Below are 52,728 nucleotides of genomic sequence, written 5' to 3'. Positions count from 1 at the left end.
CTTATGGTGGTTTTGCCGAGGGTGTTCACCTCTTCCCATACCGAACAGAGAAGTTAAGCCCCTCATGGCCGATGGTACTGGTATACCAACCGGGAGAGTAGGTAACTGCCATATTTATTTAAACCCTTTCAGTTTTTCTGAGAGGGTTTTTTATTGCCCATAACTCCTGAACTAAATGCTCGCCATAAAAGCTTGTAGGCTTTCAGCTACTACCTAAATACGGACTTTTACCAGCTCTATTCTGTAGCTCTACACTTGAGCCATTATGGATCACGCAACTTGATAACGAGCTAACAATGCCCGATTGATGGCCTGGTGTGGAGCGTGGTAGAAAGCGTAGTGGTGCACGAAGCCATTGTGCTACAACACAGTATCTCTTACCAAGCTTGGCCGCCAACAAGTGCGATAAAAACTCACCCTTTATATTCCATATGAACCCCTCATTCTGCGATTGTTTTTCAATATGCCTATTTAAAACAATCCTGTACCTGGCGAAAAACTATACTTTGCTGACCAGCACAACCCAATGTCAAATTAAAAGCCGCAATACCGGTAATTACTTATACCGTTCGCCGGTGCTTAGAATTATCCTGGTCAAATCGTGGTTAGCAGTGTTAGGAAATTCGGCAGACTGCACCATCAACTCCAATCGGAACTGACGATCAGGAAGTCCCTAAACAAAAAAAGTCCGGCAAGACGCCAGACTTTACAGTTTTACAATGCAGGAATTAGTATCTGTTGTAACCACCACCGCTACCGCTGCTGCTTCCGCCGCCACGATTACGATTGAAGCCACCAGAACCGCCAGTGCTACCACCACGGTTGAAACCACCACCGCTTTCGCCGCCGAAGCTTCTCTTCTTAAATCCACCACCACCACCTGTTCCGTCTTTCGGACGTGGTTGTGATTCGTTTACAACGATCTTACGACCCATGATGTCGCTTTCGTTGAGTTGACTGATTGCTGAGCGACCTGCTTCATCATCAGCCATTTCCACGAAACCAAAACCTTTGCTACGATTACCGTTGAATTTATCGGTAACGATTTTTGAAGAAATAACCTCGCCGAATGGAGTGAAAAGATCGGCTAAATCCTGCTCAGTCATAGTCCAACTGAGGTTTCCAACGTAAATGTTCATTTTGAAAAAATTAATGAAAAAAATAAAAACCCATAATGAACACAGTGAACAATATACCAGAGAAACATTTACATAAAACGTCCAGAGAACTATTGTGAAACTGTAAAGATCATTAAGGAAGTACCGAAGATAAACATTTTCTTTAAAAAGTATATTAATGGGAAAAAATATAAGCGTTATAATAACTTTTTAATATGAACACATTTTGTTCAACAAAACCATCCTTTTGCTTTGTTTAAGTAAGCACCATACTCAATTAGAAGCTATGATGAACAAAGAACAAAATGTCAAACTGAGCGTAGCAACGATGTCGCCCCGGAAGTATACAGCTGGTACCAAAAAAAAAGTCCACCCAATTGGATGGACTAAACTTGTTGTTGACCTAACTTATTCAGAAACCACTTCAAACTCAACCTCGGTAGTGTTTCCATTACCAAAGTCGATGGTTGCTTTATAGTTGCCGAGTTCTTTTACTTCGTCGACAATGTGAATTCGCTTACGATCAATTTCAAAGCCTTTCTGATCACGGATTGCACGACTGATTTGAAGTGAGGTAACGCTTCCAAAAATCTTTCCACTTACACCGGTTTTTGCACCAATGCGAAGGGGGCCTTCCTTCAACACAGCAATAACGCTGTTGATTTCAGAAAGTAACTTGGCCTCTTTTTTCGCAAGCTGCTTTTGCTTTTCTTCCATCTGCTTTAAGTTAGATGAATTTGCTTCAACAGCTTTCTTTTGAGGGATAAGGAAGTTACGAGCATAACCGTTTTTCACGTTTACCAACTCGTTTGCACCACCCAGGTTATCGACGTCTTGTACTAATATTACTTGCATGGTGTCCTCCTACTTTAAAAGATCAGTTACATAAGGTAATAAACCCATTTGACGGGCTTTCTTAACCGCTTCGGAAACTTTGCGCTGGAACTTCAATGAATTACCTGTAAGCCTGCGTGGAAATAGCTTTCCCTGTTCGTTCAGAAATTTCTTCAGGAACTCGGCATCTTTGTAATCTATGTACTTAATGCCGTACTTTTTGAAACGGCAAAACTTCTTTGCGCGTTTCTCCTGTTTTATCGCCGTAAGGTATTTAATCTCATTTGCTTTTGCCATGATTATGCCTCCACTGCTTTTTCGTTTCCGGTAGGTACGCCACTTCTCTTACGTTGATTATACTCGACGGCGTATTTATCGAGCTTGGTAATCATGTGACGAAGCACCTGTTCGTCTCTCAGGAGCTGAATTTTCAGCTTTTCATTGAAGTCGGGTTGCCCTTTAAATTCCGCTACCCAGTAGATGGCCGTAGTCTTCTTCTGGATGGGATAGGCAAGTGATTTTAATCCCCATGGATTGGTACTCACAACTTCACCACCATTATCGGTGATAAGGTCTAAAAATTTTTTCTGGGAAGCTTTGAAGTCTTCCTCAGAAAGTACCGGGGTAAAAATCACCATCAATTCATAATTGTTCATTAATCCCTGATTTTGATTATTTAAAAAGATTTGGGGTGCAAAGGTAAGGGAATAGCACATACATTGGCATAACTCTTACAAGTTCCCACTTAAATTGCCATAGTAGAAGTGTTAAACCTAGCGGAGCAGTAGGATCTCTCTAAAACTGCCTTCGTCGCCGAATAGCTTAACAACATAGCTTCCCTTTTGCAGATGTTTAAGGTTTAGTGTTGCCGTTTTCTGAAATCCGGGGATAGTTTGTCGGGCTACGATTCTACCCGACATATCTGCAACGTGAAAATTTAACTGCCGCCGATTGTTGTTAAGGTCTATTCTTAGAATTCCTGTGGTTGGGTTTGGTCCAAGTGTTGCCTTGAAAGAGCTCGTGAAAACTTCAACGAGAACTTTTGAGTATTCCACTTTCCCTTCGGGACCAGTTTGCCTGAGTCTGTAATAGTTCGTTCCGAATAACGGGTTCTTGTCAGTAAAAGTATATTCCCGCGAAGTCAGTGCGTTCCGGCCAACGACTTTACCGATATCCTTGAAGGCGGTAGCATCCGCACTTCTTTGGATAACAAATGCTTCATTACTATCATCAACACTTGTCTTCCAGGATAGCTCGACTTCGGTTAGCTTTTTCGAAGCCGTAAAACTTATCAAGCCAAGCGATAAGACGGATTGATCAAAAGCGTACCGCGTGAAAATAGGAAAGTGATCTGTCGTGGTGCTCGCATAAGCCGACACCAGCGTTGATACATCGGAGAGTACGTTAGCCGAATTGTTTATATAAAAAGATCTCATTTCATTTGAAACGATAACGTGGTCAATCATATCATTGAAACCTGCTGTGGATTTCTTTCTTGCCCTGCTTAAGGGTAACGTAAGCGCCGGGTAATTTGCAGAGTCAGCAACAATGGAATAGTAAGAAGTTACAGGGGGATTTATTCCCGCAGTAATGGTTTGATCCAGGTCGTCGTTAAAATCACCAAACAGGATAATGTTATCGGATATATAGTAGGTATTTAGTTGTTTGTATAGAGAGTCGGCACCGTCCTTTCTGCGCGCATAAGAGGTGATGGTGGGTGAAGTATTCGCTTTAGCATGGATTAGTATGAACTTTATGTTTTTGGTGATACCACCTAAGTTAACATCTGCATTCATCAGGTACGGGTACCGGCCACTTGACCAGTTGTTATAATTCGCGCTTGCTGCATCGGCAGCCGTGTTTGTACCCTGGCTTAACAAGGCCCCGGTTGTAACATTGCTAAATAAACCGGTTTTGTAAACGAAAGCTAATTTTTGCGCATCGCTCAATGGTCCATTCCCCGGAACTGTTGGATTTGTGTGGGAACCAAAGTCAGAAACAACAAAAGTGTACCCCGGCATAGCTCTGACAACACGTCCAAGCCGTGCAGTATCCACAACCTCTGTGAGGCCAAATAAATCCGCGCCAATGTTGAGCATAATGGTCTTAACGTTTTGCTCCTGTAAACTGTCGTTTATGGGGCCGAAAGTGGGACTGCCAAACCATTCAATATTCCAGTTAACAACTTCCAGCGTTTTTGCCGGATCAGTTGAACTGCCTTTTAGGTTAATCGTATCATTGGTGCCCGAAGTTGTAACGGTCAATATGCCTGTGAAATCCCGGTCGTTTGCTGAGGGTGAAAACTTCACGTAAATCGGAACTGCCGTATTGTTCGCACTAGCAATACCGATGGTCAAAGCAGAGGAAAAGTTGGCATTGTTTTGCGAAAGCTGAAAATCACCCGTGACCGCCAATGTAAGCGGGGTGGTGATATCATTTGCTGTTACCAGAAAACTTTTTATCGCAGATCCTCCGGCAGCAACATAATTGAATTGTAGGTCCTTTGTACTCAAGGTGAGATTTGGAGCAGGAGGGACCATAGAATTATCAATGGTTATGTCGTCCAGGGTCCAACGGGCGCCATCTTCACTACCGGATGTATAAACAAAGGCAATATATACAGCGGGTTGCTTATAGGCCGACAAGTTTACTATTGATTGTAGCCAAATATCCGAGGCCTGGGCCGGAAACCTCCCGTTCAGGTCGGTCCAGGTTGCCAGGGCCGGGTTACCGCTTCCACTATAATCGGTAGACACTTTCAGCTGCAGGGGACGACCGTTGAAGGCGGTACGACTCCAAAACGAGAACAATGGATATATCGTATTGACAAGATTAAAAGAGGGCGAAATAAGCCAATCCTCGTTAGGAACGTTAGTCACTTCAAAGCCATTGATTTGAATCCCGTTTTGAGCGCTTCCTGATGGGAGGTTCATGCTGTCGCGTCCGAAGGTGGTACAAGCCCACGTTTGTGCACCCAAAACATTAAACTGTTGAAACCCTTCCTGGATGCCGGATGCGCAGTAATTAAACTTTGCGTTATAAAGAAGTGATCCTGTAGTGAATAGCCAGGTTGCAGTGCCCTGAACTCCCGTAAAGTCATTCCCAGATAAGTCTTTAAATGCTCCAGGACTTACCTCCACGAAATACCGCGTGTTTGCATCCAGGCCAATTACACTAAAGTTTGCTGTTCTGCCTGAAATAGCTACTGCGGCAGTAGTAACGCTGAGTTCCTGAACAATGGTATTATCGGTTTGACGAATAACCTTGATGGTGCCCGATCCCTTTTGAATGCTTTCGTTAAAAGTAATTGTGGCCGTAAAGCGCGCGGCGCTGTTGCCTGCGTTATTTGAAGGATAAAGACTCGCTATCTCTGGTGGGATACTATCGGTAAAGGGTGCTGAAGCTGTTGGAGAGGGAGCAGCAACGATGAAATTAGTAGCATTTTGATTATCGTCAAAGCCCACTGGATTTCTTTCAACAGAAGAAGTGTTTGAGGGAGCGGGTGCAGGTGCAGATCCTTCGAAGCAATTTGCCGTATTACCAAAACCAATTAAATCTACAATGGTGGATGTTGGAGGACAAACCCCTGTTAGCAATATGTTTGTTGAAACCAGCGCTACCTTACCGGCGGTTCCGCTCATGTTTATTGTTCCTGTTGCATCTGGTGTGGGTAGGTCGGTAGTGCCACCGGTTCCCGCCGCTTGTTTAACCAGGAAATAGCCCTTGGGTGCAATGCTTCCCGATAGGGGAGTAAGCTGCCATGCCGCTCCTGTAGCGCTGGCATATTGAACCGACCAACCTGTTAAGTCGACCGAGATGTTGCCATTATTGAAGAGTTCAATAAAATCGTTTTTATAAACTGAGCCGCTATTGCCGCCGCCGCCATAAACCTCGTTAACTACCACCTGGCCGAACAATCGTGAACCAAAGGAAACAAACAGGACGAACACCGTAATTAAAGTAAGAACCCTCATTTATATTATTTGACGTGAATTTTGGGCCGGCAAATCCTAGTTGGGTAATCAGCCAGCGACTGAAAAGGTACTGAACTTCAGGCGCAACCGTTTTTGAACCGTGTTTCAGTCGGTTGACAGTCTGTCAGCTTAGCTTTTAGTGGCACCTGCTTTGTGAAAACGTTTTGCTCCTTCGTAATGCTGAGTGCTTAACAACAGCCGAAGCGTGCGACGCAACGATGTTCTATATTCATACAAATGCCTGAACCAAAAAAATAACAACATATGGCCAAAGGAAATATCCGTGTTCAAACGGAAAATATCTTCCCGATTATTAAAAAGTTCCTTTACACCGATCATGAGATTTTTGTTCGCGAGTTGGTGAGCAATGCGGTAGATGCTACCCAGAAACTTAAAACTTTGTCGTCGATTGGCGAAGCAAAAGGTGAGCTTGGTGAACTGCGGATTGATGTAGAACTTAATGTGGCTGAAAAAACGTTAAGTATCAGCGACCGGGGCGTGGGAATGACGCAGGAAGAGGTAGATAAATACCTCAACCAGGTGGCGTTTAGCGGTGCCGAAGAATTTGTGAAGAAGTATAAAGGGCAAAATGAAGAAAACATCATCGGTAAATTCGGTCTTGGTTTCTACAGCTCTTTTATGGTAAGTGATAAGGTAGAGGTTTATACCAAAAGCTTTACCGATGCACCTGCAACTTTCTGGGGTTGTGATGGTAGTCCGGAATATGAATTGTACACCATCGAAAAGCCTGACCGCGGCACAAGGATCGTTTTACACATAAACGAGGAAAGCAAAGAGTTTCTTGATGCTGACCGGATCACTGCAATCCTCAACAAATTCTGCCGCTTTCTTCCAGTACCCATTTACTTTACCGAAGCAGGTAAGGAAAAGGAAACTAAAGACGGTAATGCCGACGAAGTTGCTGAAGAGGTAAAACCGATAAACAACACAACTCCGGCCTGGACAAGGAAGCCTTCGGAACTTACTACAGAAGATTACCAGAACTTTTATAAAGAACTGTATCCATATGGCGAAACACCGCTTTTTTGGATACACCTGAACGTTGACTATCCATTTAATCTTACCGGTATTCTCTACTTTCCAAAAATCAAGCAGAGCTACGAGATCCAAAAGGATAAAATCCAGCTTTACAGCAACCAGGTTTTTGTAACTGATGAGGTAAAAGACATTGTTCCTGAGTTCCTGATGTTACTACATGGCGTGATCGATAGCCCTGATATTCCGTTGAATGTTAGCAGAAGCTACTTGCAGGGCGATCCAAATGTCAAGAAGATAAATGCGCACATCACCAAAAAAGTTGCTGACAAGCTCGAGGAAATCTTTAAAACAGACCGGAAATCGTTTGAGGGGAAGTGGGAAAGTCTGGGACTTTTTGTGAAGTATGGTGCAATGACCGATGATAAGTTCCTCGAGAAAGCGAACAAGTTCCTGGTAATGGAAGAAGCTGGTGCCGCTGCTGACCAGGACAAAAAGTTTTATACGCTTGAAGAATACAGAACAGAAGCCGATGCGCTGCAGAAGAATAAAGAAGAAAAACTTGTTATTCTGTACACCACTGATCCCATCCAGCAGGACGCCTACATCCAGGCGGCTCGCGGAAAAGGTTATAAGGTATTGAAGATGGAAACGCTGGTAGATGCCGCATTCATCAACAACATGGAAATGAAGTGGGAAAAGGTGCAATTTACCCGTGTAGACGCTGACATTGTTGATCACCTGATCGATAAAGGAGAGGCACAGGAAAGCGTTCTCGGCAAAGAGGAAGAAGAAAAGCTGAAAACCTTATTTGGCTTTAATATTCCTGACCTCCATGCTACCGTTGAAGTAAAGGGCTTAAGTGACAGTGCGCCTCCGGTTGTTGCTACCCGCCCCGAGTTCATGCGCCGGATGAAAGATATGGGTGCAATGGGCGGAGGTATGGCAAGCTGGTACGCCAATATGCCTGATGAGGTTACGCTTACCGTAAACGGAAACCATAAGATTTACCAGAGTATTCTTAAAGAGTCAGATCTGCAGGTACAGGAAAAACAAATCAGGAATCTTGCAGACCTTGCCTTACTTGGTCAAGGATTGCTTAAAGGAAGTGAGCTGACCAACTTCATCAACAGGAGTGTTGAACTAATGGAAGGCGATAAGGCAACTGCCGCAACTGTGCAGGCATAATCGCTAATAATGATAATAGTACAAGGGCGGCAATTTGCTGCCCTTGTTATTTTGAGCAGGAATGTTTTTTTTTAGATACCGGCAGCAGTTTTTCATAGCATCATCGTTGCGTCGCAATCACTTCGTCGGCAAATCATTGATCTGCATATCCGGCGATCAGTTCAAAGAGGGCATTGGTAAGGTTTCCGAAAGTCGTAAATCGCAAACCTTTAATTGCAGGTGAGTTTCGCCGTTCCAGATATTCTCTTCTAAAGTAAAAACAATATCCATCGGCTTTTTTTCAAGGAGGATGGCAAACTTTTCCACCATGTTAAACCCGATACCGGTAAAAGTGACATTGTTTTGTACAAGCACAAATTTGATGTGTTGTTCTTTTACCACCTTGCTCCATCCGGTATCGTAAACCTGCCGCGCAATAAAAACAGGGCGCATATTTTCGGGTCCGAATGGTTCCATCTGCGCAATAATCCTGTAAAGCGAAGGCTTAAGATCTGAGAAAAGGACTTCCGTATCAATTAAAATCTGGGGGATCAATAATTCGGGCTCGATGGTGGCACTTACCACCTCTTCGAACTTCGATCTAAATGCCTCAATATTTTCGGGCAAAAGCGTCATACCTGCAGCAGCGAAATGCCCGCCGTATCCAAGCAGGTGCTCACGGCAAGCATGTATTGCCTCGTACAAGTTAAAACCCGGCACACTCCGCGCGCTACCTGCAGCAACTTCACCGCTCCGGGTAAGCACCACAGTTGGTCGGTGATAGGTTTCGATAAGTCGTGACGCAACAATACCTACAACTCCCTTGTGCCAGTGCTCCTGGTAAACTACGGTTGATTTTCTATCCTGTCGTAAAAGGTCAGTCTTTATAAAAGCCAGGGCTTCCTCAGTAATCGTACTATCTGCTTCGCGGCGGTCTTTATTATCGTGATGAAGCATTTCAGCGAATGTTTTAGCCTTCTCACAATCCTTTTCTATAAACAGCAGAACCGCTTTTCGGGCATCATCCATTCGCCCGGCGGCATTAACACGCGGTGCAATCACAAAAACAAGATTGGTAAGAAACATTTCTTTTTGCACACCGGCCAGTTCCATCAGTGCTTTTATACCTTCACATGGACCCTCATTTACCATCTTTAAGCCATAATAGGCGAGTACCCTGTTCTCGCCTGTCAGTGGTACAATGTCGGCAGCAATTGCAGTAGCAACAAGGTCTAGGTACTTCAGGTAAGCGTTCTCGGGTAGGCCCATCTTTTGGGCGAGTGCACTTATTAGCTTAAACCCCACTCCGCAACCACACAATTCTTTGTAAGGATACAAGCAATCCTGTTGTTTCGGGTTTAGTATGGCAACCGCAGGTGGTAACTCCGGATCAGGCATATGATGGTCACAAACTATAAAGTCGATGTCGAGACTTTTAGCATACCGGATTAAATCAACGGATTTTATGCCGCAGTCCAGAGAGATAATCAGGGTTACACCCGTTGCATAAGCATAATCGATTCCCTGTTTAGATACCCCATATCCTTCACGGTAACGGTGAGGGATGTAAAAATCTAGATTCTGGTAAACCGAGTTTATAAATTGGTATACCGTTGCAACAGCGGTTGTTCCATCTACATCATAATCACCAAAAACAAGGATTCGCTCGTTCGATTGCATGGCCCGTTCAATTCTTGCGACGGCCTTTGCCATGTCCTTCATCATCCAGGAATCATGCAGGTCAGACAGCTGCGGACGGAAGAATTGTTTTGCTTTCTCAAATGTGTCGTAACCACGCTGTACAAGCAGCCTGCAAATGATGGGGTGGACCTTCAACGATCCATACAGTCCGTTAACGGAGGAAGGGTCCGCAGCTAATATTTTCCATCGTTTTTGCATTTTTAGTACTTGCGGTCTGTTGTATACCTAACCAATTCTTCCAGGCCATCCCTTACCTGGCCAGGGGCAAAATGGTATAGTTCTGCCAGGGCCTCATCTCTGTAAGAAAGCATTTTTTCTGCAGCATACGAAATTCCGCCGTTTTTTTCTACCTGCTCAATCACATACCTCACCTTTTCTTTATCGGTGTTTTCATTTTTTATGATATAAATGATCTCCCTTTTTAAAGATGCATTTACATTATTAAGGGTGTAAATTAAAGGAAGCGTAAGTTTTTTCTCCTTAATATCATTTCCGGTCGGTTTACCAATGTCGGCCGAACCGTAGTCAAAAAGGTCATCCTTGATCTGGAAAGCGATGCCGGCCTTTTCACCAAACAGCCGCATTTTTTCTATTGAGATATCGTCTGTAAAGGTTGTTGATGCCCCGGCTGCACATGAAGAAGCTACCAGCGAGGCGGTTTTGTTCCTGATGATTTCAAAGTAAATATCTTCCTTGAGGTTTAGGTTCCTGGCCTTTTCGATTTGCAGCAATTCACCTTCACTCATCAGTTTAACGGCCGTCGATAAGATTTGTAATGTTCTGAAGTCCTGGTTGTCGAGGGAAAGCAATAGCCCTTTTGAAAGAAGATAATCACCAACCAGCACCGCAATTTTATTCTTCCATAAAGCGTTAATAGAAAAGAATCCCCGGCGTTCGAGGGACTCATCAACAACATCGTCATGTACAAGGGTGGCGGTGTGTAACAATTCTACCAGGGAAGCTGCACGGTAAGTTTTATCATTGATCTCCCCACCTAGTTTTGCCGACAGCAATACAAACATCGGCCGCAGTTGTTTTCCTTTCCGCTTAACGATGTACTGCATGATCTTATCAAGAAGGGAAACATTGCTTTTTACCGCTGATTTAAAATGTTTTTCGAACTGTTCTAATTCAGCAGCGATAATCGATTGAGCTAATTGCATTATGGAGAACTTAGGCGCAATATAATACTGAATTCTATTTAGGGAAGATTAATGATATAATGAGAAATTAATTCTACAATACACCACAAAAACAGGCTTATACGCTTGCTTTTATATGCTGAAAGATTTAACCTCGCTGGAATAGTTTTTTAAGCTTGTGTTTTGTTAAAAAGCAAATTAGATTGTAAAAATTTGGTATTTCATGTGCAATGCCTACTTTTGCAGCGACTCTTAACAACTAACTTTAACACAAAGATTTACTAATACAAAAAATATAACAATTTCTATGGCAAGCAACAAGTACAAATTAATTTTAGGGTTGATCAGCCTGGTGTCTTCTGCAGCTTTCGGGCAGCGGAGTGATGCGGGATATGATTGGAGGGATTCGTCGAAAATTTCTACAAAGCTGCTACCTCAGCACAGTGAGTTCCTGAACAACCAGTACCCGTACCCTGCTAAGCCAAGGGATCAATGGGAACTAGGTATCGGGGGCGGTCTGTCAATGATTCTCGGTGATGTATCACCTCGTCCGGGATTTGGTGGTACCGTATCAGTTAGAAGGTCGCTTGGACACACCTTCTCTCTGAGAGCTGCTTACACGGGCGGTTTCAATTTTGGGTTGGATTACAGGCCTAACGCAGCTTCATTAATTCCAGGTAACACCTTCCCAAATCCATTTGGGGCTTATGGTGGAGGAAATTACATTGCTAATTACCGCACCAAGATTCACATGGCCTCGTTAGACGCGATTGCCGAGCTGAACAACACAAGTTTCTACAGGGGAAATCCAAAAACTTCTCTGTATGTATTAGGTGGTTACAGTTTTGTAGCGGCAGATGTTGACGTAAATGCAAGAAACGCACAAGGTGGCTTGTATACTCAACAGCAAATCAATAACATTCCAGCGAAAAGGAAAGATATCCGTACTTACTATAAAGACATTCTTAATGATGGTAATTCTGATACTGAATACGAAAGCAATGGTGGCGTTCTTAACGGAAGCAGAAACAACTTCAGCCGTTGGAAAAGCAATCAACTTCTTAGACATGCCGTTAACGTAGGTGGCGGTATTGCCAGGAAATTAAGCGATAAAGTAAACATTGGTCTTGAGCAGAAGTTCACTTATTTGTTCGATGACAACCTGGATGCTAAAGCAGCCGGTAAATCAAACGATCTTCTGTCATTTACAAGTCTTAGGATAAACATCAACATGGGTAGCAGGACAAGATCTGTACAGCCTTTGTGGTGGGTTAATCCAAACAACTTCATATTTAACGAACTTAACGCTCCTCAGCACATGAAGATACCTACGCCGGTATTACCTGATGCTGATGGTGACGGTATCACAGATCAGTTCGATATGGAGCCAAATACTCCTCAAGGTGCTCCGGTTGATGCTCGTGGTGTATCAAGAGATAGCGATGGTGATGGTGTACCTGATTTTAAAGACAAAGAACTGTTGACTTCTCAGAAATGTTTCCCTGTTGATGCTGATGGTGTCGGTACTTGCCCAGAGCCAAGCTGCTGTAAAGAGTTGAGAGACTCAATGGCAAACTGGAAAGGTGGAATGGGTGATTGTGGAATAGGTAGCTTACCAAGCATCCAATTCCGTTCAGGATCTGCTACACTTAGCAGGGATGCTCAGGCAATCTTAGCTGGTGCAGCTGCTCAAATCAAAGGCAGTCCTACATGTAAAATCCGGGTTACAGGTTACGGTGCAAGTGATAAGCGTGCACAGCAGCTGAGCTGGGATCGGGTAAATGCAGTAATCAGGTACCTGGTTGAAAGACAAGGTATTTCTGAAGACAGATTTATCTTCTCTTATGGTACTGAAGGCGACAACAATACAGTTGACCTGATTGGTACTAACGAAGAAGGACCAAACACTGTTCCTGCTCCACATCCGAACTTGAAAAGAGGATAGTTGATAAAACTTTAATAACAAAAGACCTCCCAAATTGGGAGGTCTTTTTGTTATGACCTACTCGAAAGGGCTCTTTAATATATAATTAACTACATACTTTGAATGATTATGGGATTACAGCTATAATTTGGTGCTAATTGCCTAATTTTGCGATCCCTTTATGAACAGGTACCTAATCATTTTTCTAGTCGTTGTTCTCTCTTCTTGTGCTTCCAAGTTCGCCAAAGTAATGAAGAGCACTGATTACGAGTATAAATACAAGATGGCTGAGAGTTATTATGCTGCTAAAAAGTATAACAATGCCCAGGTCATTTACGAAGAACTCTTTCCGATATTTAAGGGTACGGCCCGGTTTGAAGACCTGTACTTTAAGTATGCTTATTGTGCATTCTACCTGAGGGATTATATGAATGCCGAAAATCTGTTTAAAACGTTTGTTGAAACCTTTCCGAATAGCGCCAAAGCAGAAGAAGGGGATTATATGCGGGCTTATTGTTTCTTTAAGCAGTCGCCAAAACCCGACTTAGACCAGACCAGCACTATGCGTGCGATGGGTCAAATGCAAGCGTTTATTAACACACATCCAGGATCTGCAAAGATCAAAGAGGCTACAGATATCATTGATGTTTCCAGGGCAAAACTGGAAGTAAAGGAGTACAAGAATGCTGAGTTGTATTACAATTTAGGATACTATAAGGCAGCCGCTATTGCATTTGCTTCGTTGATTGACAATTTTCTCGACTCAAAGAGCGCTGATGAATACAAGTTGATGGTGATAAAATCTTACTATCAATATGCAAATATGAGCGTAGAGTCGAAGCAGGCAGAGCGCTATGATAAGGTAGTTGCTGAATGTATTGACTTTGTAGATCGTTTCCCGGAAAGTAAGCTGGTGAAAGCGGTGAATACCTACAGAGCTCAGTCCTTAAATAATATAAAATCCACCAAACCATGAGTAAGTTAAGAAGGCAAATGAGTGCAAACACAAGTAGTGTTGTAGAAACAAAGAGTCTTATTGAAATCAAAAATTTCACCGGTAACCTCTATGAGTCTATCGCTATTGTTGCAAAGCGCGCAAACCAGATAAACATCGCTCTCAAAGAAGAACTTCATAACAAACTTGAAGAATTTGCAAGTCATACAGATAGTCTTGAGGAAATACATGAGAACAAAGAACAGATAGAGATTTCTAAAGCTTACGAGAGAATGCCCAATCCTGCAATCCTGGCAACCCAGGAGTTTATGGATAATAAGATATACTATCGCAAGAATGACTCAGATCTTTTTAGCTAACGCTTTTTCTTAACAGATTGAAAAACGGCAGTTCTTGGACTGTCGTTTTTTGTTATTTTAGGAACGATGATCCGTGGAAAAAAAATCTTACTGGGCGTGACCGGCAGCATTGCCGCTTACAAAGCCATTTTATTGGTGCGATTACTTGTAAAAGCTGGTGCAGAAGTTCGGGTAGTGATCACTCCAGCCGCAGCAGACTTCGTTTCAGTCCTGACATTATCAACACTAAGTAAAAATAAGGTTCTCAGCGTTCTTGCTGATGGCGAAACGTGGGCAAATCATGTGATGCTCGGACGGTGGGCAGACGTAATGCTTATTGCTCCACTTAGCTGCAATACCCTGGCTAAGATGGCCGGAGGTTTCTGCGATAATTTGCTGCTTGCGATTTATTTATCTGCCACGTGCCCGGTAGTCGTTGCTCCTGCCATGGATGAAGATATGTGGCATCATCCGAGTACAAGACGGAATTTGGCAACCATCCTGGATTTTGGCAACGCCGTTATTCCGGTGAACAATGGCGAACTTGCAAGCGGGCTCTACGGAGAAGGCCGGATGTCGGAGCCGGATGATATTCTAACCTACCTGGAAGAAACTTACTTCCGGGAGTCTCAATTAGCTGGTAAATCGGTGTTGATTTCTGCAGGCCCCACCTATGAGGCTATTGATCCCGTGAGATTTATTGGTAACCATTCGAGTGGAAAAATGGGTTTTGCCCTTGCTGAGCAATTCTTTGCTGCAGGCGCAAACGTGCAGGTGGTTTGCGGACCAACATCGGAGCACACAAAGTATCGTGGCATTAAAGTGTCCAATGTAGTATCCGCTTCGGAAATGTTTGACAGCTGCCTTTCAATCTTTTCAACCTCAGATATTATCGTTATGGCTGCTGCTGTTGCTGACTATCGACCCCTAAATCAGGAAACTCAAAAGATTAAAAAAGAGTCGGGCACTATCTCTTTAGAGCTAACCAAAACAAAGGATATTTTAAAGCATTTTGGCGAAATCAAAAATGAAAATCAATTCCTCGCGGGTTTTGCATTGGAAACCGAAAATGAAAGGGTTCACGCGATTGAAAAGTTAAAGAACAAGAATGCTGACCTGATTGTTTTAAATTCCCTCCGCGACGCTGATGCGGGTTTCGGGAAAGACACAAACAAAGTAATTATTTTTGATCGTCAGGGTAATGAATGGCTTTTTCCATCTAAATCCAAGTCTGCTGTTGCAAAAGATATTGTTGACATCATCATACAGAAGCTTCATGATAAAAAATAGCATTTTCCTCACGCTTTTTCTTGCCTTGTGTGCGGGGGTAAAAGGCCAGGAAGTTCAGGCAAAGGTTACCGTGGTTTCGACACGGGTAGGAACGTCGGTTGATAAGAAAATCTTCCAGACATTACAAACCCAATTGACCAACTTCATCAATAACAGAAAATGGACATCAGACGCCTTCCAGTCGCAGGAAAAAGTCGAGTGTAGTTTTTTGCTAAACATCGATAAGGTCGTTGAAAGCAATGTGTACACCGCGTCTTTAACCATCCAAGCTGCACGCCCGGTTTATAATTCCTCTTATCAAACCGCTTTAATAAACTTCCAGGATGCAGATCTTGCGTTTAGATACGTCGAATACCAGCCGGTTGAATTCAACGAAAGCCGGGTACAGGGGAGTGATGCACTTGCCAGCAACCTTACGGCTACGATCGCGTATTATGTGTACGTAATGCTGGGGCTCGACTATGACTCATTTGCTTCTAAAGGTGGGGACGCTTTTTTTCAACGGGCCCAGAACATTGTCAACAACGCTCCTGAAAGCCGCGAAATCACTGGTTGGAAGGCTTTTGATGGCAGGCGAAACCGGTATTGGCTTACCGAAAACATGATGAACTCGCGTTACAACATAGTTCACGACGTTATATATACTTACTATCGCTCAGGTCTTGATCAGATGTATGAGAATGAACAAAATGCAAGAACGCAAATCCTTGAGGCTATAAATCGACTGCAGGCGATGAACCAGGAAAATCCGAACACGATGATCGTGCAGTTTTTCATGCAGGGGAAATCCCAGGAACTGATAAAGATCTTTAAAAAAGCCTCCCCACAAGAGAAGGTTAGAGCAATTGACATTCTTCAGAAGCTTGACGTTGCGAATGCTGCTAAATACAAAGAGGAGATAAAATGATCCGTATTGTGCTTGTAGCTGCGAGCCTCTTTTTGTCTTCGTGTAATTCGCAGTCTTCTGTTCCTGACGACGTCCTTCCCCCCAATCAAATGAAGAAAATTGTGTTCGATCTGCTCCGTGCCGATGAATACGTTACCAGCTACGTTTTTAAGGATACCAGCTTTAACCGTAAACAAGAAACCATCAGGATGTATGAACATGTATTCCTAGTTCACAAAATTTCCAGAGATGAGTTTTTTAAAAGCTACCAATATTACCAGGAGCATCCGGATAAACATAAAGTAATGTTTGATTCTCTGGCAAATTGGGCTGCTCAACATCGTCCATCCGACAGCACCAGGCCTGCAAAGACAATTCAATAACAAACCTGATCCATATGAATAAGGTTTTCGAAAATGCAGATGAGGCAATCCATGATGTCCAAAATGGGGCTACCCTTATGGTTGGCGGTTTTGGACTTTGCGGTATTCCGGAAAACAGCATTGCTGCACTACAACGAAAAGGAGTGAAGGAATTGACCTGCATTTCGAATAATGCCGGTATTGATGGGTTTGGATTAGGCTCACTTCTTCAAACTCGGCAGGTTAAGAAGATGATGAGCAGTTATGTGGGAGAAAATGCCGAATTCGAAAGACAACTACTTAGTGGAGAGCTGGAGGTCGACCTGATTCCTCAGGGAACATTGGCTACAAGAATCCAGATGGCCGGGATGGGTATTCCTGCCTTCTTTACACCTGCTGGCTATGGTACGGAGGTGGCTGCCGGAAAAGAAGTTCGGGAATTCAATGGTAAAATGCACCTTATGGAACTTGCGTTGCACGCCGACTTTGCGCTGGTTAAAGCGTGGAAAGGAGACAGCATGGGCAATCTTGTATTTAGAAAAACAACCCGAAATTTCTCAAGCTCGATGGCAAGAGCCGGCAGCGTTACTATAGCTGAGGTAGAACACCTGGTCGCACCGGGAGAACTGGACCCGGATAGCATTCATGTGCCAGGTATATATGTGCACCGTATTTTCAAGGGTACCACCTATGAAAAGCGAATAGAAAGAAGAACAATTCAATTAATCTAACAGCACCAATCACATGTTTGTAAGTGCAAACTTTCTCGCGATTAACTATGGTGTTGATGATACTATAGCAAAGTTTTTCACAGACCGGCAACCACCAGCAAACAATCTTTATTGGAAAGATAAGTTGATGTACCTGAGACCAGAAATTGGCTGGCTGTTTATTCCACTAATCGTTGACCTCCTCTATAAATCGGGCATTCCTAGAGAACACCTGCTTTCTGAAGACTACGTGGCGGCTATGGAACACATCGGTCACATAAGTGCCCGCGAGGAAATCGGGGAGATATCACCGCAGGAGGCAGTTGTTCTTGCTACGGATTTTGTAAGTCAAAAAGCAACAGATGAAGGCTTCTTAGCAGATATTGTTGACTTTGTACGTGATGGGACAAACAACCGGTTCAAATCGCTTTCGTTACCCTTTAAAGCATTACATCGTGGTGATCTCTTTTTATTCTCTCTGGTAGTTTTACCAATTCAAGACGAACTTGAATTCTACGTACTTAAGTGTTGGTTTGCACTTATCAGCACTCTACTGTTACTTGACGATGCCGATGATCTTGAATTGGATAAGGCCAATGGTCATGAAAATGCCTTTATCCAAAGTGGCCTTGATCAGGAAGGCGTCAACAAGATTAAAACCCTGGTTAAAACAAATCTGGCCTTTATCGCGGAACTCAACCGGCCAATGGCATCTACACTCGACAAAAAATTTGTGGCACTGTCGAAGCGTCCTGAGATATTTGAATTACTAAACCAGTAACTATGCCGTTAGATAAATTTGGTATCGCCCGTAGAATTGCACAGGAGCTGAGAGATGGCATGTATGTCAATCTTGGTATTGGAATACCGACACTTGTAAGCAATTATATTCCATCGGGCATGACGGTGATATTCCAGAGCGAAAATGGTATTCTCGGCATGGGGCCTTACCCGGCTGAAAGTGACATTGATGCAGACCTGATTAACGCAGGAAAAGAAACAGTTACTGTAATTCCAGGAGGTGCATTTTTCGATAGTGCTGAAAGCTTTGGTATGATCAGGGCAGGCAAAGTTGATCTTACTGTCCTTGGTGCGATGGAAGTAAGTGAAAGCGGTGATATAGCCAACTGGAAGATACCGGGGAAAATGGTAAAAGGTATGGGTGGCGCAATGGACCTTGTTGCCAGTGCAAAAAATATAATTGTTGCCATGCAACACACAAATCCTAAAGGTGAAAGCAAACTCTTGCCAGCTTGCACGCTTCCGCTGACAGGAGTAGGATGTGTGAAGAAAATAGTTACTGAATTGGCGGTAATTGATGTTACACCCGAAGGATTTCTATTACTTGAACGCGCTCCCGGCATTTCGGTGGAAGAGATCCGGGCAAAAACGCTTGGTCGTTTAACTGTGCCAGCTTTTGTACCGGAAATGAATGTTTAGCCTCTACTTCGGTATAAAAGGCTACGAGGATTGATGCACATCACCCCTTAGCTCTGTCGCCCATCTATCGACTCCTGCATGAATGGTATTCAAATTCTGCTTTAGCTCATGCGAACTGTGCTTTGTTAATTCTTCAAATGAACTTCTCCTTCTAGCCGGTTGTCCTGCCCCAGGGTTCTTTTCTATCATTTATTCACTCCATGTATACACCTGCCACCTGCCGAGCATGATGTATAACTATACGAAACGGGGCAGCAGCACTCGTTGACAACCTCCAGGAAAAGCCTTTACTCGGCGGGCCACAATGTTTTAACTTAACTAAAAAAATAGTTTGTAAACTAAATTATTAGTTATAGTTTTATGGCAAATAAGGAAAAATGAAACCACTAACAAAAGCCGAGGAGCAAGTGATGAAAGCTCTCTGGAAAATTGAACGGGGCTTTTTAAAAGACATCATAGATGAAATGTCGGAGCCAAAGCCGCATTCAAATACTGTTGCAACAATTCTAAAGATTTTGGGGGAGAAGGGTTTCGTGGGTACCGAAACTTTTGGACGCAATAATCAATACCATGCGTTAATTCAAAAAGCTGATTACTCCAGGAGTTCCATCAACAACCTGGTTGAAGGGTATTTCGAAGGCTCTTTTACCAACGTAGTCTCTTTTATGGTAGAAAAGAAAGGTCTTGATGTAAAGGACCTTGAACTCCTCCTAAAAGAATTGAAAAAAGCTCAAAAATAATTTTCTATGCTGCCTGTCGTATACTATTTCGCAAAAGTGTTGGTTTGCAGTGCGCTTCTTTATAGTTACTATTTCCTGGCATTGCGCAACCGTCAATTTCACCAATACAATCGATTTTACCTTTTATCGACTGTATTTGCATCCTGGTTAATTCCATTATTTAAGTTCGACTTTTTAACAACGGCCGACGCGCAACCGGCTGTGGTAAATCTACTTTCCATAGTCGCAAGTACAGATCGATTTGTTGAAGAACAATCAACGGTTGGAAATCGGTACGCTTGGAACTGGGAGCTTCTTCTTGGCACTTGCGTACTCCTTGTTTCCGTATTTCTGTTGGTAAGGTTGCTGATAGCTTCCGTTAGGTTGTACCAGCTTTCGCGGCAAAATTATTCTACTAAAATGAATGGTATCATGGTTGTTTTTTGCCGACACAGGCAAGCGCCTTTTTCCGTTTTTAATTATGTTTTCTGGCATGAGGATATTCCGCTCAACAGCTCCGAAGGCGCTAAGATCCTTCGGCACGAGTTAGCTCATGTACGGGAAAAACATAGCTACGACAGGCTTTTCCTGAATTTCAACCTGGTCGTCGGCTGGTTTAACCCAATGTTGTGGATCATCAATCGCGAGTTACGTATGATCCATGAATTTATTGCCGACAACAAGGCAATATCCGACGGAGACACTACTGCATTTTCAGCAATGTTGCTGAAAGCCACTTACCCCAGCCACAATTTTTCCATTACCAACAACTTCTTCTATTCACCCATCAAACGCCGTCTTCTTATGCTTACCAATTCCCGTAATCCGCGTTTCTCTTATTTGAGAAGGTTATCCATTCTACCTGTTTTAGGTGCAATCTTATTTTTGTTTGCATTTAAAATGAAGCAGCAAACAAACAATCTCGGGCAGACTCCTTTAATGCAGAAATACACCGTCGTTCTTGATCCCGGCCATGGAGGTAAGGATAATGGTGCCATGGGTGTAAATGAAGTAAAAGAAAAAGAAATCGTACTAACGATAAGCAGGATGCTTGCAGAGGAGTTGAGAAATCAAAATATACAGGTTGTGCTGACCCGCAATCAGGATCAATTTCTTACACCCCAGGAAAGGGTGCAACTACTTTCGTCTTCAGGTGCAAATCTCTTTATCTCGATACATGCGAATGCAACCAATACAACTGGTAAGATCAAGACGGATCAAAAAACAGGGGCTGAAATTGTGCTTGCTAAAAAGTCCAACAAGCATACTACTTCCAGCCGTTTATTCGGATCATTGTTGTCACAACACCTCCAGCCACTTCTGCAAAGCAAAACTCCGCTTACCCAAAAACAAACGGGCATCTATGTTCTCGACAACCAGGAAGTTTGCCCATCGATCTTGCTGGAATGTGGGTACATCACCAACCCGTCAGATATGAAGATGATGCAAGACCAGGCGGCAAGATATGCCGGGCTGATAGCGAACAGTATAGAGACGTACTTCTCAATGATTGAGAAAGGAGTAAGAACGGTTTCAGGTGAAAGGGAACATGTCGATGATAGTATAAACGAAACCGGAACAGGAGAGGTAAGAGTTGCATATAAGCGTGAACGTAACAAAGACACCATACCCCGTGATGCTCAAAAGCGGGACACAATTATACGCGTTAAAAATAACGGTTTTGTTATGTCAGAGCAACCACTGGTTATCCTGGATGGGGTGGAGAAGGACCCGAAAGTCTTTTCTCTGAATGAAATTAATCCTGAGGATATAAAACGAATTGATATAATTAAGGATAAGACCGCACTGGACATTTACGGCGCCAAAGCACGTAATGGTGTAATTATCGTGTCTACAAAGCTGAAAAACGAAACCAGCGTTAATGGTGAGCAGGAAAAGCAATTTGACAAAATTTTTACCCGTGTTGAAAACCCACCTTATTATGAAGCGGGGATGATAGCTTTTGCAAATTATGTTGAAAGCAATCTTCAGTATCCGGCAGAAGCGATAAAGAACAATATCGAAGGAGCTGTGTCAATTCAATTTGTTGTAGATACCGATGGTAAGCTCAGTAATTTTAAGAAGGTTAGCGATAAAGGTTTTGGCCTGGAGGAAGAAGCAATAAGATTGCTAAAAAATTCCGGAACCTGGAAACCCGGTATGCAAAATGGAAGAAGTGTTCCTGTGCAGGTGATTCAACAAATTACATTTAAAAATACAGCCAGACATTCCTGATTAAGTGGCAGTCCCTTTGGTCAACAAAAGTGGGGGCAGCTGCGGCACCATGTTATTTCCTGCAGACCGGGTAGTAATTCCGGAACATCAACACAGTTGCTGATGCCTGAGTAATACCTACGGGATGTAGGTACAAGGCCCCGGCAGACCTTATCGAAAGAATACCATCTAAACCCCTGATTAATCGTCAGGGGTTTGTGTTTACAAAAACTGCACACAATCTATCAAAAGTTCAATAGGGTACTTGGATCACTTTCTTAACTTCGCAGCCTTATGGAAGTAAATGTACAGACCGCACAGCAGCTTCGACTCACTGCTGATGAATACGAACAAATCAAGCAGATTATGGGCCGGAACCCCAACTTTACAGAACTATGTGCATACAGTGTAATGTGGAGTGAACACTGCAGCTACAAAAATTCTATTAAGTGGTTGAAAACCCTTCCACGTGAAGGAAAAAAGATGTTGGTAAAGGCTGGGGAGGAAAATGCGGGTTTGATGGACATTGGCGATGGCTTTGGTGTGGTTTTCAAAATTGAAAGCCATAATCACCCAAGTGCAATTGAGCCCTTCCAGGGTGCTGCTACTGGAGTCGGTGGTATTCATCGTGATATTTTTACCATGGGAGCCAGGCCAATTGCGGCACTAAATAGCTTGCGCTTTGGTAATCTTAGCGAAGCCAAAACCCAACACCTTGTTGCAGGTGTTGTTCATGGCATCGGACATTACGGCAATTGTTTTGGTGTTCCTACTGTTGGTGGAGAAGCTTATTTTGAAGATCGTTATCATACCAACCCGCTTGTTAATGCCATGAGTGTTGGCATTGTGCGCAACGGTGAAACCATAAGTGCTACTGCTGAAGGGGTTGGTAATCCCGTTTTCATAGTGGGTAGTGCAACAGGCAAAGACGGGATGGGTGGCGCCTCATTCGCGTCGGCAGATATTACAGCAGACAGCGTAGAGGAATTGCCAGCGGTGCAGGTTGGTGACCCTTTTCAGGAAAAGAAGTTGTTAGAGGCCTGCCTGGAGATTATAACTACCGGAGCAGTCGTGGGTATGCAAGACATGGGAGCAGCGGGCATCATTTGCTCGACAAGTGAAATGAGTGCGAAAGGAAAAGTGGGAATGATCATCCGCCTGGAAAATGTACCCACCCGGCAGACAAACATGAAAGCGTGGGAACTTTTGCTAAGCGAAAGCCAGGAGCGGATGCTGGTAGTAATTGAAAAAGGTAAGGAGCAGGCTGTACTTGACATTTTTGAAAAGTGGGACCTTCCATGCAGCCAGATTGGTGAAGTTACAGACACGGGAAAACTTGAATTTTTTATGAACGGGCAGCTTGAGGCAGAGTTAAACGCGGATAGCCTGGTCTTAGGAGGCGGAGCTCCCCAAAATGATCGCGAATACCGCGAGCCCGCTTATTTTATAAAAATCCAGGCTTTCGATCACGACACAATACCCGAGCCGGAGAGTCTTAAACAACTTGCCCGTGAACTCATCCAGGTTCCAAATATTGCAAGCAAACGTTGGATCTATACCCAATACGACAGCATGGTTGGAGCCGCTAATCTAAGTACCAATGCCCCAAGTGATGCTTCTGTAGTACTTGCTAAGGGTACCGGTAAAGCATTGGCGATTACGGTAGATTGCAACGGACGGTATGTTTATGCGGATCCATATAAAGGGGCAATGATTGCCGTTGCCGAGGCAGCGCGGAATATTGTATGTAGCGGGGGAGAACCGCTGGGCATCACCAACTGCCTGAACTTTGGAAATCCGTTTGATCCGGAAGTTTATTACCAGTTTGTATATTCCATTAAGGGCATGGGCGAAGCCTGCTTAAAGTTTGATACACCTGTTACCGGCGGTAACGTTAGCTTCTATAACCAAAACCCCGATGGTGCGGTTTACCCAACCCCGACCATCGGTATGGTTGGATTGATCGAAGATCTTGAGGATAGGATGACGATGGATTTCAAACAGGGCGGTGATGTATTATACCTCCTTGGTCGTAGCCGGAATGACCTTAATTCGTCCGAGTACCTGCACAAAATAGTGGGAGAAGAATTTTCGCCTGCTCCTTACTTTGATCTTGAGGAAGAATTCGCCTTGCAGCAGCTTATTAAGAAGCTGATTAAAGCAAAATTGCTGCAAAGTGTTCATGATGTAAGTGAAGGCGGACTGATCACTTCCTTGATGGAGAGCGGCTTCAATCGTGAGCTTGGTTTCGATGTGCAGCAAACTGCCCAGGACGTTAGGAATGATGCATACTGGTTTGGCGAGTCGCAAAGCCGGGTTGTTGTTTCCTGCACCATCAAAAACGCGGAAGCGCTGCTTTCCGAGTTGAAAAACAGTGGGATCGCCTTTGAATACCTGGGTATCGTAACCGAAGGCAACATTGATATGGAAGGTGAATATTGGGGACACATCTCCGAATGGAAAGAGTTATACGATACAGCAATCGCCAGGCACATGACAGGAATGTAATAGCATGTACCGCCAGTCGGAAATGCTAGACCCCTGATTGTCGGCTCTCCCGGGATGTTTTACTGATCCGGAAATGTACCTCTGGGTGAGTTAGGGGCTGCACAAGTGTGCCTGAGGCGTGTAACCTGTAAATACAAAAGCTTATGAACCTGCTCGACAAATTATTTTCTGCTTCGGAGAAAACTCCGGGGTATTCGGGGACCGGCTGGCTCGTAATAACGGGTGCTGCAGGTTTTATCGGGAGTTGCGTTGTGCAGTTTTTGAATGAGCAAGGTTATGAAAACCTCGTTCTTGTTGATGATTTTGGCGTTGAAGAAAAGCGGGTAAACTGGGAAGGAAAGAAATATATACAGATTGTTGAGCGCTACAATCTATTCAACTGGTTAAAAGACCAGGACCCGAAAATAGATTTTTTCATTCACCTCGGCGCCCGTACAGATACGACCGAGTTTGACTATGCGGTTCACCAGGAACTGAACGTTGACTACTCGCAAAATGTGTGGGAGTACTGCACAAGAAAAAATGTGCCCCTCGTATATGCGTCCTCGGCGGCGACATATGGGTCTGGAGAGCTGGGGTATGACGATAGTCACGAAATTATTGAGCGGTTGCAGCCTTTAAACCCATACGGAGTTAGTAAAAATGAGTTCGACAAGTGGGCAATAAAGCAAAACAAACAACCACCGTTTTGGGCGGGACTCAAATTCTTCAATGTTTACGGCCCGAACGAGTATCACAAGGCCAGGATGGCGAGTGTGATTTTTCATTCCTATAACCAGATCAGGTCATCGGGCTCCGTGAAGTTATTTAGGAGTCATAAAGCTAGCTACCTTGATGGTGAACAACTCAGGGACTTTGTATACGTAAAAGACGTCACCAAGGTCATTTACTGGATGATCAAAACCACCGAGGATTTAGCCATTCCCGACCCCAGGCAGTTGGAACTGGAAGAGTCAAGATTGAAGGATGACCGGGTACTTTTGAACGATGGTGGTGGCGAAGTGGCCCATAGTGACACCCGCCTTACTTCGGGAATATATAACCTGGGAACAGGTCAGGCGCGAAGCTTTGTCGACCTTGTTAATGCAACTTTCAGTGGTCTTGATATGACTGCTAATATCGAGTTTGTTGACATGCCGGAAGACATTCGCGACAAATACCAGTATTTCACGGAAGCAAATATGCACAAGCTAAGGCAGGCGGGTTATACTGACCCGTTTTACCAATTGGAAGAAGGGGTGGATGATTATGTCAGGAACTATTTGTCCGGGAATCTTGGATACTGACCTAAGCAGGCAGTGCAATAAAATCAGGGATTATGAAGAAAATAGCAATAATCGGTGGGGGGAACCTTGGAACAGCCATCGCTGAGGGATTAATCAGTAATGGTTTTGCTGCACCTGAGCATATAATGGTTACCAAACGGAATGTATCTACTGTTCGTTCATTACAGGATAGCGGGGTAGTTGTTTCAAGCGACAATAACGCTGCCGTGCGGTTTGCCGATGTGGTTATACTTGCAGTTAAGCCTTTCCAGGTTAAAGATGTGGTTGCAAACATAAGTAGCGAATTTGTTCAGGGAAAACATTGCCTGGTTTCGGTTGTTACAGGGGTTCTGATCAGCGAAATACAGGAACTTATACCGGAAACCATACCGATTTTCAGGGCCATGCCCAATACGGCCATTGCCATTCGGCAGAGCATGACTTGTATCTGTCATTCAAATGCAAATGTTGAACTGGTAAATTATATCAGGGAAATGTTTGATCAATTGGGTCGTTCTGTAACAATAGAAGAAAAGCTGATGGACGCCTCAACGGTCCTGGGTGCCTGCGGTACTGCATTTGCCATGCGCTACATCAGGGCAAACATACAAGGTGGTATCGAAATCGGGTTCGATGCAAATACCGCGTCGCTCATTGCGGCTCAGACTGTAAAGGGCGCCGCAGAACTCTTGCTGCAACGACATACCCATCCTGAACAGGAAATTGATAAAGTAACTACGCCAAAAGGCTGCACAATTGCAGGACTCAACGAAATGGAACACATGGGCTTTAGCTCATCATTGATTAAAGGCATTGTTGCGAGCTATAGAAAAATTGGCGAGTAACACCATAAAGACAAAACCGAGATAGTTGATCCACTTTGGATAGGAAAAGTGCCTGGCAAGCTTTCCTGGCGCATAATGCACAGCTTGCAGACCTTTCGTTAATAATCGGACCCAATTTTTTTTGAGCCAAATATTTCCTGTAGGTTTGTACGACCTCTGGAAATTTCTTTGTTTTCTTTCTCCTTGGTCCATCAACACATAAATGATTGTTTGCCGGGTGAGTTTTTCTTCTCATACCCTAAATTAAGTGTAAGCTTTGGAGCCTTATGCAATTGTTGTTGCAATGGGTTGTGGCGTACAAGTGAGTGACACAACGATGTTGAATAAACAACCAATGTTCGTCACCAAAAAAAGACTATTAAATATTTTCAACTTTTAACCATTCATCATGGCAAAGTATATTTTTGTTACAGGCGGCGTAACCAGCAGCTTAGGTAAGGGTATTATTGCTGCCTCGCTTGCAAAACTTCTGCAGGCACGGGGACTTAGGGCAACGATCCAAAAGTTTGATCCTTACATTAATGTTGACCCAGGAACCCTAAACCCCTACGAACATGGTGAGTGTTTTGTAACCGAAGATGGTGCGGAAACTGACCTTGACCTTGGCCACTACGAGCGTTTCCTGAACATCTACACTTCGCAGGCTAATAATGTTACTACCGGTCGCATTTACCAAACCGTCATTAATAAAGAGCGTGAAGGCGCATTCCTGGGCAAGACTGTGCAGGTTATCCCACACATCACCGACGAGATAAAGCGACGGATGCTTTTGCTCGGTAAAGAAGACAAGTACGATGTGGTGCTGACTGAAATTGGGGGTACCGTTGGTGATATTGAGAGCCTGCCGTTTGTTGAAGCCGTGCGCCAGTTACAGTGGGAGTTGCCGGAAGAAGACTGCCTGGTAATTCACCTTACTTTAATTCCCTATCTAAAAGCTGCAAAAGAATTAAAAACAAAGCCTACCCAGCACAGCGTTAAGCTTTTGAGTGAAAATGGGGTGCACCCAGATATACTGGTTTGTCGTACAGAGGAGCCCCTGAATAATGAGTTGAAGAGAAAGATCGCCCAATTCTGTAATGTAAAACCCGACGCTGTAATTGAAGCTGCAGATGCATCAACCATTTACGAGGTTCCGTTGATGATGATGCGGGAAAAGCTTGACCTGATTTGCCTCAAGAAGCTAAACATCACGAACTACCAGGAGCCTGAACTTTCTAAGTGGAAGGGTTTTCTCGATAAATTAAAATATCCCAAGAGTAAAGTCACAATCGGTCTGATAGGTAAGTATATCGAACTTCAGGATGCCTATAAATCCATTCTCGAAAGCTTTATTCATGCCGGTGCAATGAACGAGTGTAAAGTTCAGGTGGTGAACGTGCACAGTGAGTTTATAACAGAAGAAAACGTTTCTGAAAAGTTGGGTTCTCTTGATGGTTTGCTGGTTGCTCCGGGTTTCGGCCACAGGGGTATCGAAGGCAAGATTATCGCAGTTCAATATGCAAGGGAAAACGGGCTACCGTTTTTTGGTATATGCCTGGGAATGCAAATGGCTGTTATCGAATATGCCCGCAATGTGCTGGATCTTAAAGATGCGCATAGCACTGAAATGGATCCTAAGGCACCCTACCCGGTGATCAATATGATGGAAGAACAAAAAAAGATCCGGATGATGGGTGGAACAATGCGATTGGGTGCGTACCCGTGCGAAATAAAAGAGGGTTCGTTGGCCCATCGTATCTATGGTGATCTTTCAATTACCGAGCGGCATCGGCACAGGTTTGAGTTTAACAACGACTTCCTCGAACAATTTGAGCAGGCGGGATTTGTAGCAAGTGGGATTAACCCCGAAACAGGGCTGGTTGAAATTGTTGAGCTTCCCCATCACCCGTTTTTTATTGGTGTTCAATACCACCCGGAATTAAAGAGCACAGTTGAGAGGCCGGCTCCCTTGTTTGTGCACTTTATTGCAGCTGCGAAACAATACAATGATATGCGTTATTCGGTAAAAAACCCGTTGCTGCAAAGCGAGATGATCTAGCTGAACAAGTTTTTGGATACCAGCCCCGGTAACTCCGGGGAGACATCGTTGCGTCGCAATCACTTTAACTGTAGTAAGTACATCAGCAAAACCTGCACTAGCTTTCCTGTTTCGTGAGCATTTCCTCCTTGACTTTTTCCCAGAAGTTGTCAAAAGTTTTCGACTCCTCGGCTGTCCACTCTGCAAGTTTCTTCTGCATCTTGTCGCGGCGCTGCGATTTTGTTTGCTCGAAAAAGTGCCGTAGGAATGCTTCATCGTTTTCTTTCGCAAGTTGGTTGTAAAGCTGGTTCAGTTCTTTTTCGTTAAGCTGGCTGCTTTGCGCAACCTCTTTTTCCATTTCTTCCCTTAACCGGACTTTTTCGTCGTAAGTACCTGCCGGAAGAAGCGTTTTTGCCAGAACCGGCATGAGTTCAACCAGCATAAGGATTACGATAATCAGGTAGTAGCGTGATTGTAGCGCGGTATTTTTGCTCACTAAGTTGTTCAGGGCTTCTATCCTAGTAAGAAAGCCGTTATTTAAGAGGCCGCTAAAAACCGCATTTTCCTTGTTTACCTCAGCCTGTATTATAGCAAGGCTACTGTCATTAGCCTTGATCAGTGGACTAATCCTGCTTTCAAGTTGATTATATTCCTGCTGTAACTTTTCGTACTCGGCTTTCTTCGCAAGCGCTATGTTGTGTATGCCTACTTTTCCGCTTCCACCGGTGCCATCGATTTCCTGCGTAAAAGCCAGCCGTGCGGCAATGACCTCATTGTTTTTTGTTGTTAGTTGTGTTTGAAGGTTTGTTCGATTGGCATTTAATTCAGCCTTGCGCGGGGTGTATAGAGAGTCTAACTCAAGTTGCTTGGCACGCTTTCGTTTTTCGTTATCCAGCGATGCCTGAAGTTTTACTTCACTATTAAACATGTACAAAACAGCAGGTTGGGCCATGAAAGTGCCCAGTGTAATCGCTAAAACACTTCTAAGTAAGAGGGGTGCAACTTTATTTTTGTTGAACTTATTAATTCCTTTAATCAGGGCCCTGTCAATCGTAAGAATGATAAACCCCATAAATAGCCCAAGAACAATCGACACCATCCAATTTTCTGAAATGGTGCTCCAGAAATAGGTCCAGGCGAGTGTTGCAAACGACCATGTTGCGAATACTGTTGAGCCAATAATGCGGTAGCGGTTTCGATCTACAACGCAGTTTTGTAATAGTTCTTTTTCGGCTGTACTTAACCACCAAAGAAATTTGTCCCAACGCGAAGGGGTAAACGCTTCTCGTTGAGAAAGCGAAAGCTGCTTTTCACTCATTTAGAGGATTTGAAGTGTAAACGATGGTGGTTGAAGGAGGAACGTTTTTGTTTACATCAATCGACCTAAAGTAACAATTTATAATTGGTATGGTGTTTCCGTTAATGTATTTCCAGCCAATTTAACGCTTTATTCAGTGTTAGGTACCAGTGGGGTGATGGATACACCCGCCATTGTAGATCAGGGCATTTCCAACAACACCAATTGGGCAAATCCGTACCTTTGCGGCTTAATTTTAAAACGGGTTATGAATACTGACAAGAACACGGTGATCGGTTTTGTGCTGATGGGTATCTTATTGATGGGTTATTTCTGGTATACAAGTACATCACAACAGGCATATCTAAAAGAGCAAAAAAGAGTTACTGACTCTATAGCAAAGGTTGAAGCCACAAGGATTAAGCCTGTTGACACGATAGCGGCCCGTTTGGATTCTGTTAGACGTGACTCCGTACAACGCTTAAGTGCTGCAGGAACCTTTCAGGATGCGGCTATTGGCACAGAGCAGTTTGCGACTATTGATAACGACGTCATGCGGGTAACCTTCACCAGCAAAGGAGGCCAGCCTAAGAGCGTTGAGCTGAAGAAATATAAATCTTACGATAGTGGCCTGGTTGTGATGGCCGGCAGTGGGTTTGATAATATTTCTTACAATATCAATACTTCTCCGTCGCAGGCATCACCCACCTCCGCTTTGTTCTTCAAGCCTTCTGCTGTTACCAAAAACGCCGACGGCACCCAGGTTGTTTCATTTACGGTGAACTCTGCTGACGGAAACAGCATTGTCCATCAATACGTTATTCGCAAGAATGATTATATGATTGATTGGAACCTTGTGGTGAATGGTGCCGATCGGTTGTTATCCCAAAGCTCTATCAACCTCAACTGGCAGGTACTTGCCGGCAGGCACCAAAGCGATATTAAATACGAGAGGCAACAGGCGCGCCTTTGTTACTTCGAAGATAATAGCTATGATTATGAAATGGCGGCTGAAGGGGTAACTAAAAACTTCGATCGACCTGTTAAGTGGTTTTCCATTAAGCAACAATTCTTTAATACGGCATTAATTGCTAAAAACAACTTTACTTCCGGTGAAGTTGTATTAACGGTTCCTTCCGACTCCTCCCTTGTAGTGGGGAAGGCAACAGCAAATATGAAAGTTCAGGTTCCTGCTGGTGCAACTGCTACCGTCCCTTTTCAACTGTATTATGGTCCAAACGAATTTAATGTATTAAAGAAGTATGATATGCAAATGGAAAGCATCATCGACCTTGGATCGGGTGTTTTCTCCTTTGTAAAATACATCAACCGCTATATTATTATTCCGGTATTCGACTTTTTCGCAAGCTTTATCCAAAACTACGGGTGGGTGATTGCGCTACTCACCATATTTATCAGGTTAGTTACTTCCCCGCTTACTTACAGCAGTTACCTGAGCGGAGCAAAAATGAAGGTTTTACGGCCTGAACTGGATGTACTTAAAAAGAAGTTTGGTGATGATCAACAAGGATTTGCTGTAGAGCAAATGAAGCTCTTCAGAGAAGCTGGCGTTAATCCGCTGGGTGGCTGTATTCCGGCGCTTTTACAGATTCCGATATTCTTTGCCCTATATAGCTTTTTTAACTCGGAAATATCGTTGCGGGGGCAGAGTTTCCTTTGGGCCAAAGACTTATCGTCGTACGACGTGATTGCTACACTGCCGTTTACCATTCCGTTGGGCTTTGGTGATCACATCAGCCTGTTTACGATTACCGCAGTTGTAACCAGTTTCCTGATTTCGATATATAATATGAACATGACACCGGACCAAAATAATCCGGTGTTAAAGTACATGCCTTATATATTTCCGTTTGTGCTCCTGTTTATCTTCAACAAGCTGCCGTCGGCGTTAACATGGTATTACACGGTATCAAATATCATTACCTTACTCCTGCAATACATTATTCAGAACTACGTAATTAACCACGATAAGATACTTGCTAAAATGGATGATGCCCGCAAGAAGCCGAAAACGAAGAGCAAATGGCAGGAGCGGTATGAGCAGATGCTGGAGTCGCAGAAGAAGGTTCAGGAATTAAAGCAGAGGACAGAAAAAAAGTAGGGTTGTTGGTGCGTGTTTGCCCTTAAGCTGCAGGGTTATCACGTGCGATATTGATCAAACAAAATCATTTCCTATGAAATCTTGGATTTTCCTGATTTGTTTAGTGGTAAGTTCAGGCCGTATTAGGGCGCAAAAAATTGTTTCAGAGTGCACGGTAGTTTACGAATTGTCAGTAAGCGACAGTAAGGCGGATCCGAACCTGGTAAAATCGATGGAAGGAACTACCAAAACGGTTTACATTAAGGGTTCAAAAATCAGGGTGGATATTCAAAGCCCCTCGTTTTCGCAATCGACGTTTAAGGACAGCAGATCTGATACGACCGTAATTTTGCGTGAGTTGGGCAATGCGAAGTACATGAGCTACCTAAGCAAGGAAAAGGTTCACCAGCAGAACCAGAAGTATGACGAAATCACATTTAGCCCAACAGGAGAGTCGAAAACGATTTTGGGCTATGACTGCAAGAAAGCAGAAGCAAAGCTAAAGGATGGGTCAACATATTCGATATATTATACAACTGCTATTGTACCGTCGAACAAAGAATGGGAATACCAGTTTAGAAACCTTCCTGGTTTTGCGCTGGAATATGAAACGCAGGCTGAAAACGGCAAATCAACTATAAAATACGCTGCAACAAGAATATCAATTGTTCCTGTTCAGAGTGCCAGGTTTGATATTCCGCAAAGCGGGTATCGGATACTTTAATGAGTAGTAAATGAAGGGGGAACCGGAGCCTTAAACTTAGGAACACTTACTTTATGTTTATACGGATAAATGTAAGTGGTGTTACCTTTTTCGAAACGCATCACAGAGTTAAGCGTAACGCCTTCAGGGGTAGATTGTTGAGAAATAATCTGGGTGCCTTTATACTCAAAACCGGCATGTAAAGAATAGGGGGAAGCTTTCTTGTAGAAGTTTTTGTTGAAGTTCTTTAAGGAATACTTGTTCCTTGAGTTTTCATCTGTAGACCCGGTAAAAGAGCCCATAGAAATCTCTGTAGCACAGATAAAAACCAGTGCTATCATCAATTTACGTTTTGCTATGGAAATACCTTTGATCATCGTCCACAAAGTTAAGTTAACAAATATTCTTTAACAAGTTTTTGTTCTATTATTATAACGTAAACAAGGCAAAAAAGTTACTTGAAATTTAGATTTTTTTATTTTAGAAGCCTACCTTTCAAAAACAATCCACCAAATGAGAGACAATTCATATCAAGAAGACCGTGAGGAGATGAGGGAATTGCTGCAACAGTATGAGAATTTAAAGGTTGGTAGAAATCATTCATTCCTGGAAGAAGATGCATTTGAAAGGATCATCGACTACTTCGACGAGAAAGATGAATTATCAAAAGCCATGGAAGCTGCAGATATCGGAATTGAACAGTTTCCATTTTCATCGGTTCTTATGATTAAAAAGGCAGACCTTCTGTTGGCTGCCAGGAAATATAACGACGCCCTGGATATTCTGGAAAAGGCAGAACTATTTGACAGCAACGACATCAATCTGTTCATATTAAAAACCGACGCCTACCTGGCGTTGGATCAGCAATTGAAAGCAGTTCAGTTGCTTGAGGAAGCACTCCTGCAATTCGACGGGGAGGAGCGCATTGAATTGCTGTTTGAACTGGCCGACGTATACGATGACTATGAAGAGTTCGATAAAGTATTCGACTGCCTGAAGCTCATTCTTGAAGAGGAGCCAAACAATGAAGAAGCACTCTACAAGATTTGCTTCTGGACCGATTTCACCGGGAGAAACGAGGAAAGTATACAGCTGCATCATAATATCATAGATGAGTTTCCCTACAATGAACTTGCCTGGTTTAACCTTGGAGCCGCTTACCAGGGCTTGAAATTGTATGAAAAAGCAATTGATGCCTACTTGTACGCCGTAACCATAGATGAGAAGTTTGACTATGCATACCGGAACATGGGTGATGCTTACCTGCGTATGCGGAAGTTTAAGGAAGCGATTGAGGTTTTGGAGAAAGTGCTTGAATTATCACGGCCAGAAGATGTGATTTACGAAGCGATTGGACATTGTTACCACAAAATTGGAAATTTCGCGCAGGCTCGCTTTAACTATCGTAAAGCTTCACACCTGAATCCTGAAGATAGCAAGTTGTATTACAAGATGGCGCTTACCTATATTAACGAGGAACAATGGGATAGTGCAATCAAACAGCTGGAGAGTGCGATGCGTATTCACCGGACATTGCCTGAGTACAACCTTGCCATGGGCGAGTGCCGGATGCAGTTGAACCAGTTTAAGGAGGCAATCCAGTACTTTGGGAATGTTGTTCGCTCGCGGCCCAAGAGTGTAGCGGGTTGGGAAGCACTAATCAGATGCCTGTACAAAGCCGGTTTTTACGACGAAGCAAGGGAGCAATGTATTGCCGCCTTAAAAGCTACAGAGGGTAAAACCCTATTTTATTTCTATATGAGTGCAGCCCTATTTGCGCTTAAAAAGCACAAAGAAGCTATGCTTCAACTTGAAGAAGCATTGTCACAATCGCCACGACAATTAAAAAAATTTATTGCTTTAAATCCCGCCATTCTACAAAATACCTCTGTTGTAGAACTTGTTGGGCGCTACAAAAAAACAAGAAAGTAGGAGCCTTGATTTTGGTGGGAGTTTCTTTGAGCTACCGTCAAGGCTGAATGGTTTTGATGCGTTATCCTTTTGACTTACGGCCGTTTACCGGTTCGGAACTGTAACTGTTGGCAATTCAAATGCAATACCTACTTTTGCGCACTAAAATGAATAATTGTTATGGCAACAACCGCTGATATAGGACGTGGTATGATCCTCAAACTAGATGGTAGTTTGTATACTGTCGTTGAGTTTGGGCAAAATAAGACCGCCCGTGCTGCTGCAAAGTTCTGGGCTAAGCTTAAGGGTGTGGATAATAACCGGTCAATCGAACATACATGGAACAGTGGTGACACCGTTTTCCCGGTTCGTGTTGAAAAAAAAGCCTACCAGTTTTTATACAAGGATGAAAGTGGTTATAATTTCATGGACAATGAAACTTTTGAACAAATCAGCCTTGCTGAAACCATGGTGGATGCGCCACAGTTTCTCAAAGACGGCCAGGAAGTTTCCGTATTGATCAACACCGAAACTGACCAGCCTATGAGTGTTGAGCTTCCTGATAAGATCGTTATGCTCGTGACCTATAGTGAGCCCGGTATGAAAGGAGATACTGCAACACGAACACTTAAACCTGCCACTGTTGAGACTGGAGCAACCGTTATGGTGCCGCTGTTTGTAAATGAAGGAGAACTAATTCGGGTAAATACAAAATCCGGTGAGTACGTAGAACGGGTAAAAGAAAATTCTTAATTACAGAAAGCAGTCGAAAGGCTGCTTTTTTTGTGGGAACAAATTCAGCAAAAAAGTTGTTTACTGAAAGGCTTATTGAGGTTGTACTTGCTTTATTGTTTGGGAATAAGATGAATAAAACGGTGTTAGTTAGACAGTTGGGGAAAACCAGGCAATTCTAAATATGGCTAAGATTTTGCATAATCACCTCAGCACCAATGTCATACGTAATCAACTCCCCCTATTACATGTCTTTCCACAATGAGCTTGTCGCACCCAATTGCGTTTCAGACCTCGAACTCAAACACGAGGAAGCTTATAGTTTGTTTTACGACAAGTATTCTCCCGTCGTTTATGCTTTTATTCTAAAGTGTTCTAAAGATCGCAAAGTAGCTGACCAAGTACTCTATCAATCGTTTGTGTATTCTTATAAAGCATGCATCGAAAGATCAAAAGATGAGAAGAGCGTCTACTCATATCTGTTTAAGGTTAGCCGGGACCTTTGCCGCAGGAAATCCCTAGAAGTGTGTACCGGTGTTTCGAAAGGTTAAGCAGGGTAGATGTGCTAATAAGTAGTAGCAACTTAGTATGGATATTTGCTGTTAACAATTACTCGTACAAATCGAGCATCCCCGGATTTTAGCCACGGTCTTATACATTACAGTTTTTTTGTCCTTTTTTATTAAAAATGGCTATTTTGCCCCCCATTTCGGCCCAAACCCCCGGCATTTTCAATCTCAAACAATTAAACTGACTGTATGGACTTTAAACAGATCCAGGAATTAATAAAGGTGATCAACAAGAGCAATATTGGTGAATTGACGATCGAAGAAAAAGATTTTAAAATCACCATTAAACAAAAAGACGAAGTTGGATCAGCTAACCAGTCGTTCCCTCAACAACAGTCTTATTCTTACTCACAGGGATTTAATTCAGGGGTGGAGCAGACGAGCCAGCCGGCAATGTCGCTTCCCCAGGTTGCACCTACACCCAAGCCTGCTGCAGTCGAGAGTAAAGCTGATAACCTGGTAACGATCAAAAGTCCTATGATCGGAACTTTTTACCGTAGTCCGTCACCGGATAAACCTGCTTTTGTTAATATAGGAGATGAGGTGACCGTCGGTAAACCGGTGTGTATTATTGAAGCGATGAAACTATTCAACGAAATAGAAAGCGAGATCTCCGGAAAGATTGTAAAAGTATTAGCTGAAGATGCAAGTCCGGTTGAGTATGATCAACCTTTGTTTTTAGTAGATCCCTCCTGATAATTTGAAGAAGCCCGGCCACCTGATGAGCCGGCGTTTGTAACACTTAACCCCTAACTCTTCAAATTAAGCTTGATGTTTAAAAAAATACTGATTGCTAACCGGGGTGAAATTGCACTCCGGGTTATACGTACATGCCGTGAAATGGGCATCAAAACGGTGGCTGTTTATTCGACTGCAGACAAGGAAAGTATTCACGTAAAGTTTGCGGATGAAGCAGTTTGTATAGGCAAACCGCAGAGTGCTGACTCTTACCTGAATATTCCACATATAATGGCTGCAGCGGAGATCACCAATGCTGATGCAATTCATCCGGGTTATGGATTTCTGGCCGAGAATTCTAAATTTTCCCAGATATGTCTTGATCACGGGATTAAGTTTATCGGCCCTACACCGGATATGATTAATAAAATGGGGGATAAGATTACTGCTAAAGAAACCATGATTAAAGCGGGTGTTCCGGTAGTGCCAGGTGGCCAGGGATTGCTTGAAAGTGTGGACGAAGCAATTGGACTGGCAAAAGAAGTTGGCTACCCCGTGATCTTAAAGGCAACTGCAGGTGGAGGGGGTAAGGGTATGCGCGTAGTCTGGGAAGAGAGCGAAATGGCAAAGGCTTACACTACTGCGAGGGCGGAAGCCGCAGCATCGTTTAAAAACGATGGAGTGTACATGGAGAAATATGTTGAAGAACCACGACACATTGAAATCCAGATAGCCGGGGACAGGTACGGTAAAATTGCCCACTTAAGCGAGCGGGATTGCTCAATTCAAAGAAGGCACCAGAAGCTTGTTGAGGAGTCCCCGTCTCCTTTTATGACGCCTGAACTGAGGAACAAAATGGGAGAGGCGGCAATTAAAGCGGCAAGTGCAATAAATTATGAGAGTGTTGGTACAATAGAGTTCCTGGTAGACAAGCATAGGAACTTCTACTTTATGGAAATGAACACCCGGATACAGGTTGAGCATTGTGTTACGGAAGAGGTAATAAATTTCGATCTGATTAAGGAGCAAATAAAGATTGCAGCGGGCGAGCCCATCAGCGGCAGAAATTACGAACCACAAATGCATGCGATTGAATGCAGGATAAATGCGGAGGATCCATACAATGATTTCCGTCCGAGTCCCGGTAAGATCACCGTTCTTCATCAACCCGGAGGACATGGTGTGCGCGTCGACAGCCATGTATATGCTGGTTATGTTATTCCGCCTTATTACGATAGTATGATTGGTAAGCTGATTGCAGTGGCACAAACAAGGGAAGAGGCAATCAACACCATGAACCGTGCATTAAGTGAGTACGTGATAGAGGGTATAAAAACAACAATACCTTTTCACCTGCAGCTAATGCAAAATGCGGACTTCAGGAGCGGAAACTTCACAACAAAGTTCCTAGAAACTTTTAAAATGGCATAGGTTTCAAATACGACTGAGCTTTTCAATAAGATATTCGTCAACATGCTGATAGAAATAACAAAGCCACCTCTCGGGTGGCTCTGTTATAAGCATTGAACGGGTTAGTTGTTACCACCGCCACCAGAACGATTGCCACCGCGAGCACGGCGACGGGCATTGAATTCGCTGATCTTATTCGCAAGCGCTTCGTCTTTTAATGCAATTGCCAGTCTTTTGGACATTTGATCATTGAGCTCCTTCATCTTAGCCGGACGATCTGCCTCACTCATGTCTCTCAACTCCCTCATTTTCGGCATAAATTCCTGTTGAACCGCAAGGACGGTGTCAATCTGAACATCCGTTAACCCAAGAGAGTCTTTTAATCTTTGTTTTTGTTGTTCTCTGAATTGTCCGTTGCCACCAGCCGGTGGTTGCGCAATAACAGAAGTGGTTCCTATAAACAGAAACATCGGAACCAGTACCAGTAATTTTTTCATACACTTTTGTTTTTAATAAGATGAAAATTAGTGATTAATAGATGAACAAACCTGTTATTGTCGGTATACACCGCTTTTTTAGTCGGTATACATTTTAGCAGACTTTATACGATTTCTAATGCAACCTCACCTACTTAGGTAGATGTCAACACCCTTATGCCCCGTTGAGTCTGAGCAATCAAAAGGTTGCCATCGACCTGAGTTCGTCCGGATGGTTTCAAACTAAACGTTCATAATTCTCCTTTCGGGGGTGGTCATATCATCGATATTGCCACAAAGCTAAAATGTTGGCTGCCGGTAAAAGAACAAAAAAGCCCCACCGTTACCGGCAGGGCTGATGTATTTTTCACGTATACTGACTATCTTAAAAACAGTAGTTCACGATATTTCGGTAAAGGCCACAACGTGTCGTCTACCAAAAGCTCCAGTTTATCAACGTGATAACGGATCTCATCAAAAAACTTGTCTTTTACTTCTGTGTTATAGGCAATGGCTTTTTCACGGCTGTCGGTCATGTTGTTGCATACCTTCCGAGCTTCTACCATCAGGGAAACATTAGTTTTGATCGTGTTGATGTGCTCTGTTATTTTATCGAGCATCTCGCGTTGTGCACTAAAGGTTTCTTCAGCAACACCAATTTGCTTCAACCCTAACACGTTTGTAATAAGTGTGTTTTGGTACTTGATTGCGGCCGGCAGGATATGATTGGTTGCAAGATCGCCCATCAAACGAGCCTCTATCTGAACCTTTTTGATGTACTTCTCAAGTTCTATCTCGTGCCTGGCTTCCAATTCGCTATGGGTATACACACCATTTTTCTTAAACAGGTTTTTAGCCTTGTCGGTAATCATGGCATCCAAAGCCAGTGGTGTTGTTTTTACGTTTGGCAGCTGTCTTCCTTCTGCTTCATTCTGCCAATCGTCGCTGTAGCCATCTCCTTCAAACAAAACAGCTTTGCTTTCAACAATTGCTTTTTGAATGACATGCATCAAAGCCACTTCTTTCTTTTCGCCTTTATCGATCAACTCGTCAACTTCTTTTTTGAAATTTCTGAGGGTCTCGGCCATAATTGTATTTAATGCCGTCATTGCATTTGCACAATTCGCCGCAGAGCCCACTGCACGGAACTCGAATTTGTTACCGGTAAATGCAAAGGGAGAAGTACGGTTACGATCGGTGTTATCAAGCAACAGTTCAGGAATACTGCGGTGAAGATCGAGCTTAAGGATAGCCTCATCCTGCTCGTCGAACTTCTCTCCAACGCGACCTTCGATTTCGCTAAGTACCTTAGAAAGGTATTCACCTATAAACACAGAGATAATTGCGGGAGGTGCCTCGTTCGCTCCAAGACGGAAATCATTACCCGCACTTGCAATTGCAGCCCTTAACAGATCAGAATAGTCGTGTACTGCCTTGATTGTGTTGACAAAAAAGGTCAGGAACATCAGGTTTGTCTTTGGCGTTTTACCAGGAGCAAGTAAGTTAACACCGGTGTCGGTAGCCATACTCCAGTTGTTGTGTTTACCGCTACCATTAATGCCCGCAAACGGTTTTTCGTGCAGAAGCACCTTCAGCTTATGGCGCTTTGCCACCCGGCTCATCACATCCATTAAAAGGGTGTTATGATCCACGGCAAGGTTAACTTCTTCAAAAATAGGGGCACACTCAAACTGAGACGGAGCTACTTCGTTATGACGGGTGCGAAGAGGAATACCAAGTTTGTAACTTTCTGCTTCGTAATCCCTCATGAAGGCATAAACCCTTTCAGGGATTGAACCGAAGTAATGGTCCTCAAGCTGTTGGCCTTTTGCAGGAGCTGCACCGTATACCGTACGATCGGCAAGTACGAGATCGGGCCGGGCATTTGCAAGTGCTTCATCAATTACGAAGTACTCCTGCTCCCAACCTAGTGTTGGAGTGACCTTCGTTATATTTTTATCAAAATAGTTGCACACATCAACCGCTGCTTTGTCAAGCGCCACCAGCGCTTTGAGCAGTGGAGACTTATAATCGAGGCTCTCGCCTGTGTATGAAACGAAGATTGTTGGTATACAAAGGGTTCTGCCGTTACCAATTTCCATTATGAAAGCCGGGGAAGAAGGGTCCCAGGCAGTATAACCACGTGCTTCAAAAGTTGCACGTAAACCGCCGCTCGGAAACGATGAAGCATCCGGCTCTTGTTGGATTAGTGCAGCGCCGTCAAACTCCTCTATTGATGTTCCGTCGCTTTTAATGGTAAAAAAGCTATCGTGTTTTTCAGCTGTAGTTCCTGTTAATGGTTGAAACCAGTGGGTGAAGTGAGTAACACCTTTACTCTCTGCCCATGCCCGTAAGCCGTTAGCAATCTGGTTTGCTACAGTGCGATCAATTTTGCGACCACCTTTAATACTTGTAATAAGGCTTTTATATCCCTCGTCACTCAAATATTCTCTTGCAGTTTTAAGTGTAAAAACGTTCTCTCCAAAAATAGCCGTGATTTTAGGACTAAACGGCACAGCAACTTCAGTAGTTGAATTTGTCAGGTTTTTTAACGCCTGTAATCGTAAAGACATACATCAAATTGTTTGGTGTACGGCAAAAGAAGTATTTTTTTACTAAATCTGGCGAGTTAATTAAGAAATAAGCGCAACTAAACTCAAAAATTAAAAAGATTTTAATCAAACGGGGGTTTTGTAAAGAAATCTGAATACACATATTATTTTTCAATATGTTTTGAGGGATGTGTATGTTGCCGGGTCGCGATCATTAAAATTACCGGTAGTATAAAAGGGTATACAATACTCCGGTAGCGCACAACTGCACCAACAAAAGGAATGGTATAGCCGCAGATCAGCAGTATGCTGAAACCATAAAAGAGGCAACTGTAAGCAAAAGAGGAAAGGGGTGCTCTCTTGTAACTCAGTACACACAGAAGCATAAGGAGGTTGATTGCGTAAAGTTCGACAACTGTAGGCAGGTATGAAAGCGTTTCAATGTTGAAAGGTCGAAGGAAAGCCATCTTAATCGCCGCCGGAAGAAAACTAATAAAGCTTTGGGCTGTAGGCTCCAGTGGAGTTGTTTCAATAAACGACGATCCTTGTAATTGCAAGAACTCCTGTTGTTTTGTTACGATTACACCTGGTAGGTTTAAGGCTGGGGAAACTAGCGGGAGCAGGAAAAATAACACGATCCCAGCAAGGTAAATTCCCAAAAAGGTGACCATTTTTTTTTCATGGCACCTCGCAAGCCATCCACATGCAATCGCCGGAACCAGGGCAAACAGCATATAGTTTCGAAAAAAGAATATGAGTATACAACAAAGCAGCGCAACAACGATGTTCAGAATAGTTAGCCTGCCGGTTTGAAGTAGCTTAGAAAAGAAGTAAAACACCAGGCCCAGTGCAGAGAGAACCAGGCCATCCTTGTGCACACCGCTACACCAGAACAGGGTAGAAGGCACACAGAAGATTGCAAGCGCCAGCAGCAATTCTTTTGATGGGTATATCCGGCTGAACGTTTTGAACAGTGCAACAAGCCCTGTCATAAACACCAGGTTTAGCAATACCAGGTTTGCATAGTAGCTATTAAATGTAAGCAGGTTCAGGAGTGCAAGGATCTTAACGAAGAAATTGCTTTTTAAATCATTCCAATAGCTATTTTCCCCTGCGAATATGTTGCCGGTACGTGCGTAGCCGTGGGTAAACAAGTCCGTAAAAAACGACACCGGGTTACGAAGAAGCAGCTTGGTTTCCCCCAGGCTTTGATCGAAAAATCGCCATGTATCAGCACCGGGATAATTCTTTGGTAGCAGGTAAAAACGCGCATAGGCAAAGCCCGCCCCTACTTTAAGCAAGAAGATGGGTATTATCCATCGCTTAAGACCGGACGATTTGAAAAAAGGCAGGTAAAGCAGGAGAATTGAGCAGACAAAAACATAGAATATAAATAGCGCTGCTTCCAAGGGTGCCGGTTCAGAATTAGTCGATCAGGTTATTTTTCACAGCGAAAAACACAAGACCCGCTGTATTCTTCAGGCCATAACGTTCCATCAGCCGTTCTTTAATACTTTCTACTGTTCGGGAACTGATGTTCATCTTTTCCCCGATTTCAACACTGGTAAATTCCATGCAAATAAACCTGAGCACTTCTTTTTCTTTGTCCGTTACCTGGAGATGGGATGTTAGCGAAGGTACCGACCTGGATTTTGCCTGGGACTTTTTCAGCAGGATGCGGTTTACAAAGTTGTTCAGGTAGTACCCTTTCGCCACCACATCAGTGATTGCCTTTTTGATTTCGGCAGGTTCTGTGCTTTTAAGGAGGTAGCCATTTGCACCGTTTTCCATCAGGTGCAACACAAATCGATCGTCTTCATGCATGGTAAGAACAATCACAAGAATGTTTGGATAGTGTTTGCTGATGTATTTAGTAGTTTCAATTCCATCTTTCACCGGCATTCTCAGGTCCATCAACACTACATCGGGTTGAGCGGCTTCGATGTGGTTTAACAAATCCTGCCCATTATCAGCTTCTAATACAAACTTTAAATTCGCGTAATGTCTAAGTGATAATATAACACCTTTACGGAAGATTTTGTGGTCATCAGCGATGGCGATTTTAATTTCTCCCATAGACTTTCAAAGGTAAAAACATTAGGATTAGTTATCCGAAAATGGCTTGTCCTCCAGGTCTTTGGGAATGTCGAGCGTAGTTCTGTAGAATGAATGGTGGGTATCTGTTTCAAACAAGATATTGCCATTGATCACTTTTAACCGGCTTTGGATGTTCTTCAGTCCAAGACCCGCATGACTATTGCTCCGGCTAAGAAATTCTTCATGAGTAAGGCCCTCACCATCATGTTGTAATGAAATCAGCATATTACCCTCCTGGTTTACCTGGGTGAGGTTGATGTAACTTGAATGGCTATGCTTTAGAATATTGTTGATCAATTCCTGTATCACCCTAAAAATAAGCAGTTCTTTTTCGGGATTTAAACGGGTAGAGTAATTGCTGAACCTGCAGCTCACGTTTAAAGAACCCGAGCCGCTGAGCTTTTGAAAGAAATCATTTAGTGCGCTTTCCAATCCAAAGTTCTTCAAGGTTGGTGGCATCAAGCTATGGGAGATGTTACGGATGAGTTGTATCGATTCATCGATAAGTTGCTTCGCGCTCGAAATTGATTGCAGCTGGTCAGTTTTATCGAGGTTTACCATGTTCTCAGAAAGGTATAACCTCGCCGTTGCAAGCAGGGGGCCTGCATCATCATGCAGGTCGGCAGCAATTCTTTGCCGTTCTTCTTCCTGCAACTTAATTGAAGCTTTTAGAAACATATGTTGCTGTTCGGCTTCCATTTGCTGCATCCTGATCTGATACCTGATTACTCTTCTTTGATGAAAAATGATGAAGAGAATAAGGGAAAGCGTTAAAAGCAGCATGGCAAAGGTGCCAAAAGCAAGCAAGGAGGGGGTTTGTAAGATGTTGAGTACAAGCATAGGATATATCTGGGGCGCAGTCGTAAGAGTTAAAGCTTTTTGATTACATAGTTATCGTTGCGCATTAACATAGCAACCGACAGACAGATGGATTTCAAGGTGAGACTAATGGAATTAATGATGTCGTGATACTCTTTCTGGGCGGCAATGTCGAGCGAGTCAACAAACAGAAAAAGGAAAAATGTGCCCGCGGCGTAAAAAAGAAAGCCTATAACCACCCAAAATCTCGGCTGAACATAAACCATCAGTATATCAGACCGTAACACCTGTTCATACATATAGTATATGGATAGTGAGATGATCAGTATCGACTCGATCGTAACACATACAACCAGCGCTGCGGTCGTGCCCGCAGGGATGAACATAAATAGCCAAAATAAGGCAAAGGCCACAGCTGCTATGGCTGTCAGTAGGCGGGCTGGCCGCCAGGAGAATGTTTTGTAGAAAAAGTAGCTGACAATCACCGTTTCAATTAAGGTGAACAAGTTTTGAGCAATCGACGGGTTTTTGCCGTGATTTGTCTGGAACATAGAGATCATCTCAACCAGGAAACCAATAAAGATTAATAAAATAATTACCCGTAATAATTTATCGTTTATTCTTTTGCGAAAGAACAGATAAAGAATTACGGGTAATAATTCGATTATAACCGCAATATTTGAGATGATATCGTACAGCGGAAAGTGTTTTATTCCAAATATAGGCAGTTAAATCTGATCCTGCTATACTGAAAATGAACGCACTCCCAAATACTAATACCAGGATGGATCGTCAGACGGTGTGTCGGAATCCCCGCAATATGGAGGGCACATTTTAGCGCGGTCGGCAACAATACCTTTGTTTTTTACAAGTTGGCCTGCAGGATTCACAGTGGTGTAATGAAGTATGTTGTTGCCTTTGCTATCTACACCAACCAAAACGATCTGCTTTATGCCCATGTCATTTATGCCGTTAAACATCCTGATCCCAACAACACCTGGTTGTGCAAGAATCGACTCAATCATATTTCGACCCATGAAAAATGCTAAAACATCATCATTGTTTTCATCGAAGTAGCGTTTGATCATCTTTGCGCCCGCCTCGTAACCGATATCTTCCCCGATTTCAGCCGTGAAGTGTTTTGCTTGTTCAATTACTTTGCCCTTTACGACAATGAGTTCTGTGTTCATAATGAAGAGTTTAAATGAGGTTAATGATAGAATTTTGAAACTTCGTGACCAAAAGTGACGAATAACAATCTTATGCACAACAGGTGATTGTCCGTAAAAGATGTTTACTTTGGTTGAAAATCAAGCTGGTAAAAGCTTTCAGCAAATTGATGTTATAATGCTAACATCAAAATATAGTAAAAACCCTTTATTGAAACGTAATTTTACGGTGGTTGCGTGGCGGGGTGTAAGTCAACGCTATCAGTTTGATTGTATTGCAGAAGCTGGAAAAATTGCTGGGCACTTTGTACCCCGCGAAGTTTGACCGTAATTTTCCGCCTAAAACGCAGAAGCATTTTCGAATGACCGATGACAAACCAATAAACCTGGCTTTGGCAGATGATCATAAGATCTTCAGAGATGGAATCAAGATGTCCCTGAAGAATCGTGATTGCTTAAAGATTTTGTGGGAGGCACAAGACGGAAAAGACTTACTTAATAAATTACGCGATAAAGTACCGGACGTACTGATCCTCGATATCCGGATGCCGGAAATCGATGGAATCAATGCCATCCAGATTATCAGGAAAGACTATGAGGAATTGAAAATTATCGTCCTGAGTATGTACGACGATAATGAGATTATTACCAAGATGATGGAGCTTGGGGCAAACGCCTACCTGGCAAAAACAGCTGATCCCGACGAAATTTATAAAGCCATCATCACCTGCATGAGTGATGAATTCTACTTCAACGACCTGGTTAATGCAGCAGTTCTGCTCAAATTACAAAATCATCGGACCGTTAGAAAACTCTATCCTAATACGGTGAAGTTCAATGAAAAGGAACTCAAGATCCTCAAGCTCATCAGTGAAGACAAAACAACTGAAGAAATATCTGAAGATGTTTTTCTGAGCCCTCGTACCGTAGAGACGATCCGCCAGAGTATGAAGCTGAAAGTTGGCGCCAAAACCATTGCAGGATTGGTCATGTATGCAATGCGGAACAAATTGCTCCAGTAGTATTAAGCGTGAGGCAGTTGGTACAACGGTGCCGGACATCGGTATGGAACCAACGCTGCCATTCAGTTAAAGACGATTGGCTCCAGCCCTGGTTACGGTTAATAATTATTGCCCTGCTATCGCACTAAGTTTTAATTTTAGGCTATAATCCATATTTAATGCAAACACATCATAACGGGCGGATTAAGGTGCTGATTACCGATGATCATGCATTGTTCAGAACCGGGGTAAAAACTTCGCTCGCCCATTATCCTGATATCGAATTCCTCGGTGAAGCAGAGAATGGGATGGAATTGCTTAGCCTGCTTACGTTCCTGCACCCGGATGTGATACTGCTCGACATCCAAATGCCGGTAATGGATGGAATAGCAACCCTGCCGGAAGTAAAAAAGCTGTTACCCGACGTGAAGATAATCATGCTGACCATGCATGATGAGATCAGCATGATCAGTAAACTTATGGAGATCGGGGCCAACAGTTACCTAATTAAAAACAGCGATAGCGAAACCATTCACGAAGCCATACTTTCAGTATATAGCAACGAATTCTTTTTTAATGAATATACCAACAAGGCTATGCTCAACGGGCTACGCTCGAGAAGGTTACATGAAGTTCCTCACCTGGAAGAAACGGAACTAAGCGAAAAGGAAACACTGGTTCTAAAACTAATGTGCGAAGAAAAAAGTACCAGGGAGATAGCGGAAATCGTCGACATCAGTCCCAGAACTGTCGAGGCAATCCGCGATCGTTTGAAAGTTAAAACCGGCTCGAAAAGTACCGCAGGTTTAATACTGTACGCAGTTAAAAAAGGAATATTGCACGCGTAGTTGGCAGAAAACTATTAATCATTCCCGGCACTGCCGGGATTTTTATTGGTACAGGTTATGGCTGACTTCGTAATAAGTAATGGGGTGTTCAGGTCACCAAACGACGTGAACATCACGATAGATAACCGTTCATTTCGTTATGGAGATGGTTGCTTCGAAACCATGCGGGTGAAAGGCGGCAAAATCATGCTGGAAGAATTACACTTCGACCGGTTGTTTTCTTCTCTTTCAAGGCTCAGGTTCGACGTGCCTAAAAGCATGAGTCACGCGGCGCTGTGTGAACAGGTATCTGCCCTGGCAGAAAAAAACAGGCAAAAATTAGCCCGGGTACGCTTAACCGTTTACCGGGGAGATGGTGGCCTGTACGATGCTCCAAATCTTAGGGCGAACTACCTCATTCAAACCTGGACATTAGATGCAGCAATCCCCCGTTTAAACGAAAATGGGTTAGTCCTGGGAATTTACCGGGAAGCCATGAAAGTGGCGGATCAATTTTCGATGCTTAAGTCCAACAACTTCTTACCTTATGTGATGGCTGCCCTGTACGCAAAAGAGCAGCGGTTTAACGACTGCCTGTTGTTGAACCCATACGGCAACATAGCCGATGCAACCATAGCAAATGTGTTTGTGCTGATCAATGGGGTTTGGCTAACTCCTCCAATCAGCGATGGTCCCATAAGCGGGGTAATGCGTAAATACCTGCTTGAAAAGTTCCGGGCTGAGAACATTGCGTACGAGGAAAAGTCAATTACCCCCGAAGATCTGCAAAGGGCTTCAGAGGTCTTTGTTACAAATGCAATTTCAGGTATCAGGTGGGTCGCCGAGGCTGCCGGAACAAAATATGAACGGGCTGTTACATCCACGATCTATTCCCGGTTTATCAAGCCACTCTTTTCCGCCTGAACATTTTTTGTGCAACCGTGTTTAAACTAAAAATCGAATTTGAAAGCGCACGTTAATATAATGTGGTTCCGCCGCGATCTCAGGCTTGAAGATAATGCCGCATTGTACCATGCTTTAAAGAGCCAGTTGCCGGTTATACCGGTTTTCATATTCGACCGTGCGATCCTCGACAAATTGGACGACAAAACTGATCGAAGGGTAGAGTTTATTCACTCGGCTGTCGTGGAGATGCAACAATACCTGCAAGGCTTGAACAGTTCAATGGAAGTATACTACGGTTTTCCAAAAGAGGTTTTCGAAACCATCACGAGCAGGTATGAGGTGGAAGCGGTATTTACCAATCGAGACTATGAGCCCTATGGGCTGGAACGCGACCAGGAGATAAAAACGCAGCTCTCCGAAAAAGGGATTGCTTTTAAAACCTACAAAGACCAGGTAATCTTTGAGTGCAATGAGGTAATGAAAGACAATGGTACACCATATACCGTTTTTACGCCTTATAGCAAACGCTGGAAAGCTAAGCTTAACGATTTTTACCTAAGCGCTTACCCTGTTAAGAAATACCAGCAATATTATTATCAAACTTCGCCGAACCCTATTCCTACACTTGAGTCGATGGGCTTTAAAGCAGTTTCAAAGTCCTTCCCGGCTAAACAACTCCGCGACGACATCATTTCAAAATATCACGACACCCGGGACTTTCCCGGCAATGATACCGGTACATCAAGACTCGGGGTACATTTTCGATTTGGAACAGTGAGTATTCGCAAAGTAGCGCGTGTCGCCAGGTCTATAAACGATACCTATCTTGGCGAACTCATCTGGCGCGACTTTTACCAAATGATACTGTGCCATTTCCCGCAACTCGGTAAAGGAGCTGCCTTTAAGCCGCAGTATGAACACATACAATGGAGAAATAATGAGGAAGAGTTTAAAAAATGGTGCGACGGACAAACTGGTTATCCAATCGTAGATGCGGGCATGCGCGAACTCAACGCAACCGGGTTTATGCACAACCGGGTTCGCATGGTAGTAGCTTCATTCCTCACGAAACACCTCCTTATCGACTGGCGTTGGGGCGAAGCTTATTTTGCCGCAAAACTCCTTGACTACGATCTTGCTTCGAATAACGGAGGTTGGCAGTGGGCCGCAGGATGTGGCTGCGATGCTGCGCCGTATTTCAGGGTGTTCAATCCCTCTTTACAAACGCAAAAATTCGATAAAGCCCTGGAATATGTAAGAAAATGGGTGCCTGAGTTTGAAGAGTTTACCTATCCCAGGCCTATCGTACAACACGAATTTGCGCGAAAGCGTGCACTTGAGGTTTATGCAAAAGCCTTAAACCCATAGCGCTTTGGCCTGCTGTCCAGGTGCCGTTATCAAAAGTTTTTTTGTTGACCGGCGGGTGGAATTCTGCTCATCATCGTTGTGTCACTCACTTGTACCGCATACCGTTGCCCGGCAATGCAAATCTATTCGTTCAATGGATGAAGCCTTGCAAAACGGCACGAGGTAATTCCACTTTAGAAACTACCAAGGGTCATTCAAATAATTCTTAAGGTTAGGCTACAATTAGGCGAAACTATAGCGCAAAGAAAAATCAACCCTGCTGGCCAATACCGTTGGGAACAAAGATGTTCATATCTACAGGATGTCGAAAGGTTTCCAATACTTTAATGACGGCAAGTTTTCCTTTTTCACCCAGGGACATCGAAAAATCATTTACATAAAGGTCGATGTGCTTGCGCATTACGTCGGTGCTCATTTCCTGCGAATGGCGCTGTATAAACGCACTGAGTTCCGGGTAATTGCGGAAAGAACCTGCAAGACTAAGTTGAATGAGGCTGTCGACGCGTTGCTGAATAGCCTCCGGCAGTTCTTTTCTAATCACAATCCCACCCAGGGGAATGGGTAAACCTGTTTCAGTTTCCCAAAACGCTCCAAGATCCAGGAGTTTAACCAACCCTCTCTCATGGTAGGTAAAACGGTTTTCATGTATGATTACGCCTGCATCTACATCACCGTTTAGCACCGCATCTTCTACTTCGTTGAAAACCAAAAACCGTTTCTTTGCTGCAGCCGGAAACGCTCTTGAAAACAGCATGTGGGCAGTCGTATTTTCGCCGGGTATAGCAACGGTAAGTTCGTTGATGTGGTCATTTAACCGGGGGATTTCCGAGCGGGCGATAAGCAGTGGTCCAACTCCTTGCCCGAGTGCGCCGCCACTGTTCAGGACCCTGTAGCTTGATAATACGAGCGGCAATACCCCATAGCTGATTTTGGAAACGTCCAATTTTCCAATACGTGCCCACCCGTTAAGCGTTTGAACATCCTCCATGTACACTTCGAACTCAAGGTCGCCTGTATCGATCCCGTTATTTACCAGTGCGTCAAAGATGAAGGTATCATTAGGACAAGGGCTGAACCCAAGTGTTAGTTTCATGACAGTGTTTTTAAATTAGTTTGATCCAGCTGTTCCAGGAAGAGAATAACTTGTTCTGCGAGATTGCGTAACGCAAGGGGGATATTCCAGTGCTTTTTATTGCGTTCCCCCACCAGGTTACTCACACTTCTAAACTGCAGGAAAGGGGTATTTGTTTGAAGACAAGTATAGTGTAAAGCTGCGCCCTCCATACTTTCAACAGCGGGGTTGTACCTGGCGGAAAGGTAATTTATTCTTTCAGGCGATGTGCTGATCTCGTTTATGGTTACACCATTAACCTTGCTTAAGCCCCGCAACTCAAGTTTCGGCAGCCACGGATTTCTTAGTATGCGGCCAGTAAACGGGAAGGTGTCTCCTGAGTCTAGTCCCATTTGAAAAAGATCATTAAAAGAGCCGTTCTCATAAACACCGATATCACCGGGGCAATCCTGTTCAACAACAACAACACTACCAATAGGGGTCTCTGGTTTGAAGGCACCGGCAATGCCAACCTGGATAACCAGGTCAGGGGATTGTTCAATGATAAGTTTGGTTAAGCTAAAGCAGGAAGCCAACATGCCAATACCGGTAGCCTGGAAGCAAGTAGTGTCTGCAACATCGTTTACCAGTGCATTCTTGAAATGTTGACTGATCGTGTTTAACTCCATTGCTGTTGCCGCGGTCACGAAGATTCTCATGTGGCAAAAGTCGTAGTTATATTAGTCGCCACAAACACGAAGCTTTAAACACCAATCATTTATAATTCTCTCGCTGATGGCGGTGTTTCAGGGGTCGCCTGATGCCACTTCAGGGTTTCGGGCCTTAACGTTTCAAATGCTACCTTTGCGGAAATTTTGAATAGACGAATGGTTTACCTGACGCGACTAGAGCATTTTAATGCAGCGCACAAACTTTATAATCCTGCCTGGAGTCGTGAAAAAAATGACGAAGTTTTTGGTGTATGTGCCAATGAAAACTGGCATGGCCACAATTTTGACCTGTACATCACCATCAAAGGTGAAATAGATCCGGATACTGGTTTTTTATTCGATGCAAAAAAGCTCAGCAGACTTATTAAGGAACATGTTGTTAACAAACTGGATCATAAAAACCTGAATGTTGATGTGCCATTTTTAACCGGTAAAATGTGCAGCACAGAAAATCTTGCGGTCGCAATCTGGCAGCAATTACAGCCTCATCTACCGGCCAATGTTCAGCTACATTGCGTAAAACTTTATGAAACACAGCGCATTTATGTTGAGTATTTTGGGTAGCACCGAACAATATCAAACTATCATCGTTTAAAGTATTGCTATGAAAAGGGTATCGGTTTATCGAAAGGAACACTTCAACGCTGCGCACCGGCTAAATAATCCCAACTGGGATGCTCAACAAAATGAACGTGTGTTTGGTAAGTGTAATAACCCAAGTTATCATGGTCACAACTACGAACTGATTGTGAAAGTAACCGGTGAGCCTGATCCTGAAACGGGTTATGTTATCGATCTGAAACTGCTAAGCGATATTATAGAAACAAGCGTGCTTAGTCGTTTCGATCACAAAAACCTAAACCTCGATACCGTGGAATTCAAAACAGTAAATCCGTCAGCAGAAAATATTGCTATCGCGATCTACGATATTCTGCGGGAGCAAGTAGATTCTAAACTTGATTTACAAATCAGGTTGTATGAAACAGAACGGAATTTTGTGGAATACCCGGTACTTTAATGCTACTATAAACAACGATCAACAGGATTACAATGGCATATAGAAAAATTGAGGAGTACGACCAGGACATTACCTTACAACTTGCGGAAAATTACAAAAGCAGTATCGCTTTGCTTGGCGAAGACCCCGAACGGGAAGGTCTTGCAAAAACACCCGAGCGTATAGCCAAGGCAATGCAATTTTTAACCCAGGGGTACCAGGCAGATGCAAGAGCCATCCTGAATTCTGCAAAGTTTCATGAAGATGTCAGTGAGATGATCATTGTAAAAGACATCGAACTCTACAGCATGTGTGAGCACCATATGTTGCCGTTTTATGGTAAGGCGCATGTTGCTTACATTCCCAATGGGTGGATCACCGGGTTAAGCAAGCTCGCCAGGGTGGTAGATGTGTATAGCCGTCGCTTACAGGTGCAGGAGCGCCTGACAACCCAGATCCTCGACGCCATTAAAGATACACTGGACCCACTTGGGGTAGCGGTGATTATAGAAGCTTCTCACCTCTGCATGATGATGCGTGGTGTGCAAAAGCAAAATTCAGTAACCACTACTTCTGCATTTTCAGGGGAGTTTGAGAAATATCCCACCAGGAATGAATTTTTGAAACTGGTTGGGGCTAAACTTAGTTGATATTGGGTGATTGAGATATAGTTTATTGAGGTATGCTTGGCGGATAATGGATTAGTGAATTCGGATTGGGCATTGAATGTCGTTAAAGAACATTTTTTTGGGCCTAACTGCAGGGTTTCTAATTAAGCATCGTTGCCCGCCCGGCTGCGCCAGTCGGAAGGGCGTCGCACTCTTCAATGATGAGATTACGCTGCACCACTGAAAGGAAAATGATATTTTGGTTGTTTTCGCCTCTATATATTAAGCATTTTAGTGCTAAGTTGATAAGTTAAAAAGCA

The 52,728-nt window shown here is 43.5% G+C and carries 48 protein-coding genes and 1 rRNA gene; 31 read left to right on the top strand and 18 right to left on the bottom strand.

Annotated features, from left to right (window positions below; genetic code table 11):
- Nucleotides 1–2: 2 nt before the first annotated feature.
- Nucleotides 3–114 (top strand): 5S ribosomal RNA (rrf, locus tag EXU57_RS23995).
- A gap of 614 nt (nucleotides 115–728) precedes the next feature.
- Here the strand turns inward: rrf and EXU57_RS23990 are convergent.
- From EXU57_RS23990 to EXU57_RS23970, 5 genes are all read right to left on the bottom strand, one after another.
- Nucleotides 729–1,139 (bottom strand): RNA recognition motif domain-containing protein, encoded by a 411-nt coding sequence (locus EXU57_RS23990; RefSeq protein ID WP_133270813.1) that lies wholly within the window; start codon nucleotides 1,137–1,139, stop codon nucleotides 729–731.
- Nucleotides 1,140–1,526: 387 nt separating this feature from the next.
- Nucleotides 1,527–1,973 (bottom strand): 50S ribosomal protein L9, encoded by a 447-nt coding sequence (gene rplI / locus EXU57_RS23985; RefSeq protein WP_133270812.1) that lies wholly within the window; start codon nucleotides 1,971–1,973, stop codon nucleotides 1,527–1,529.
- 9 nt (nucleotides 1,974–1,982) lie between these two features.
- Nucleotides 1,983–2,249 carry a 30S ribosomal protein S18 gene (gene rpsR, locus EXU57_RS23980; RefSeq protein ID WP_133270811.1) on the bottom strand — a complete coding sequence of 89 codons (267 nt, stop codon included), beginning with the start codon at nucleotides 2,247–2,249 and terminating at the stop codon, nucleotides 1,983–1,985.
- Between the two features lie 2 nt (nucleotides 2,250–2,251).
- Entirely contained in the window at nucleotides 2,252–2,608 is a 357-nt protein-coding gene (gene rpsF, locus EXU57_RS23975; protein WP_133270810.1) for a 30S ribosomal protein S6, read from the bottom strand.
- A gap of 117 nt (nucleotides 2,609–2,725) precedes the next feature.
- On the bottom strand, nucleotides 2,726–5,926 hold the full coding sequence (locus EXU57_RS23970; protein WP_133270809.1) for a T9SS-dependent choice-of-anchor J family protein: 3,201 nt from the start codon (nucleotides 5,924–5,926) through the stop codon (nucleotides 2,726–2,728).
- Nucleotides 5,927–6,190: 264 nt separating this feature from the next.
- Between EXU57_RS23970 and htpG the strand changes: the two genes are divergently transcribed.
- Nucleotides 6,191–8,110 carry a molecular chaperone HtpG gene (htpG, locus tag EXU57_RS23965; RefSeq protein WP_133270808.1) on the top strand — a complete coding sequence of 640 codons (1,920 nt, stop codon included), beginning with the start codon at nucleotides 6,191–6,193 and terminating at the stop codon, nucleotides 8,108–8,110.
- 156 nt (nucleotides 8,111–8,266) lie between these two features.
- On the opposite strand, the gene recJ is transcribed toward htpG, so the two are convergent.
- Nucleotides 8,267–9,988, bottom strand: coding sequence for a single-stranded-DNA-specific exonuclease RecJ (gene recJ / locus EXU57_RS23960; protein WP_133270807.1), 1,722 nt, complete (start codon nucleotides 9,986–9,988; stop codon nucleotides 8,267–8,269).
- Between the two features lie 2 nt (nucleotides 9,989–9,990).
- A complete protein-coding gene (locus tag EXU57_RS23955) occupies nucleotides 9,991–10,953 on the bottom strand; it encodes a polyprenyl synthetase family protein (protein ID WP_133270806.1) in 963 nt (320 codons plus the stop codon).
- Nucleotides 10,954–11,239: 286 nt separating this feature from the next.
- Here EXU57_RS23955 and EXU57_RS23950 point away from each other — a divergent pair, with 286 nt between their 5' ends.
- The 15 genes from EXU57_RS23950 to EXU57_RS23880 all read left to right on the top strand — a co-directional run bounded on the left by EXU57_RS23950 (nucleotide 11,240) and on the right by EXU57_RS23880 (nucleotide 28,426).
- The gene (locus EXU57_RS23950) at nucleotides 11,240–12,877 is read left to right on the top strand and encodes an OmpA family protein (RefSeq protein WP_133270805.1); all 1,638 of its coding nucleotides are present in this window, start codon (nucleotides 11,240–11,242) and stop codon (nucleotides 12,875–12,877) included.
- 160 nt (nucleotides 12,878–13,037) lie between these two features.
- A complete protein-coding gene (locus tag EXU57_RS23945) occupies nucleotides 13,038–13,832 on the top strand; it encodes an outer membrane protein assembly factor BamD (protein WP_133270804.1) in 795 nt (264 codons plus the stop codon).
- Nucleotides 13,829–14,170: a DNA-directed RNA polymerase subunit omega gene (locus tag EXU57_RS23940; RefSeq protein WP_133270803.1), complete on the top strand. Its 342-nt coding sequence runs from the start codon at nucleotides 13,829–13,831 to the stop codon at nucleotides 14,168–14,170. Before EXU57_RS23945 ends, EXU57_RS23940 begins: the two co-directional genes overlap by 4 nt.
- Before the next feature lie 66 nt (nucleotides 14,171–14,236).
- A complete protein-coding gene (gene coaBC, locus EXU57_RS23935) occupies nucleotides 14,237–15,439 on the top strand; it encodes a bifunctional phosphopantothenoylcysteine decarboxylase/phosphopantothenate--cysteine ligase CoaBC (protein ID WP_133270802.1) in 1,203 nt (400 codons plus the stop codon).
- Entirely contained in the window at nucleotides 15,426–16,346 is a 921-nt protein-coding gene (locus EXU57_RS23930; RefSeq protein WP_133270801.1) for a DUF4835 family protein, read from the top strand. Before coaBC ends, EXU57_RS23930 begins: the two co-directional genes overlap by 14 nt.
- Entirely contained in the window at nucleotides 16,343–16,708 is a 366-nt protein-coding gene (locus tag EXU57_RS23925; RefSeq protein ID WP_133270800.1) for a DUF4296 domain-containing protein, read from the top strand. The genes EXU57_RS23930 and EXU57_RS23925 overlap by 4 nt, the downstream gene beginning before the upstream one ends.
- 14 nt (nucleotides 16,709–16,722) lie before the next feature.
- A complete protein-coding gene (locus EXU57_RS23920) occupies nucleotides 16,723–17,418 on the top strand; it encodes a CoA transferase subunit A (protein ID WP_133270799.1) in 696 nt (231 codons plus the stop codon).
- 13 nt (nucleotides 17,419–17,431) lie between these two features.
- Nucleotides 17,432–18,178: a hypothetical protein gene (locus EXU57_RS23915; protein ID WP_133270798.1), complete on the top strand. Its 747-nt coding sequence runs from the start codon at nucleotides 17,432–17,434 to the stop codon at nucleotides 18,176–18,178.
- Between the two features lie 2 nt (nucleotides 18,179–18,180).
- On the top strand, nucleotides 18,181–18,837 hold the full coding sequence (locus EXU57_RS23910; protein ID WP_133270797.1) for a CoA transferase subunit B: 657 nt from the start codon (nucleotides 18,181–18,183) through the stop codon (nucleotides 18,835–18,837).
- A 377-nt stretch (nucleotides 18,838–19,214) separates the two neighbouring features.
- Nucleotides 19,215–19,577: a BlaI/MecI/CopY family transcriptional regulator gene (locus EXU57_RS23905; protein ID WP_133270796.1), complete on the top strand. Its 363-nt coding sequence runs from the start codon at nucleotides 19,215–19,217 to the stop codon at nucleotides 19,575–19,577.
- 6 nt (nucleotides 19,578–19,583) lie between these two features.
- On the top strand, nucleotides 19,584–21,791 hold the full coding sequence (locus EXU57_RS23900; RefSeq protein WP_133270795.1) for an N-acetylmuramoyl-L-alanine amidase: 2,208 nt from the start codon (nucleotides 19,584–19,586) through the stop codon (nucleotides 21,789–21,791).
- Nucleotides 21,792–22,064: 273 nt separating this feature from the next.
- A complete protein-coding gene (purL, locus tag EXU57_RS23895; RefSeq protein ID WP_133270794.1) occupies nucleotides 22,065–24,278 on the top strand; it encodes a phosphoribosylformylglycinamidine synthase subunit PurL in 2,214 nt (737 codons plus the stop codon).
- Nucleotides 24,279–24,421: 143 nt separating this feature from the next.
- Nucleotides 24,422–25,564 (top strand): ADP-glyceromanno-heptose 6-epimerase, encoded by a 1,143-nt coding sequence (locus EXU57_RS23890; protein ID WP_133270793.1) that lies wholly within the window; start codon nucleotides 24,422–24,424, stop codon nucleotides 25,562–25,564.
- 32 nt (nucleotides 25,565–25,596) lie between these two features.
- Complete coding sequence (proC, locus tag EXU57_RS23885) at nucleotides 25,597–26,388, top strand: pyrroline-5-carboxylate reductase (protein WP_165958278.1); 792 nt, start codon at nucleotides 25,597–25,599, stop codon at nucleotides 26,386–26,388.
- A 388-nt stretch (nucleotides 26,389–26,776) separates the two neighbouring features.
- The gene (locus EXU57_RS23880; protein ID WP_133270791.1) at nucleotides 26,777–28,426 is read left to right on the top strand and encodes a CTP synthase; all 1,650 of its coding nucleotides are present in this window, start codon (nucleotides 26,777–26,779) and stop codon (nucleotides 28,424–28,426) included.
- 97 nt (nucleotides 28,427–28,523) lie between these two features.
- Here the strand turns inward: EXU57_RS23880 and EXU57_RS23875 are convergent, their stop codons facing one another.
- Nucleotides 28,524–29,723: a DUF4407 domain-containing protein gene (locus EXU57_RS23875; RefSeq protein WP_133270790.1), complete on the bottom strand. Its 1,200-nt coding sequence runs from the start codon at nucleotides 29,721–29,723 to the stop codon at nucleotides 28,524–28,526.
- A 247-nt stretch (nucleotides 29,724–29,970) separates the two neighbouring features.
- Here EXU57_RS23875 and yidC point away from each other — a divergent pair, with 247 nt between their 5' ends.
- Together yidC and EXU57_RS23865 are read left to right on the top strand one after the other, a co-directional pair.
- Nucleotides 29,971–31,824 (top strand): membrane protein insertase YidC, encoded by a 1,854-nt coding sequence (gene yidC / locus EXU57_RS23870; protein ID WP_133270789.1) that lies wholly within the window; start codon nucleotides 29,971–29,973, stop codon nucleotides 31,822–31,824.
- Nucleotides 31,825–31,897: 73 nt separating this feature from the next.
- Nucleotides 31,898–32,527 carry a DUF4412 domain-containing protein gene (locus EXU57_RS23865; RefSeq protein WP_133270788.1) on the top strand — a complete coding sequence of 210 codons (630 nt, stop codon included), beginning with the start codon at nucleotides 31,898–31,900 and terminating at the stop codon, nucleotides 32,525–32,527.
- Here EXU57_RS23865 and EXU57_RS23860 read toward each other — a convergent pair.
- Nucleotides 32,524–32,847, bottom strand: a complete 324-nt coding sequence (locus EXU57_RS23860; protein WP_165958276.1) for a hypothetical protein — start codon at nucleotides 32,845–32,847, stop codon at nucleotides 32,524–32,526. The two genes, EXU57_RS23865 and EXU57_RS23860, sit on opposite strands and share 4 nt — an antisense overlap.
- A gap of 172 nt (nucleotides 32,848–33,019) precedes the next feature.
- Between EXU57_RS23860 and EXU57_RS23855 the strand changes: the two genes are divergently transcribed.
- The 4 genes from EXU57_RS23855 to accC all read left to right on the top strand — a co-directional run bounded on the left by EXU57_RS23855 (nucleotide 33,020) and on the right by accC (nucleotide 37,827).
- Complete coding sequence (locus tag EXU57_RS23855; RefSeq protein WP_133270786.1) at nucleotides 33,020–34,438, top strand: tetratricopeptide repeat protein; 1,419 nt, start codon at nucleotides 33,020–33,022, stop codon at nucleotides 34,436–34,438.
- 159 nt (nucleotides 34,439–34,597) lie between these two features.
- A complete protein-coding gene (gene efp, locus EXU57_RS23850) occupies nucleotides 34,598–35,170 on the top strand; it encodes an elongation factor P (RefSeq protein WP_133270785.1) in 573 nt (190 codons plus the stop codon).
- A 737-nt stretch (nucleotides 35,171–35,907) separates the two neighbouring features.
- A complete protein-coding gene (gene accB / locus EXU57_RS23845) occupies nucleotides 35,908–36,414 on the top strand; it encodes an acetyl-CoA carboxylase biotin carboxyl carrier protein (RefSeq protein WP_133270784.1) in 507 nt (168 codons plus the stop codon).
- Nucleotides 36,415–36,489: 75 nt separating this feature from the next.
- Nucleotides 36,490–37,827, top strand: a complete 1,338-nt coding sequence (gene accC, locus EXU57_RS23840; protein ID WP_133270783.1) for an acetyl-CoA carboxylase biotin carboxylase subunit — start codon at nucleotides 36,490–36,492, stop codon at nucleotides 37,825–37,827.
- Between the two features lie 101 nt (nucleotides 37,828–37,928).
- Here accC and EXU57_RS23835 read toward each other — a convergent pair whose 3' ends face one another.
- The 7 genes from EXU57_RS23835 to EXU57_RS23805 all read right to left on the bottom strand — a co-directional run bounded on the left by EXU57_RS23835 (nucleotide 37,929) and on the right by EXU57_RS23805 (nucleotide 44,940).
- Nucleotides 37,929–38,303 carry a Spy/CpxP family protein refolding chaperone gene (locus EXU57_RS23835; protein WP_133270782.1) on the bottom strand — a complete coding sequence of 125 codons (375 nt, stop codon included), beginning with the start codon at nucleotides 38,301–38,303 and terminating at the stop codon, nucleotides 37,929–37,931.
- A gap of 359 nt (nucleotides 38,304–38,662) precedes the next feature.
- On the bottom strand, nucleotides 38,663–40,855 hold the full coding sequence (locus EXU57_RS23830) for a glutamine synthetase III (protein ID WP_133270781.1): 2,193 nt from the start codon (nucleotides 40,853–40,855) through the stop codon (nucleotides 38,663–38,665).
- Between the two features lie 143 nt (nucleotides 40,856–40,998).
- On the bottom strand, nucleotides 40,999–42,243 hold the full coding sequence (locus EXU57_RS23825; RefSeq protein WP_133270780.1) for a hypothetical protein: 1,245 nt from the start codon (nucleotides 42,241–42,243) through the stop codon (nucleotides 40,999–41,001).
- A 16-nt stretch (nucleotides 42,244–42,259) separates the two neighbouring features.
- Nucleotides 42,260–42,910 (bottom strand): response regulator transcription factor, encoded by a 651-nt coding sequence (locus EXU57_RS23820; RefSeq protein ID WP_133270779.1) that lies wholly within the window; start codon nucleotides 42,908–42,910, stop codon nucleotides 42,260–42,262.
- 27 nt (nucleotides 42,911–42,937) lie between these two features.
- The gene (locus tag EXU57_RS23815) at nucleotides 42,938–43,771 is read right to left on the bottom strand and encodes a sensor histidine kinase (RefSeq protein WP_133270778.1); all 834 of its coding nucleotides are present in this window, start codon (nucleotides 43,769–43,771) and stop codon (nucleotides 42,938–42,940) included.
- A 29-nt stretch (nucleotides 43,772–43,800) separates the two neighbouring features.
- Complete coding sequence (locus tag EXU57_RS23810) at nucleotides 43,801–44,301, bottom strand: hypothetical protein (RefSeq protein ID WP_133270777.1); 501 nt, start codon at nucleotides 44,299–44,301, stop codon at nucleotides 43,801–43,803.
- 222 nt (nucleotides 44,302–44,523) lie between these two features.
- Complete coding sequence (locus EXU57_RS23805) at nucleotides 44,524–44,940, bottom strand: hypothetical protein (RefSeq protein ID WP_133270776.1); 417 nt, start codon at nucleotides 44,938–44,940, stop codon at nucleotides 44,524–44,526.
- 109 nt (nucleotides 44,941–45,049) lie between these two features.
- Between EXU57_RS23805 and EXU57_RS23800 the strand changes: the two genes are divergently transcribed.
- From EXU57_RS23800 to EXU57_RS23780, 5 genes are all read left to right on the top strand, one after another.
- A complete protein-coding gene (locus EXU57_RS23800) occupies nucleotides 45,050–45,244 on the top strand; it encodes a hypothetical protein (protein ID WP_133270775.1) in 195 nt (64 codons plus the stop codon).
- A 37-nt stretch (nucleotides 45,245–45,281) separates the two neighbouring features.
- Nucleotides 45,282–45,941, top strand: coding sequence for a response regulator transcription factor (locus EXU57_RS23795; RefSeq protein WP_133270774.1), 660 nt, complete (start codon nucleotides 45,282–45,284; stop codon nucleotides 45,939–45,941).
- 158 nt (nucleotides 45,942–46,099) lie between these two features.
- Nucleotides 46,100–46,768, top strand: a complete 669-nt coding sequence (locus tag EXU57_RS23790) for a response regulator transcription factor (protein WP_133270773.1) — start codon at nucleotides 46,100–46,102, stop codon at nucleotides 46,766–46,768.
- Nucleotides 46,769–46,825: 57 nt separating this feature from the next.
- Nucleotides 46,826–47,671, top strand: coding sequence for an aminotransferase class IV (locus EXU57_RS23785; RefSeq protein ID WP_133270772.1), 846 nt, complete (start codon nucleotides 46,826–46,828; stop codon nucleotides 47,669–47,671).
- Between the two features lie 39 nt (nucleotides 47,672–47,710).
- The gene (locus EXU57_RS23780; RefSeq protein ID WP_133270771.1) at nucleotides 47,711–49,021 is read left to right on the top strand and encodes a cryptochrome/photolyase family protein; all 1,311 of its coding nucleotides are present in this window, start codon (nucleotides 47,711–47,713) and stop codon (nucleotides 49,019–49,021) included.
- A gap of 250 nt (nucleotides 49,022–49,271) precedes the next feature.
- Here the strand turns inward: EXU57_RS23780 and EXU57_RS23775 are convergent, their stop codons facing one another.
- Together EXU57_RS23775 and mqnB are read right to left on the bottom strand one after the other, a co-directional pair.
- A complete protein-coding gene (locus EXU57_RS23775) occupies nucleotides 49,272–50,114 on the bottom strand; it encodes a 1,4-dihydroxy-6-naphthoate synthase (RefSeq protein ID WP_133270770.1) in 843 nt (280 codons plus the stop codon).
- A complete protein-coding gene (mqnB, locus tag EXU57_RS23770; protein WP_133270769.1) occupies nucleotides 50,111–50,791 on the bottom strand; it encodes a futalosine hydrolase in 681 nt (226 codons plus the stop codon). The genes EXU57_RS23775 and mqnB overlap by 4 nt, the downstream gene beginning before the upstream one ends.
- Nucleotides 50,792–50,959: 168 nt before the next feature.
- Between mqnB and EXU57_RS23765 the strand changes: the two genes are divergently transcribed.
- Genes EXU57_RS23765 through folE form a run of 3 tightly spaced genes read left to right on the top strand, consistent with a single transcriptional unit; the run spans nucleotide 50,960 to nucleotide 52,450 of the window.
- Complete coding sequence (locus EXU57_RS23765) at nucleotides 50,960–51,367, top strand: 6-pyruvoyl trahydropterin synthase family protein (protein ID WP_133270768.1); 408 nt, start codon at nucleotides 50,960–50,962, stop codon at nucleotides 51,365–51,367.
- Nucleotides 51,368–51,407: 40 nt separating this feature from the next.
- On the top strand, nucleotides 51,408–51,821 hold the full coding sequence (locus tag EXU57_RS23760; RefSeq protein ID WP_133270767.1) for a 6-pyruvoyl trahydropterin synthase family protein: 414 nt from the start codon (nucleotides 51,408–51,410) through the stop codon (nucleotides 51,819–51,821).
- Between the two features lie 32 nt (nucleotides 51,822–51,853).
- A complete protein-coding gene (gene folE / locus EXU57_RS23755) occupies nucleotides 51,854–52,450 on the top strand; it encodes a GTP cyclohydrolase I FolE (protein WP_133270766.1) in 597 nt (198 codons plus the stop codon).
- The last annotated feature ends 278 nt before the right edge of the window (nucleotides 52,451–52,728 follow it).

This window comes from Segetibacter sp. 3557_3 (assembly GCF_004354985.1).
Lineage (GTDB): Bacteria > Bacteroidota > Bacteroidia > Chitinophagales > Chitinophagaceae > Segetibacter.
Note: the sequence above shows the minus strand (reverse complement) of the source record. Positions and strands in the feature narration are given on the sequence as shown.

Coding starts and splice junctions, on each gene's coding strand:
- EXU57_RS23765 (WP_133270768.1), top strand. CDS start 50,960: ATGGTTTACCTGACGCGACTAGAGCATTTTAATGCAGCGCACAAACTT.
- EXU57_RS23865 (WP_133270788.1), top strand. CDS start 31,898: ATGAAATCTTGGATTTTCCTGATTTGTTTAGTGGTAAGTTCAGGCCGT.
- EXU57_RS23945 (WP_133270804.1), top strand. CDS start 13,038: ATGAACAGGTACCTAATCATTTTTCTAGTCGTTGTTCTCTCTTCTTGT.
- htpG (WP_133270808.1), top strand. CDS start 6,191: ATGGCCAAAGGAAATATCCGTGTTCAAACGGAAAATATCTTCCCGATT.
- EXU57_RS23775 (WP_133270770.1), bottom strand. CDS start 50,114: ATGAAACTAACACTTGGGTTCAGCCCTTGTCCTAATGATACCTTCATC.
- EXU57_RS23930 (WP_133270801.1), top strand. CDS start 15,426: ATGATAAAAAATAGCATTTTCCTCACGCTTTTTCTTGCCTTGTGTGCG.
- efp (WP_133270785.1), top strand. CDS start 34,598: ATGGCAACAACCGCTGATATAGGACGTGGTATGATCCTCAAACTAGAT.
- EXU57_RS23835 (WP_133270782.1), bottom strand. CDS start 38,303: ATGAAAAAATTACTGGTACTGGTTCCGATGTTTCTGTTTATAGGAACC.
- accC (WP_133270783.1), top strand. CDS start 36,490: ATGTTTAAAAAAATACTGATTGCTAACCGGGGTGAAATTGCACTCCGG.
- folE (WP_133270766.1), top strand. CDS start 51,854: ATGGCATATAGAAAAATTGAGGAGTACGACCAGGACATTACCTTACAA.
- EXU57_RS23970 (WP_133270809.1), bottom strand. CDS start 5,926: ATGAGGGTTCTTACTTTAATTACGGTGTTCGTCCTGTTTGTTTCCTTT.
- EXU57_RS23955 (WP_133270806.1), bottom strand. CDS start 10,953: ATGCAATTAGCTCAATCGATTATCGCTGCTGAATTAGAACAGTTCGAA.
- EXU57_RS23815 (WP_133270778.1), bottom strand. CDS start 43,771: ATGCTTGTACTCAACATCTTACAAACCCCCTCCTTGCTTGCTTTTGGC.
- EXU57_RS23805 (WP_133270776.1), bottom strand. CDS start 44,940: ATGAACACAGAACTCATTGTCGTAAAGGGCAAAGTAATTGAACAAGCA.
- EXU57_RS23920 (WP_133270799.1), top strand. CDS start 16,723: ATGAATAAGGTTTTCGAAAATGCAGATGAGGCAATCCATGATGTCCAA.
- EXU57_RS23890 (WP_133270793.1), top strand. CDS start 24,422: ATGAACCTGCTCGACAAATTATTTTCTGCTTCGGAGAAAACTCCGGGG.
- EXU57_RS23940 (WP_133270803.1), top strand. CDS start 13,829: ATGAGTAAGTTAAGAAGGCAAATGAGTGCAAACACAAGTAGTGTTGTA.
- EXU57_RS23830 (WP_133270781.1), bottom strand. CDS start 40,855: ATGTCTTTACGATTACAGGCGTTAAAAAACCTGACAAATTCAACTACT.
- EXU57_RS23785 (WP_133270772.1), top strand. CDS start 46,826: ATGGCTGACTTCGTAATAAGTAATGGGGTGTTCAGGTCACCAAACGAC.
- EXU57_RS23820 (WP_133270779.1), bottom strand. CDS start 42,910: ATGGGAGAAATTAAAATCGCCATCGCTGATGACCACAAAATCTTCCGT.
- recJ (WP_133270807.1), bottom strand. CDS start 9,988: ATGCAAAAACGATGGAAAATATTAGCTGCGGACCCTTCCTCCGTTAAC.
- EXU57_RS23950 (WP_133270805.1), top strand. CDS start 11,240: ATGGCAAGCAACAAGTACAAATTAATTTTAGGGTTGATCAGCCTGGTG.
- rpsR (WP_133270811.1), bottom strand. CDS start 2,249: ATGGCAAAAGCAAATGAGATTAAATACCTTACGGCGATAAAACAGGAG.
- coaBC (WP_133270802.1), top strand. CDS start 14,237: ATGATCCGTGGAAAAAAAATCTTACTGGGCGTGACCGGCAGCATTGCC.
- EXU57_RS23910 (WP_133270797.1), top strand. CDS start 18,181: ATGCCGTTAGATAAATTTGGTATCGCCCGTAGAATTGCACAGGAGCTG.
- mqnB (WP_133270769.1), bottom strand. CDS start 50,791: ATGAGAATCTTCGTGACCGCGGCAACAGCAATGGAGTTAAACACGATC.
- EXU57_RS23925 (WP_133270800.1), top strand. CDS start 16,343: ATGATCCGTATTGTGCTTGTAGCTGCGAGCCTCTTTTTGTCTTCGTGT.
- EXU57_RS23760 (WP_133270767.1), top strand. CDS start 51,408: ATGAAAAGGGTATCGGTTTATCGAAAGGAACACTTCAACGCTGCGCAC.
- EXU57_RS23900 (WP_133270795.1), top strand. CDS start 19,584: ATGCTGCCTGTCGTATACTATTTCGCAAAAGTGTTGGTTTGCAGTGCG.
- EXU57_RS23855 (WP_133270786.1), top strand. CDS start 33,020: ATGAGAGACAATTCATATCAAGAAGACCGTGAGGAGATGAGGGAATTG.
- rpsF (WP_133270810.1), bottom strand. CDS start 2,608: ATGAACAATTATGAATTGATGGTGATTTTTACCCCGGTACTTTCTGAG.
- EXU57_RS23880 (WP_133270791.1), top strand. CDS start 26,777: ATGGCAAAGTATATTTTTGTTACAGGCGGCGTAACCAGCAGCTTAGGT.
- EXU57_RS23810 (WP_133270777.1), bottom strand. CDS start 44,301: ATGTTCCAGACAAATCACGGCAAAAACCCGTCGATTGCTCAAAACTTG.
- proC (WP_165958278.1), top strand. CDS start 25,597: ATGAAGAAAATAGCAATAATCGGTGGGGGGAACCTTGGAACAGCCATC.
- EXU57_RS23795 (WP_133270774.1), top strand. CDS start 45,282: ATGACCGATGACAAACCAATAAACCTGGCTTTGGCAGATGATCATAAG.
- EXU57_RS23990 (WP_133270813.1), bottom strand. CDS start 1,139: ATGAACATTTACGTTGGAAACCTCAGTTGGACTATGACTGAGCAGGAT.
- purL (WP_133270794.1), top strand. CDS start 22,065: ATGGAAGTAAATGTACAGACCGCACAGCAGCTTCGACTCACTGCTGAT.
- EXU57_RS23875 (WP_133270790.1), bottom strand. CDS start 29,723: ATGAGTGAAAAGCAGCTTTCGCTTTCTCAACGAGAAGCGTTTACCCCT.
- EXU57_RS23915 (WP_133270798.1), top strand. CDS start 17,432: ATGTTTGTAAGTGCAAACTTTCTCGCGATTAACTATGGTGTTGATGAT.
- EXU57_RS23790 (WP_133270773.1), top strand. CDS start 46,100: ATGCAAACACATCATAACGGGCGGATTAAGGTGCTGATTACCGATGAT.
- EXU57_RS23905 (WP_133270796.1), top strand. CDS start 19,215: ATGAAACCACTAACAAAAGCCGAGGAGCAAGTGATGAAAGCTCTCTGG.
- accB (WP_133270784.1), top strand. CDS start 35,908: ATGGACTTTAAACAGATCCAGGAATTAATAAAGGTGATCAACAAGAGC.
- EXU57_RS23860 (WP_165958276.1), bottom strand. CDS start 32,847: ATGATAGCACTGGTTTTTATCTGTGCTACAGAGATTTCTATGGGCTCT.
- yidC (WP_133270789.1), top strand. CDS start 29,971: ATGAATACTGACAAGAACACGGTGATCGGTTTTGTGCTGATGGGTATC.
- rplI (WP_133270812.1), bottom strand. CDS start 1,973: ATGCAAGTAATATTAGTACAAGACGTCGATAACCTGGGTGGTGCAAAC.